51 protein-coding genes and 5 pseudogenes (2 of these 56 cut by a window edge) are annotated in these 56,716 nt (G+C 62.4%); 21 read left to right on the top strand and 35 right to left on the bottom strand.

Translation table 11 applies throughout. The features are described from left to right. Positions 1 to 268 carry the final stretch of an HlyD family secretion protein gene (locus tag ACP2YO_RS33295; protein WP_426435365.1) on the top strand. The gene continues 704 nt to the left of window position 1, outside the view, so the window shows 268 of its 972 coding nt (coding positions 705–972); its start codon lies beyond the left edge, outside the window; it ends in the stop codon at positions 266 to 268. 93 nt (positions 269 to 361) lie between these two features. Here the strand turns inward: ACP2YO_RS33295 and ACP2YO_RS33300 are convergent, their stop codons facing one another. The 5 genes from ACP2YO_RS33300 to ACP2YO_RS33320 form a co-directional block, all read right to left on the bottom strand. After that, the gene (locus tag ACP2YO_RS33300; protein WP_426435366.1) at positions 362 to 1,681 is read right to left on the bottom strand and encodes a serine hydrolase domain-containing protein; all 1,320 of its coding nucleotides are present in this window, start codon (positions 1,679 to 1,681) and stop codon (positions 362 to 364) included. A gap of 378 nt (positions 1,682 to 2,059) precedes the next feature. Beyond that, positions 2,060 to 2,485, bottom strand: coding sequence for a hypothetical protein (locus ACP2YO_RS33305; protein ID WP_426435367.1), 426 nt, complete (start codon positions 2,483 to 2,485; stop codon positions 2,060 to 2,062). Between the two features lie 65 nt (positions 2,486 to 2,550). Beyond that, on the bottom strand, positions 2,551 to 3,120 hold the full coding sequence (locus ACP2YO_RS33310; protein WP_426435368.1) for a transglycosylase SLT domain-containing protein: 570 nt from the start codon (positions 3,118 to 3,120) through the stop codon (positions 2,551 to 2,553). Between the two features lie 316 nt (positions 3,121 to 3,436). Continuing rightward, positions 3,437 to 3,928, bottom strand: coding sequence for a hypothetical protein (locus ACP2YO_RS33315; RefSeq protein ID WP_426435369.1), 492 nt, complete (start codon positions 3,926 to 3,928; stop codon positions 3,437 to 3,439). Between the two features lie 32 nt (positions 3,929 to 3,960). After that, the gene (locus tag ACP2YO_RS33320) at positions 3,961 to 4,356 is read right to left on the bottom strand and encodes a YbjN domain-containing protein (RefSeq protein WP_426435370.1); all 396 of its coding nucleotides are present in this window, start codon (positions 4,354 to 4,356) and stop codon (positions 3,961 to 3,963) included. A 93-nt stretch (positions 4,357 to 4,449) separates the two neighbouring features. Between ACP2YO_RS33320 and ACP2YO_RS33325 the strand changes: the two are divergent. From ACP2YO_RS33325 to ACP2YO_RS33335, 3 pseudogenes are all read left to right on the top strand, one after another. Beyond that, positions 4,450 to 4,578, top strand: a pseudogene (locus ACP2YO_RS33325) (ATP-binding protein); the annotation flags it as partial. A gap of 240 nt (positions 4,579 to 4,818) precedes the next feature. Next, positions 4,819 to 4,959: pseudogene (locus tag ACP2YO_RS33330) on the top strand (efflux RND transporter permease subunit); the annotation flags it as partial. A 712-nt stretch (positions 4,960 to 5,671) separates the two neighbouring features. Next, positions 5,672 to 6,044: pseudogene (locus tag ACP2YO_RS33335) on the top strand (aromatic amino acid lyase); the annotation flags it as partial. Positions 6,045 to 6,050: 6 nt separating this feature from the next. Here ACP2YO_RS33335 and ACP2YO_RS33340 read toward each other — a convergent pair. From ACP2YO_RS33340 to ACP2YO_RS33395, 12 genes are read right to left on the bottom strand one after another with little or no spacing between them, the layout of a single operon-like run. Further along, a complete protein-coding gene (locus tag ACP2YO_RS33340; protein WP_426435371.1) occupies positions 6,051 to 7,316 on the bottom strand; it encodes a hypothetical protein in 1,266 nt (421 codons plus the stop codon). Then, the gene (locus tag ACP2YO_RS33345) at positions 7,250 to 7,696 is read right to left on the bottom strand and encodes a hypothetical protein (RefSeq protein ID WP_426435372.1); all 447 of its coding nucleotides are present in this window, start codon (positions 7,694 to 7,696) and stop codon (positions 7,250 to 7,252) included. The genes ACP2YO_RS33340 and ACP2YO_RS33345 overlap by 67 nt, the downstream gene beginning before the upstream one ends. Before the next feature lie 4 nt (positions 7,697 to 7,700). Next, positions 7,701 to 8,285: a UbiX family flavin prenyltransferase gene (locus ACP2YO_RS33350; RefSeq protein ID WP_426435373.1), complete on the bottom strand. Its 585-nt coding sequence runs from the start codon at positions 8,283 to 8,285 to the stop codon at positions 7,701 to 7,703. A 14-nt stretch (positions 8,286 to 8,299) separates the two neighbouring features. Continuing rightward, positions 8,300 to 9,958: a urocanate hydratase gene (locus tag ACP2YO_RS33355; protein WP_426435374.1), complete on the bottom strand. Its 1,659-nt coding sequence runs from the start codon at positions 9,956 to 9,958 to the stop codon at positions 8,300 to 8,302. After that, the gene (locus ACP2YO_RS33360; RefSeq protein WP_426435375.1) at positions 9,955 to 10,566 is read right to left on the bottom strand and encodes a glutathione S-transferase family protein; all 612 of its coding nucleotides are present in this window, start codon (positions 10,564 to 10,566) and stop codon (positions 9,955 to 9,957) included. Before ACP2YO_RS33360 ends, ACP2YO_RS33355 begins: the two co-directional genes overlap by 4 nt. A 14-nt stretch (positions 10,567 to 10,580) precedes the next feature. After that, complete coding sequence (locus tag ACP2YO_RS33365) at positions 10,581 to 11,648, bottom strand: DUF917 family protein (protein ID WP_426435376.1); 1,068 nt, start codon at positions 11,646 to 11,648, stop codon at positions 10,581 to 10,583. 30 nt (positions 11,649 to 11,678) lie between these two features. Further along, the gene (locus tag ACP2YO_RS33370; protein ID WP_426435377.1) at positions 11,679 to 12,398 is read right to left on the bottom strand and encodes an ABC transporter ATP-binding protein; all 720 of its coding nucleotides are present in this window, start codon (positions 12,396 to 12,398) and stop codon (positions 11,679 to 11,681) included. Continuing rightward, the gene (locus tag ACP2YO_RS33375) at positions 12,385 to 13,152 is read right to left on the bottom strand and encodes an ABC transporter ATP-binding protein (protein ID WP_426435378.1); all 768 of its coding nucleotides are present in this window, start codon (positions 13,150 to 13,152) and stop codon (positions 12,385 to 12,387) included. The genes ACP2YO_RS33370 and ACP2YO_RS33375 overlap by 14 nt, the downstream gene beginning before the upstream one ends. Next, entirely contained in the window at positions 13,149 to 13,997 is an 849-nt protein-coding gene (locus ACP2YO_RS33380; RefSeq protein WP_426435379.1) for a branched-chain amino acid ABC transporter permease, read from the bottom strand. The genes ACP2YO_RS33375 and ACP2YO_RS33380 overlap by 4 nt, the downstream gene beginning before the upstream one ends. Further along, positions 13,994 to 14,863, bottom strand: a complete 870-nt coding sequence (locus ACP2YO_RS33385) for a branched-chain amino acid ABC transporter permease (RefSeq protein WP_426435380.1) — start codon at positions 14,861 to 14,863, stop codon at positions 13,994 to 13,996. The genes ACP2YO_RS33380 and ACP2YO_RS33385 overlap by 4 nt, the downstream gene beginning before the upstream one ends. A gap of 58 nt (positions 14,864 to 14,921) precedes the next feature. Beyond that, complete coding sequence (locus ACP2YO_RS33390) at positions 14,922 to 16,109, bottom strand: ABC transporter substrate-binding protein (protein ID WP_426435381.1); 1,188 nt, start codon at positions 16,107 to 16,109, stop codon at positions 14,922 to 14,924. Positions 16,110 to 16,145: 36 nt separating this feature from the next. Further along, positions 16,146 to 17,555: a UbiD family decarboxylase gene (locus tag ACP2YO_RS33395; protein WP_426435382.1), complete on the bottom strand. Its 1,410-nt coding sequence runs from the start codon at positions 17,553 to 17,555 to the stop codon at positions 16,146 to 16,148. Positions 17,556 to 17,718: 163 nt separating this feature from the next. On the opposite strand from ACP2YO_RS33395, the gene ACP2YO_RS33400 reads away from it, so the two are divergent. Continuing rightward, positions 17,719 to 19,569: a LysR family transcriptional regulator gene (locus ACP2YO_RS33400; protein WP_426435383.1), complete on the top strand. Its 1,851-nt coding sequence runs from the start codon at positions 17,719 to 17,721 to the stop codon at positions 19,567 to 19,569. A 25-nt stretch (positions 19,570 to 19,594) separates the two neighbouring features. On the opposite strand, the gene ACP2YO_RS33405 is transcribed toward ACP2YO_RS33400, so the two are convergent. Next, positions 19,595 to 20,863, bottom strand: coding sequence for a Zn-dependent hydrolase (locus ACP2YO_RS33405; RefSeq protein ID WP_426435384.1), 1,269 nt, complete (start codon positions 20,861 to 20,863; stop codon positions 19,595 to 19,597). A gap of 11 nt (positions 20,864 to 20,874) precedes the next feature. Continuing rightward, positions 20,875 to 22,227 carry a dihydroorotase gene (locus ACP2YO_RS33410; protein WP_426435385.1) on the bottom strand — a complete coding sequence of 451 codons (1,353 nt, stop codon included), beginning with the start codon at positions 22,225 to 22,227 and terminating at the stop codon, positions 20,875 to 20,877. A 282-nt stretch (positions 22,228 to 22,509) separates the two neighbouring features. Between ACP2YO_RS33410 and ACP2YO_RS33415 the strand changes: the two genes are divergently transcribed. Genes ACP2YO_RS33415 through ACP2YO_RS33425 form a run of 3 tightly spaced genes read left to right on the top strand, consistent with a single transcriptional unit; the run spans position 22,510 to position 25,215 of the window. Continuing rightward, positions 22,510 to 23,301, top strand: coding sequence for an ABC transporter ATP-binding protein (locus tag ACP2YO_RS33415; RefSeq protein WP_426435386.1), 792 nt, complete (start codon positions 22,510 to 22,512; stop codon positions 23,299 to 23,301). Beyond that, positions 23,298 to 24,158, top strand: a complete 861-nt coding sequence (locus tag ACP2YO_RS33420; RefSeq protein ID WP_426435387.1) for an ABC transporter permease — start codon at positions 23,298 to 23,300, stop codon at positions 24,156 to 24,158. The genes ACP2YO_RS33415 and ACP2YO_RS33420 overlap by 4 nt, the downstream gene beginning before the upstream one ends. Before the next feature lie 16 nt (positions 24,159 to 24,174). Further along, entirely contained in the window at positions 24,175 to 25,215 is a 1,041-nt protein-coding gene (locus ACP2YO_RS33425) for an ABC transporter substrate-binding protein (RefSeq protein ID WP_426435388.1), read from the top strand. A 1-nt stretch (position 25,216) separates the two neighbouring features. On the opposite strand, the gene hutC is transcribed toward ACP2YO_RS33425, so the two are convergent. Together hutC and ACP2YO_RS33435 are read right to left on the bottom strand one after the other, a co-directional pair. Then, complete coding sequence (hutC, locus tag ACP2YO_RS33430; protein WP_426435389.1) at positions 25,217 to 25,951, bottom strand: histidine utilization repressor; 735 nt, start codon at positions 25,949 to 25,951, stop codon at positions 25,217 to 25,219. After that, the gene (locus ACP2YO_RS33435) at positions 25,948 to 27,306 is read right to left on the bottom strand and encodes a formimidoylglutamate deiminase (RefSeq protein WP_426435390.1); all 1,359 of its coding nucleotides are present in this window, start codon (positions 27,304 to 27,306) and stop codon (positions 25,948 to 25,950) included. Before ACP2YO_RS33435 ends, hutC begins: the two co-directional genes overlap by 4 nt. Positions 27,307 to 27,421: 115 nt before the next feature. Here ACP2YO_RS33435 and hutI point away from each other — a divergent pair, with 115 nt between their 5' ends. From hutI to ACP2YO_RS33450, 3 genes are read left to right on the top strand one after another with little or no spacing between them, the layout of a single operon-like run. Continuing rightward, positions 27,422 to 28,636, top strand: a complete 1,215-nt coding sequence (gene hutI / locus ACP2YO_RS33440; RefSeq protein ID WP_426435391.1) for an imidazolonepropionase — start codon at positions 27,422 to 27,424, stop codon at positions 28,634 to 28,636. 34 nt (positions 28,637 to 28,670) lie between these two features. Continuing rightward, positions 28,671 to 30,341 carry a urocanate hydratase gene (hutU, locus tag ACP2YO_RS33445; protein WP_426435392.1) on the top strand — a complete coding sequence of 557 codons (1,671 nt, stop codon included), beginning with the start codon at positions 28,671 to 28,673 and terminating at the stop codon, positions 30,339 to 30,341. Positions 30,342 to 30,347: 6 nt separating this feature from the next. After that, positions 30,348 to 30,941: a HutD/Ves family protein gene (locus tag ACP2YO_RS33450; RefSeq protein ID WP_426435393.1), complete on the top strand. Its 594-nt coding sequence runs from the start codon at positions 30,348 to 30,350 to the stop codon at positions 30,939 to 30,941. On the opposite strand, the gene ACP2YO_RS33455 is transcribed toward ACP2YO_RS33450, so the two are convergent. Then, positions 30,929 to 31,741: a phosphate/phosphite/phosphonate ABC transporter substrate-binding protein gene (locus tag ACP2YO_RS33455; protein ID WP_426435394.1), complete on the bottom strand. Its 813-nt coding sequence runs from the start codon at positions 31,739 to 31,741 to the stop codon at positions 30,929 to 30,931. The genes ACP2YO_RS33450 and ACP2YO_RS33455 overlap by 13 nt on opposite strands. Positions 31,742 to 31,763: 22 nt before the next feature. Then, positions 31,764 to 32,765, bottom strand: coding sequence for an ornithine cyclodeaminase family protein (locus tag ACP2YO_RS33460; protein ID WP_426435395.1), 1,002 nt, complete (start codon positions 32,763 to 32,765; stop codon positions 31,764 to 31,766). Positions 32,766 to 35,322: 2,557 nt separating this feature from the next. Between ACP2YO_RS33460 and ACP2YO_RS33465 the strand changes: the two genes are divergently transcribed. From ACP2YO_RS33465 to ACP2YO_RS33475, 3 genes are all read left to right on the top strand, one after another. Then, the gene (locus tag ACP2YO_RS33465; protein WP_426435396.1) at positions 35,323 to 35,685 is read left to right on the top strand and encodes a hypothetical protein; all 363 of its coding nucleotides are present in this window, start codon (positions 35,323 to 35,325) and stop codon (positions 35,683 to 35,685) included. 615 nt (positions 35,686 to 36,300) lie between these two features. Then, positions 36,301 to 36,519, top strand: a complete 219-nt coding sequence (locus ACP2YO_RS33470; protein WP_426435397.1) for a hypothetical protein — start codon at positions 36,301 to 36,303, stop codon at positions 36,517 to 36,519. After that, a complete protein-coding gene (locus tag ACP2YO_RS33475) occupies positions 36,516 to 36,650 on the top strand; it encodes a hypothetical protein (RefSeq protein WP_426435398.1) in 135 nt (44 codons plus the stop codon). The genes ACP2YO_RS33470 and ACP2YO_RS33475 overlap by 4 nt, the downstream gene beginning before the upstream one ends. A gap of 1,227 nt (positions 36,651 to 37,877) precedes the next feature. Here the strand turns inward: ACP2YO_RS33475 and ACP2YO_RS33480 are convergent. From ACP2YO_RS33480 to ACP2YO_RS33530, 11 genes are all read right to left on the bottom strand, one after another. After that, complete coding sequence (locus ACP2YO_RS33480; RefSeq protein ID WP_426435399.1) at positions 37,878 to 38,021, bottom strand: hypothetical protein; 144 nt, start codon at positions 38,019 to 38,021, stop codon at positions 37,878 to 37,880. Positions 38,022 to 38,346: 325 nt separating this feature from the next. Further along, positions 38,347 to 38,574: an AMP-binding enzyme gene (locus tag ACP2YO_RS33485; protein WP_426435400.1), complete on the bottom strand. Its 228-nt coding sequence runs from the start codon at positions 38,572 to 38,574 to the stop codon at positions 38,347 to 38,349. A gap of 444 nt (positions 38,575 to 39,018) precedes the next feature. Then, entirely contained in the window at positions 39,019 to 40,266 is a 1,248-nt protein-coding gene (locus tag ACP2YO_RS33490; protein WP_426443372.1) for an acyl-CoA dehydrogenase family protein, read from the bottom strand. A 68-nt stretch (positions 40,267 to 40,334) separates the two neighbouring features. Then, entirely contained in the window at positions 40,335 to 41,855 is a 1,521-nt protein-coding gene (locus ACP2YO_RS33495; protein WP_426435401.1) for an AMP-binding protein, read from the bottom strand. Positions 41,856 to 42,010: 155 nt separating this feature from the next. Continuing rightward, positions 42,011 to 42,886, bottom strand: a complete 876-nt coding sequence (locus ACP2YO_RS33500; protein WP_426435402.1) for a 3-hydroxyacyl-CoA dehydrogenase family protein — start codon at positions 42,884 to 42,886, stop codon at positions 42,011 to 42,013. Beyond that, a complete protein-coding gene (locus tag ACP2YO_RS33505) occupies positions 42,879 to 43,670 on the bottom strand; it encodes a GntR family transcriptional regulator (RefSeq protein WP_426435403.1) in 792 nt (263 codons plus the stop codon). Before ACP2YO_RS33505 ends, ACP2YO_RS33500 begins: the two co-directional genes overlap by 8 nt. Positions 43,671 to 43,685: 15 nt before the next feature. Then, positions 43,686 to 45,227, bottom strand: a complete 1,542-nt coding sequence (locus ACP2YO_RS33510; protein WP_426435404.1) for a sugar ABC transporter ATP-binding protein — start codon at positions 45,225 to 45,227, stop codon at positions 43,686 to 43,688. Beyond that, positions 45,224 to 46,342 (bottom strand): SMP-30/gluconolactonase/LRE family protein, encoded by a 1,119-nt coding sequence (locus ACP2YO_RS33515; RefSeq protein ID WP_426435405.1) that lies wholly within the window; start codon positions 46,340 to 46,342, stop codon positions 45,224 to 45,226. Before ACP2YO_RS33515 ends, ACP2YO_RS33510 begins: the two co-directional genes overlap by 4 nt. A 3-nt stretch (positions 46,343 to 46,345) precedes the next feature. Then, a complete protein-coding gene (locus ACP2YO_RS33520) occupies positions 46,346 to 48,457 on the bottom strand; it encodes an ABC transporter permease (RefSeq protein WP_426435406.1) in 2,112 nt (703 codons plus the stop codon). A gap of 114 nt (positions 48,458 to 48,571) precedes the next feature. Beyond that, a complete protein-coding gene (locus tag ACP2YO_RS33525) occupies positions 48,572 to 49,594 on the bottom strand; it encodes a sugar ABC transporter substrate-binding protein (RefSeq protein ID WP_426435407.1) in 1,023 nt (340 codons plus the stop codon). 59 nt (positions 49,595 to 49,653) lie between these two features. Continuing rightward, positions 49,654 to 50,640: an ABC transporter permease gene (locus ACP2YO_RS33530; RefSeq protein WP_426435408.1), complete on the bottom strand. Its 987-nt coding sequence runs from the start codon at positions 50,638 to 50,640 to the stop codon at positions 49,654 to 49,656. 1,383 nt (positions 50,641 to 52,023) lie between these two features. Here ACP2YO_RS33530 and ACP2YO_RS33535 point away from each other — a divergent pair. Genes ACP2YO_RS33535 through ACP2YO_RS33555 form a run of 5 tightly spaced genes read left to right on the top strand, consistent with a single transcriptional unit; the run spans position 52,024 to position 54,687 of the window. After that, positions 52,024 to 52,806 carry a hypothetical protein gene (locus ACP2YO_RS33535; RefSeq protein WP_426435409.1) on the top strand — a complete coding sequence of 261 codons (783 nt, stop codon included), beginning with the start codon at positions 52,024 to 52,026 and terminating at the stop codon, positions 52,804 to 52,806. 12 nt (positions 52,807 to 52,818) lie between these two features. Continuing rightward, on the top strand, positions 52,819 to 53,211 hold the full coding sequence (locus ACP2YO_RS33540) for a DUF6152 family protein (protein WP_426435410.1): 393 nt from the start codon (positions 52,819 to 52,821) through the stop codon (positions 53,209 to 53,211). 6 nt (positions 53,212 to 53,217) lie between these two features. Beyond that, positions 53,218 to 53,715 (top strand): DUF6644 family protein, encoded by a 498-nt coding sequence (locus ACP2YO_RS33545; protein ID WP_426435411.1) that lies wholly within the window; start codon positions 53,218 to 53,220, stop codon positions 53,713 to 53,715. Beyond that, positions 53,715 to 54,059, top strand: a complete 345-nt coding sequence (locus tag ACP2YO_RS33550; protein WP_426435412.1) for a hypothetical protein — start codon at positions 53,715 to 53,717, stop codon at positions 54,057 to 54,059. Before ACP2YO_RS33545 ends, ACP2YO_RS33550 begins: the two co-directional genes overlap by 1 nt. Positions 54,060 to 54,096: 37 nt before the next feature. Then, entirely contained in the window at positions 54,097 to 54,687 is a 591-nt protein-coding gene (locus ACP2YO_RS33555) for a hypothetical protein (protein ID WP_426435413.1), read from the top strand. 47 nt (positions 54,688 to 54,734) lie between these two features. On the opposite strand, the gene ACP2YO_RS33560 is transcribed toward ACP2YO_RS33555, so the two are convergent. Next, entirely contained in the window at positions 54,735 to 54,860 is a 126-nt protein-coding gene (locus ACP2YO_RS33560) for a hypothetical protein (RefSeq protein WP_426435414.1), read from the bottom strand. A gap of 446 nt (positions 54,861 to 55,306) precedes the next feature. Between ACP2YO_RS33560 and ACP2YO_RS33565 the strand changes: the two are divergent. Beyond that, a pseudogene (locus ACP2YO_RS33565) lies at positions 55,307 to 55,747 on the top strand (IS66 family transposase); the annotation flags it as partial. Between the two features lie 356 nt (positions 55,748 to 56,103). Continuing rightward, a pseudogene (locus ACP2YO_RS33570) lies at positions 56,104 to 56,716 on the top strand (NtaA/DmoA family FMN-dependent monooxygenase); its annotated part runs 314 nt beyond the window's last position; the annotation flags it as partial.

The raw sequence follows: 56,716 nt of genomic DNA on the forward strand, positions 1-56,716 counted from the left end.
AGCGGGCAAGCAATGGCTCTCGTTCAACGTGCGGGAAGACCGTCTCGATGGTCTTGCGGTCGGAGCGACCGTGAGCGTGGTGCGGAACGTTGCCAATGGTGCGACCAAGGCCCTCGTCACCGAATTGCAACCGCTCGGAATCTTTGCCACGTGGCAGGCTGAGCGCGTGATCGGCGATCATGACCGCAATACGCTTCGCTTGCGCCTCGACCCGCAGGGAGAACCGGCGAGCCTTGAGCCGGGCATGACGGTTTGGATCAGGAACTAGCAAGGACGTGAGCGCATGTGGGCTCTTCGGCCTAAGTTACCTCTGAACTCGGCTGGTATCTGTGCCGGACTTCGGACTTGATCATGTCTTCGGTCACCAGATGCTTGCCGCCGATCTGGACGCGTTCGACGCCGCCGGCGGCGTCGCGGACAAGACGGCAGGCCTCGCCGAGATCACCGAATGCCTGCGCCTTCGAAACGATGGCCTCGTCGATACCGGTCGGTTGAAGTTCGGTTGCGTCGAAGAAAGGCAACAACTGTCCGGGCGCCGCAACCAGCGCCTTATCTTTGCCGGGCACCAAATCCAATGGGCCCCACAGCGTCCACCAGCGGCCGCGCCAGTCGGCGGTTGCTGATCCGGGAACGCCAGATCGTGAATGGTCTTCAGGATGTGGATCACGCTCTCGAACCAGACGTTCGCGAGGCCGTCGACGGCGTTGGTGAGAATGCTGATCGCGATATCCTGCTCCGGCAGAACCACCGTGCGTGTCAACGTTCCCTGGAAGCCGCCGGCATGACCGACCCAACTCCAGGGGCCTGGCGGGCCGGAAATCGTGCCAAGACCGTAATAGCGCTCCAGTTGGGAGTGGGCGTCGCGCCAATGGCGGCGCGTCATCTCGCGGCGGCTTGCCGCCGTGAGAATGCTTGTTTCGGCGCCGGGCGAGAGTTGGCCGATGAAGCGGGCGAGGTCGGCCGCGGTGGCTGTAAAGCCGGTCGCCGAGGCCATATCGTTGGTCGCATTGTCGCCCGGGATAACGAAACGCCGGCCATACGGTTGGCTGGTCGAGTGGCCGCGGGCGAATGGGCGACAGACCGTCGGATCGAAGTCTGGCGTCGTCTCCAAGAGGCCGGCGGGCGCGACCACATGATCGTGTATCCACTGGGCATAAGGCTTGCCAGTCACCTTCTCGATCACTTTGCCGAGCAACGCGAAGCCGTGATTGGAGTATTTGAACGTGACGCCGGCCGCGACAGGCTGCGGCGCGGATAGATCGGCGCGAAACTCAGCCTCGCTCAGGAATGGACGTCGGTCCGAAAACTGACCGCCGTCAGGCCCGTCGCGGGTCAGGCCGGCCGCATGCGAGAGCAGTTGCGAAATAGTGACGTTGGAAACTTCCGGCGTGAGATCAGCGACATAGGCGCCGAGCCGGTCGTCGAGCCGGATCTGGTCGCGCTCGCGCAGCAGCATGATCCCGGCCGCCGTGAATGTCTTCGAATGCGAGGCGACGCGAAAGCGGTGCCGGGAGGTGAGCGGCTCGCAAGTTGCCAGATCGGCCACGCCGCTCGCGTGCTCGACCAGCACCTGACCTTTGTGAGCGACCGCCAGGGAGACGCCCGGCTGACCGGATAATTCCCTTTGAAAATCGACCCACACGGGGATGTAGTCGAGGGCAGATCGCAACCAGTCTGTCATGGATCTCTAAACCTATGATACCGCCCGGCCACTCCGCGAGATACGTTCCACGATCCGGCCTTCCGACTTTTGTCACTACAACACGTCGCCGTAGGTTGAACAGTAAATTCCCAGATTCGTACCTAGGCTAACGTCACAGGTTCGAATCGTGTCGGACGCGTCAATAAAATCGGCGGTTTAGCGCGATCGCTAATTGCGCGCGGCGGAGAGCGCTCGTAGCGGGTCTCAGACGCTGCCTCTATGGTTGTCGTCGGGGTCGCGCACCCAAGAAGGCCATCGGCGGCTCGAGCTTCGGCTCTTTTCCGAGACGAAATAAACCCTATGGTCTGTAAGGGATTTCAGGTGTGTCGCAACTCGCACCAACCGGGAGCGCGGCTGTTACCGGCGCCCGGTAGGCGGGAGATAAACCGGCGCCGGCGGCCGATACGGATAGACCGAGACGCCAAAGTTGCGGCCGTACTGTTGCTGAACTCCGGGAACGTTAGCGACACCAACCTTGAGGTCCGACGATCTGGCATCGATCGGCGGGATGTTGGCGACCGGCGGATTGACGCGATCGACCTCCCGCTTGAGCTTCTCATTGATGCAGCTGTACGAGCTGTCATGGCCGATCGTGACGTCGACACACCGCTGGTGGGTGCCGGACCCACGCGGATCGCCGGATGCCTGCGCAGCGCCTCCGATCTGGGGAGCGCTTGGCGGCGGCGTACCGACAACGATCTCCGGCAAGGTCCTTCGTTCCTGCGCGTGGACGGGCAAGCTGACGAGCATCGGGACGGCTATCGCAAGGATGATCGCTTTCATAGGCAAAGCTCGGGAGGCCTGACTAAAGGGATATAATGATAACACCACCGATATCGATAGAGTTCCTATCGTCCTTTCCGGACCTGCACCACCAGCGCCGTGAGTTGTGTGTTGAGCGCGGCGAGATTCACCTGTCCGACCCGCGATCCGCCGAAGCACCTGCGGCCACAGCCGCCACCACCGCGGCCCGGCTCGCCGAAGGTCGCAACGGGAACGCTGCCGGTCACGCGGAAGCCGCGAGCCGTCAGCTTGGTGCGCACCGCGAGGCAGTAGTTCACCGAAAGGAAGGAAAATCGCGTTTCGCCGTGACCGGCACGATATTTCATGACCGCGGTGCACAGATCGCCGCCCGCGAGGCGCCACGCCTGCGCGAGATAGCTCACGCCGTAATGGATGTTGGTCTCCGGTACCGCGAGATCCGCCAGTGTACCGGTGAAGCCCAACATTCGCGCCGTCGACGGCAGTATCTGCATCAACCCGATCTCTCCGACCCCGCCGATCACCCCGGGATTGTAACCGCTCTCGACGCCCATCACCGCTTCCGCGATCTCCGGCGCAAGCCCGGTACCAGCCGCTTCCTTCTCGATCAGGGCGCGATAGCGTGAGCGCGTGTCGAGGCTGCGCGCTGTGGGCACTTCATTCCGCAGAATTCCGCCGCCGACATCCTTCACCCTATCTGTGATGGTATCCTTCGTTGCATCCTTCGTTGCATCCTTGGCAATATCCTTGGGCGGGTCGGAAGGCGGCTTCGCTGCGGCATCGTTGCCCGGTTCGGCCGATTCAACGCCGGTAAAGTTGGGCTGCGAACGGCATTGCAGGCGCCGCCGTCTCGGCGAACGCCCGCTTTGGCAGAAACGCTGACACCACCAAGCCGAGACCGAGGGCAACCGCGAGCAAGCTGCACCCGGCGCGGAACGATAATGGTTGCGATTGGCGCTCGGTCATCGCCATCTATCCGCCCCGTTCCGGCTCTTTTGGACGAAGCGTGAGGCGCAGGTGCAGCGGTTGCAGCATGTCGGGCGGTGGCGCTCCGACATCGTCGCGGATCAGCACCGCGCGCAAATAGACGGCGATGTCCTGATCAAGCCCATCGAATTCGACGCGTTCGACCTTGCCACTGGGCAGGATCCAGGTCCGTATTGTCAGCGTGGCGGGAGTAGCCTTCGCGCTGCCGCCGCGTTTCGCCATCTCGTCGCGAAACTGCCGCGCGGTGTCACCGTCGGCGGCAAGCCGCTGCTGAAAACGATCCTGCAACTGCCGGGCAAACGCCTGCCATGCCGCAGGCGCCGCAGCGGCGGGCTGGTAGTCGCTGCTTTGCGCCGCGGTGGGTGTTGCATTTCCGAGCCCGGCACCAAGCAATCCCGTCACGGCGCCGAGCCATCGGACCAACGGCTTCCACCGCCCTGCACGATTTCTACCGGCCTTGGTGACGCCCTTGGTCATCTATCGCAATCGCTCCCGTTGGTCACGACGGCTCACTGGATCGTGGCGGACGCAATCGGTTCGCCGGCATCGTCGCGCGCCGGCTCGTCCGCGCCGGTGATCGATCGCGGGGCGGGCGTCGACGCGCCATTCCTGGCGAGCTTGGGCAACTCCTCGCGCAAATAGGTGATCAGATCCTGAACCAGCCGATCCCAGATTTCGATTTGCGCCCGCAAATTGTCCGGCGCCACGCCGCCTGCGACCGAGACGTCGAGGCTGAAGACCAGAAACGGATGGCTGAGTTGCAGCCGCGCGAAACGACGCGTCGCATTCCAGCGATTGACCAGATCGAGCGGCAATTCGCCCTGCACCTGGAGCGTCGCGGCAAACGCAACATCGGCAAAGCTCTGCTCGGCGCCGATGAAGCGGTTTCCAGGGCGGACCAACATTCCGTATCTGCGGTCGGCGACGGCGGGGCTTGCGTTCGATGGAGCCTGCTCGACGCCTCCCGCAAATAACATTCACGCTGAGAGAACTATCAATGGCACGCGCTGATCGGCGACCCCACTTACGCCGACGCCGTCCTCGACCGCCTGGTCCACAACGCCCACCGCATCGACCTCAACGGCGAGAGCATGCGGCGAACCCGCAAACCCGGCCGGAAGGCCTGAACCCGTGGCGCTGTGGACATGCCGCTGCGCTTGGACAACGCGAAGTGCGTTGCCCACATGCCCACAGCAGATGCAGCAACAGACAACGAAGACTTCAAGCCGTGATTCAAGGTTGACCTCGCGGCTTCGCCGATGCCAGAAACCAGACAGCCAGAACGCCTCGCGCCCCGGGCGACATCAAATTGGAATAGTGGGCGAGATCATCTCGGAATCCTGGGCGAGATCAAATCGGTACACCCGGGCGAGATCATCGGAATCAGCATAGCGGCGAAGAACGCGATCCTGATCGTGGAGTTTGACAAACAATCCGAAGAAGCAGGATCCAATCCGGTCGAGGCCGCGATGGAGGCGGCACGAACACGGCTGCGGCCGATCTTGATTGTGAATGCTGATCGAAAATTGACCCCCACCGGCATCATTGTGACCCCCGTAGGCCATTGATTTCTCTAAGTTGGAATAATGGGACCCCAGCGCCGATCGCAGCCGGACCACGCCGATACACATCCAGGGTGCCTGAGGCCTTGGGGTACGAGTATACGGAGAGCCTTTCCCTCGCCCTTGCCCGTTTCCGCCGACAAATTTCACTGCTCTCTCGAGGTCGACCATAGAGAGGCTCTCCCTCAGATACCAAAGCGGTGGCATGTCTGGGCCAGATCCAACTCATGCCTTACGTCGTTGATGGTCAACTCTATCATTTGCTGGTCTCTACACGGCGAGCGTTCAGTGACCGAATTTTGTATGAACTCGCAGTTCGTGATCACCTCCGAGCGGAAATTGATCAGAGGACCTCGCCACGAGGATGCTTTTTGAAGTACTCGATGTCTTCCAGGAAGCGCTCCGCGCCGACCTCTTGCTCGAGCTTGCGCGCGATTTTCGAGCTCGCTCTCCGGCCCGAGCTCCCCGGGTGACCAGATCACTCGCCCTCACCCGCAGCTCTCCGGCTGCTATAACGGCGCGAGGCGTGAGGATCGTACGGCTCCTGATTTTGCATCCTGCCCGTCAATCACGCCTTTCGAGCCACCGTAGTGGTCAATAAGGCTGTGAATTTTGGAGCAACGTGGTGCGTTGCTTTCCGAATCGAACTGCCGATGCAGCCGCAGCGCTTGTCTCGGAGAACAAGCAACGCGCCTACCCCGGCCAGCGTCGATTCGATTCCGACCTCTGCCAATCAGGAAGATCACGTCTCGATGGCCGCGCACGGCGCGCGGCGCCTTCTGCCGATGGTGGAGAACGCAGTCGCGGTGGTCGCAATCGAGTTGCTGGCGGCGGCCCAAGGCTGCGATTTCCATGCACCACTCACATCCAGCCCGGCCCTCGAACGGGTGCGGGCCGTAGTCCGCAAGGACGTCCCTCATCTCGACGACGACCGGCACTTCTATCCGGACTTGCAGCGGGCAATCACGCTGGTGCGCGACGGCACGATTGCGGCCAGCGCGGCGGTTCCGCTGCCGGCGATCTCGTCGTAACGGCACTCATTGGCAGCAATGGCCTGTCTTGAGCGGCTTGACCGTCGTTCGGCATAAACAGGATGAATCGATCGGGACGTCTGCAAGCGCCGTCGCGGCTCGCAGTTTCGCTGAAACTGACGCGAATTCGACAGTCTCGTTGCGGTGTTCGAGGCATTCGGCCAAGCCGCGGAGAGCCCATACATTGTCGGGGTGCTGCGCGCAGCGCTGAATTCTACCACTCAGCCCCAAATCGTCACGATAGACCTGCTCGGCTTCGGCGAAATTGCCTTGCTCGGCTAACAGAGCCGCAAGCGCGTGCCGGGGCGGATGCATCCATGCCCACGGCTCGACATATTCGAGATTGTCGTCGCGATCGACGGCTTCCCGGAGATCGGCAAATGCCAGCGTGTAATGTCCCCGATGATAGTTCAATTCGCCATCCAGCATCTTCTCGGCGACCCCCAGGATGCTGCGGGCGTTGTTGTTGAAGACCTTTCGCTGCAGCGGGATGCGCGAGAGCGACTGATGAAAAGACGTACGTTCAGCCTCGGCTTCCGGAAACTCCTTCAGCGTCGCATGAGCGACAGCCTTTGCGTAGTGATGCATGCCCGTCGAAACGGGATAGAGATCTGGACTATCGGGCGGCGGCGCGTCGATGATGTCCTGCCAGCGCCCGAACCGCACCATCACGTGAATTGCCATCGAGTAATAGCCCTCGAGGCTCGTCGAAAACTTCGGTCGGCCGGCAACGCTCAGAACGTCCCTCGTGATCATGCCGCGCAACTTGCCGGCGGCGGCGCTCGCGTCGCGATACCGGCCCATCAACATGCAGGCGTGCATCATGAGAAGGAGATCGTGCGCACATCCTGTCGTATATGGTGTCAGCGGTCCCGCATAGGCCAGGAACTGGTCATTGGCCGCGATCGCCTTCACGCTGGTGAGCCTCGCTCTCTCATAGTCACCAACGAGCATGTAGACATGCGCCGGCATGTGATTGAGATGACCGGCGTCCGGGCATAGCGGGCCGAGCGCCTCTGCCGATGGTAACGCCCGCTCGGGTTCGTCAGACATTTCCAGGATGTGGATATGCAGGTGCAGCAGCGCGGGATGCTTTGGAGCACGTTCGATACCACGCTCGCAGGCATCGAGCGCTTCCACGACGTCCGATTTCGCTGCCGGTTTGCCGGTACGGACGTCCCACAGCCGTCGCGGCGTGCGCGTGATCAAGGCCTCGACGTACAATGCGACGACGTCGCCGTCGTCGGAGTGCTGCCGATAGATGCTGCGCATCTCCGCCGCGGCGGAACCGGATGTGGCCGTTGCACGCGGCTCGCCTGCGCCTCAACCAAGCGATTCTCGAGCTCGGTTGCGCCATACACCAGCTCGCGGGCCCTTTGGATATGGGCAAAAGCCTTGCCGGTGGCGGCAATCGCTTCCGGCTCTCCGAGGTCGCGCCAGGTCAGATTGTAGAACGGTCCGCTGCCGTAAGCGACGCCCCAATGTGCCATGACGCAATCGGGATCGAACTCGAGCGCCCTCCTGAAACACTTCACACCCTCCGCCTTGTTGAAGGCGAAGCACCAATTCAGTCCGATGTCGAACCAGCGCTGCGCGTCTGACGACGCCGTCGATATTTTTCGTGAATGGCTACCGAGGTTGAAGCGATCCATTGGCTTACGAATTCCGGTCTTCGCCCCATCGGTGTACGACGCCGATATCGATATCGAACAGGTCCAGCATCCGACCCACCGTCTGGTCCACCATCTCCTCGATCGATCGCGGCCTAGCATAGAATGCCGGCACCGGCGGTGCTACGATCGCGCCCATGTCCGACAACGCCGCCATCGTCCGGAGGTGGCCGGCGTGCAGCGGTGTTTCCCGGACCATCAGCACCAGCCGCCGCCGTTCCTTGAGCGTGACATCGGCTGCGCGTGTCAGCAAGGTCGAGGTCACGCCGGTCGCGATCTCCGACATCGACCGGATCGAGCATGGCGCGACGATCATGCCGGCCGTGCGAAACCCGCCGCTGGCGATTGCCGCAGCCATGTCGTCGATCCGATAAACGGTGTGGGCGGCGGCCCTGACGTCGGCGATCTTGACCGAGGTTTCGTGCGCAAAGGTCACCTCGGCGGTCTTCGACATCACCAGATGGGTTTCGATCCCGGCATTGCGAAGCAGTTGCAACGTGCGCAGCCCATAGACGACGCCCGACGCACCGGAAATACCAACGATCAACCGTCGCTGCGTCGCTGCATTCATCGCGTGACCCTCGTTTACTCCGGCAAGCCCGGCGGCACGGTCGCCGAGAGGCCGAACCGCTCGGCCTGCTCGATCGCGATCTCATAGCCGGCATCCGCATGACGTAACACGCCGATGCCGGGGTCGCCGTCGAGCACGCGTTTCAACCTCTCCGCCGTGGCCGGGTTTCCATCGGCGACGATCGTGACGCCGGCGCTGACGCCGCGCCCACCGAGCCCGTGGATGGCAACCAGGTCGGCACCATTGGAGCAATTCAACAGTGCGTTGAGAATGGGCCAATCCGCGATCGCATCCGAGCCATCCTTCATATTCTCGGTCTCACGGTACGGCAGCGCCGCCGAGCCGGAATCGAGGTGGTCGCGCGTGAACGCAATCGGCGCCGAGATCTTGCCGCTGGCAACAGCGTCGTTGACCAGCATCGCAAGTCGGCTGCGCTCACCATAGCCGAGCCAGCCGATGCGCGCGGGTAGCCCGGTGAATTTGACGTGCTCACGCGCCAGCCTGATCCAGGATGAGATTGGATGGTTCGACGAGAATGTTTCGAGGATCATCTCGTCGATTGTATAGATGTCTTGCGGGTCACCCGACAGCGCGATCCAGCGGAACGGCCCCATTCCCTGGCAAAACAACGGCCGGATATAGAGGTCGACGAAAGATCCCATCCGGAACGCATCTTCAACGCCGGCCGACTGGGCCTCGGCGCGCAGGCTGTTGCCGTATTCAAACGCGATCGCGCCCCGATCCATGAAGCCGAGGATCGCGCGAAGGTGGATGGCGACTGACTGCCGCGCCAGCGCCATCAGTTTTGGAGGATCGTCCTGCCGCATCGCCCGTGCCTGCTCGACCGACAATTCCGCGGGCACGTATCCTTTCAAAGGATCCGGATAGGTCTGGTCGGTCACGATGTCGGGCACGATGCCGCGCCGGGCCAATTCCGGCAGCACGACGGCCGAGTTCGCGCAGAGCGCCAATGCCATTGGTTGCTGCGCGTCGCGCGCCGCCAGCCAGCGCGCGATCGCTTCGTCGAGATTGTCAGTGGTCGCATCGCAATAGCCGCTGGCGATACGCCGGTCGATCCGCGCCTGGTCGACCTCGACCACCAGCGTGGACGCGCCGGCGAGCTTTCCCGCCAGTGGTTGGGCGCCACTCATTCCACCGCAGCCCGATGTCAGCAACAGCCGGCCGGCCAACGTGCCGCCGAAGTGCTGGCGGGCCACTGCCATGAAAGTCTCGTAGGTGCCCTGCAAGATGCCCTGGCTGCCGATGTACTGCCAGGCCGCGGCTGTCATGCCCGGGTAGATGGTCAGTCCCATGTCGTGGAACTTGCGCACGTGATCCTCGTCGCTCCATCCGCCGACAAGGGTGCCGTTCGCCATGATCACGAGCGGCGTCGTCGCCTGCCCCGGAAACACACCGATCGGCTTGCCCGATTGCATGACGAGCGTCTGATCCTCACGCATGGTCGAAAGCGTCGCGACGATTCGATCAAAACTTTTCCAATCGCGCGCCGCGCGCGCCACCGACATGTAGATCACGAGATCGTCAGGAGCCTCGCCGTTCTCCAGATTGTTCTCCAGCATGCGCAGGATCGCCTCCTGCCGCCAACCTTTGCAGCGCAACTCGGTGCCGCGCCCGGCCTTAACGTCCTTGCCACGGCGTACAGGAATGTTCATGCGTCTGTCTCCTCCACCAACGGGACCCAGCCGGGCTGTGCCTTGACGCTCGCGAGCCATGCAGCGATCGCCGGGAATCGCTCCATGTCGTAGCCGCCCTGATGCGCCATCGAGACGTAACCGAACAGGCCAATGTCCGCGATGGTGTAGCGGTCGTCCACCAGCCAGTCGTGAGTGGAGAGCCACGCATCGGCCTTTGCCAGCGCCGGATAGGCACCTTCCTGAAAGTCAGCGATGCGGCTCGCCATCTGGTCGGCGACGCCGCGCATGCGATAGAAGCGCGGCAAGGCCAGCGCGCGCAAAAGGTCCGCCTGCTCGAAGGTCAGCCAGCTCACGACCTCCGCGCGCAGAAAGCGATCATCCGGCAAGAACCGCGTTCCTTCCGCGAGATACAGCATGATAGCGGCCGACTCGACGATGGTCCGGCCGTCCTCGAGCTCGAGCACCGGCACGCGCGCAAAGCGGCTCCTGGCACGGAACGCCGGATCGGCGGTCGCGCCCTTGGCGAGATCGAGCGTGACGCGCTCGAACGAAATACCGAGCTGCGTGAGCAGGATGCGGACCTTCCAGGCATTTCCCGACAGCCGGCTGTCGTAAAGACGCAGCATGATCGTTCTCCTGTTCAGAGAAATGAGCGCATATCGACGCCCATGGCCTTCTCGACCTCCGGGAACACCGCGGGATCGAGCGCGCCCTTGCCGACCGGGAATTTGGAACGGTGGGCGACGATGACGGCGACATGCGCGCCCGGCTTCGATTCCGAGATCGAAACGACCTCGCCGGTCTTCGGATCGAGCGTTCCGATCATGTCCGGGAAGGTCGCGACACGCTTGCCGCCGAAATCGGCGGTCATGAATTCGTTATAGACGCCGAGCACGGCTTCGCCGCCACTGCCGCGCACCTTCATCTGGCCGAGATCGAAACCGCCGCCATAGGCAACCGTGTTCTCGGTGACCTCGCCTTCGACCAGCAGTTCGCCACTGAGGAATTCGACCGTGGCACGGATGCGATCGGCGCCGTTGGCCGCCAGCATGGCGCGGCCGAGATCGAGCTGGAACGTGATCGCGCCTGGCGCACCGTTCTCCTTGATGTAGCCGGCACTCAGCGGACCGCGCGCGGCGTAGATCAGCCCGCCGTTGATGACTGCAGCCTGCCGCATCATAGTAGAGGTACGGACGATGTCGCCGTCGACGACGACGGCGAACTCGTTGTTCTCAGGCTTGCTGCCGCTGCAGCCGACCTGCGTGATCGACAGATCCAGCCGAGACGCCAGCCCCATGCCGCCCATTTTCACCGTCGGATGACCACGCCCATTCGAGGCGGCGTCGATATAATCGAGGCCGAGTGCGGCTGCGACGAGCCAGGCGTTGAACCCCGGCACATGACCGCAGATCACGCCCACCGGCGGCCGTTCAAACCGCTCGATCAGGCGCCGGGCCGCGTTGATGCTGTCGCGCGGCCGGATCGCCCAATTGGCAAAGCCCGGCGCGCCGACCGCGGTCGCCGTGATCACAGGCGCATCCGGATCCAGCTCGTCGATGCCGACCAGCCGCACACCGCCGTAATCGAGCGCCATCTGGCCGAGGCCGCGATTCTTGGCAATGGCATTGCGACCGCTGCCGCCCGCCGACAGGAACAACCCACCGATGAGCCCCGCCTCCACATCATCTGCTGTCAGCATTCGTGCCATGTCGCTTCCTTCTTGTTTCGCGTTGTTGGCCTACGATTGGGTGGGCTCTTTCATGCCGAGGAACGTCGCAAACAGCGAACCGGCTGCCTTCGCTTCAGCCCCCGTGCGTTGATAGATTTGCACGCCCGACGACATCACGCAGACTTTGTCGGCGATATCGAGCGCACGTGCGGTATTCTGCTCGACCAGCACGACGGTCATGCCATCCCGCTTGAGCTGCGTCAGCGCGCCGAGGCAGAGATCGACCATCTTCGGCATCAGACCGAGCGAGAGCTCGTCGACCAACAGCAGACGCGGCTCGGCCATCAAGGCCCGGCCGATTGCGAGCATTTGCTGTTCGCCACCGGACAGCGATCCCGACAATTGCGAGCGCCGTTCGGCCAGCCGCGGGAAATAAGAGAACACGCGCTCGCGCTTGGCCGCATCGCGCGCATAGGGATGCGCATAGCCCCCGACCGTCAGATTCTCGTCGACCGTCAGGTCCGAGAACAATTGCCGCCCCTCGGGCACCACGGCGATGCCGAGATCGACCCGGTCGACGGCGCGGCGACGGGTGATGTCCTTGCCGTCAAACAGGATCCGGCCGGCGTGAATATCGACATGGCCCATGATCGCCATGATCGTCGAGCTCTTGCCCGCGCCATTCGGTCCGAGCAGGGCGAAGATCGAACCGGCGGGTACGTCGAGACTGACGTCCCGCACCGCTTCCACGGCGCCGTAGCCGCAGCTCAGGTGATCAAGCTTCAGCATGCGTCACCATTCCGCCTCCGACATAGGCGTCCTGCACCGCCGGATCGGCCATCACTTCGCGCGGCTCACCGTCGCCGATCACCACGCCATTGTTCAGCACGATGAGGCGGCGGCAGACGCGCATGACTTCCTCGAGATTGTGCTCGACGAGGACCACGGTAATGCCGCGCCGATGCACCTCGGATATGGTCTCGACCTGCTTCGATGCCTCCATATGGTTTAGGCCGGCAAGCGGCTCGTCGAGCAGCACCACCTTCGGGTCGACGGCAAGCGCACGCGCCAGTTCGAGCCGCTTGAGCTGACCGAGCGGAAGCTCGCCGGCCAGCCTGCGCTCGGTGCCGGCCAATCCGACCGCGCCGAGAATCTCTGAGGCACGTTCGGCCTCGCGTTGCCGGCCGACATGCAGCATCGCGCGTAAAGGCCCCGACGTATAGCCGATCCCAGCGGCCAGGATGACGTTGTCGAGCACGGTCATTTCGCGGAACGGGCGGACGATCTGGTGGGTCAGCGCCAGACCGGCGCGAACCCGCGACGACGTCGGGTCATTTGTCACGTCCGAACCGGCAAGCATCACCTTGCCGCGATCCGGCCGCAACAGCCCGGCGATGATGCGGATGAGCGTCGTCTTGCCGGCGCCATTTGGTCCGATCAGACCGACGAAATCGCCGGCCTCCACAGCGCGCGTCACCCCGCCAACGGCCTGCACGCCGCCGAACCGGATCGCCACATCTTCGAGCTCGAGGACCGCGCTCATGCCTTCCTCACCCGCGTGAACAGATTGTGGACCAGCGCGGCGAGACCGCCGGGCGCCAGGCGGATCACCAGTACGAGCATCCCGCCGAACACGAGCAGCCGGTAGTCGTTGACGAAGCGGATGGCCTCCGGCAGCAGCGTCAGCCCGATCGCGGCTGCGACGACACCCCAGGTCGAACCGATGCCCCCGATCACGACCATCGCCATGAGCATGACCGACAGGATGAAGTCGAACGCATCGACAGTGATGAACTGGGTGAAGAACGCGTAGAGTGCGCCCGCGAGACCCGCCAGCGCCGTCCCGATCCCGAACGCCGCAAGCTTGTAGGCGCCGGCGCTGATCCCGAGCGTCGCAGCCGCATGCTCGTCCTCGCCGACGGCGCGGAACGCAAACCCCATCCAGGAGCGGCTGACATACAGGCTGAACGCGACGGTGGCGCAAGCCAGCAGCAGGATCATGACCATGTTGCCGGACGCGCCGAGCCCGGTCGCGGGGATGCCACTGATGCCCATCTCACCCCCGAGCCAGGACTGCTTGCGCACGAAGCCGACGAAGAGAAAATTGACGCCGATCGTCGAGACCGCGAGAAAGTCGCTGCTCACCCGCAGCGAGGCAAAGCCGACAAGGATGCCGAGCAGGCTGCCTGCAATCACCCCCGCAAGCAGCGCCAGCGGAACGCTTGCGGTTGCGACCATTACGAGCCCCGCGGCGTAGGCGCCGACGCCGAAGAATGCGCCGTGACCAAGGCTGATCTGGCCACAAAAGCCGGAGATCATGTTGAGGCTGACGGCCAGGATCACGTTGATGCCGATGATCGAGACGATGCTGATCGTGTAGGCGCTCATGCCACACGCGCCCCCGTGAAGCCCTGCGGGCGGATCATCAGCAGGATGATGAGCGCCAGGAACGCGATGGCGTCCCGGTCGAGCCATGCGCCGATGAAAATGGTGCCGTAGGACTCGACGAGACCGAGCATAAGGCTTGCCAATAGCGTACCACGCACACTGCCTAATCCTCCCAGCACGATGATGGCGAGCGCCTTGTAGCTGACAACGAAACCAATCGCCGGATCGACGAAATTATTGAGTAGCGCGACCAGTCCGCCGGCGACGGCGGCAAGCGCCGAACCGATCGCGAAATTGAGATAGCGGACCTTGATCGGATCAACGCCGAAGCTCGCCGCGATCTTCGGCTTCGATACCGTCGCGCGCCATCCGAGGCCGACCCGGGTCCGGGTGGTGAAGACGTGCAACCCGACAAAGACGACCGTAGCGGTCACGATGAGCGCAATCTGCACCGCGCTGATGGTGACGCCGTGGATATTGAACGTAGTGAAGGAGAGCGCGTTCCGGCGAAAGGTCACGCCCTGCTCTCCGAACAGGATGCGAAATGCGTCCTGCATCAGCACCAGGAGCCCCACCGAGGCGATCATCGGCACATCCGGCCGATATTTCAGTAGTGGCTCGTACAGCAGACGATAGATTGCGATTCCGAACAACGGCGTGAGGAGGACAGCGGCGGCAAAACCGAGCGCGATGCTGCCGGTCGTGTTGGCGACGAGGACGGTGATGTAGGCGCCCAACGCAAACACCGCCGCATGCGCCACATGCAGAATGCGCAGCAGTCCGTAAACCAGGGTCAGGCCGACCGACATCATGGCGTACATGCAGCCGAAGCTGACGCCCGTCACCGCCAGATCGATGTAATACACTGTGTTAGTCCTCCTGGCAGGAGCGCGAACCACCCGTGGCCCGCGCTCCCCGCCACCATCACTTCTCGGGTGGCGCGAACGCGTTCAGATCGGTGATGCTGCCGGCCGGCTTGAACTTGCCGTCCTTGATCTCGTTGACCTGGATCGGCATGATCATCTCGTGCAGGCTGTTGAAGCCGTTCATGTTGCCTTCGATCAGCGGAAAGTCCTTGGTCGCAGCCAGCGCGTCACGAACCTTGTCGGGCTCGGTGCTGTTGGCGCGTTTGATGCCGTCCGCCATCAGCTTCACTGCCGAGTAGGTAATGGCGGCGACGCCCTCCGGCGCGTAACCGGCACGCTGCTTGAATCCTGCGAAAAATTTCTGCAACGCCTCGTCGTTGCGGTCGCGATCGAAGCTATCGATGATGTAGGTGCCTTCCGCCGCGGGTCCTGCGATCTCGATGAATTTCTCGGAATCGAAGGCCTGCGAGCCGACGATCGGAACGGTAATGCCGGCGGCGCGCAGTTGGGCCACCAGCGGGCCGCCGGTGAAGAAATAGCCGGTGGCGTAGACACCGTCGGGGTTGTCGCGCTTCACGCTCGCCACGATCGAACCGAACTGGCGGTCCTTCAACGAGTAGCTGTATTTGTTGACCACTTCGACACCGTATTTCGGGGCCGACTCAAGGAATCCATCCATCGTCGCCTGGCCATAATCGTTGTCCATGGTGATGGTGGAGATCTTCTTCAGCCCCAGCGTCTTGCCGATATAGAGCGCGGTGGCGGCGCCTTGCGGCGGCCCGAGATGCACTAGGCGGAACATATAGTCGCCCGCCCGTGTGATATCGGGGTGAACGCCATAGGCTGATATCATCACGACGCCGGCTTTCTGGAACACGGGCGCTGCCGCGCGGCCCGATGCGGAATAGCTGCCGTTCACCACCAGCTTGACGCCGTCTTCGCCGATCAGCTTGTTCGCGGTGAAGATGGCCTGGTCCGATTTGGCCTGGTCGTCATAGGTGACAAGCTGAACCTTCTGTCCGAGTACGCCGCCAGCGGCGTTAATATCCTCGACCGCCATCTCGGCGGCGATCTGGGCCGATTTGCCGTCGGTCGCGGCAGGTCCGGTCAAGGGCACCTGGAATCCGATCTTGATGTCGGCGTGGGCGGCTGGTGCCGCGGCGACAGTGGCGAGGAAGATCAGGCAGATAAGGTGTGACAGGCGTTTTGCACCGGGCGCCGACGTCCCCAGGTTCAGTTTCAACATGGCTTTCTCCGCGAAGTGAGTTGATCGTTGTCATCCCTAGATGAGTTTGTGCTTGCGGAGGATGTCCCGGGCACGTGCAAGCGCCGCCGCCGGAGGCCGCGCGATATCCCAGTCCTCACGGTCGTCTGCCCGGCGGGTTGCTTCGATGCCGAGCTTGGTAATGGTGCCGCCCAGTTCAAGCGGCTCGGAACGGTCGGCGCGAACGCCTGGTATCACCACATGATCGCGATCCGGCTGCGAACGCATCGCGCAGGCCCGCTCGACATCAAGCGGATTCCAGGGATCGATGTCGTCATCGACGACGATCACTTGCTTGATCAGATTGACCGCCGCCCAGACCGCGAACATGGCCTTGCGGGCCTCGCCCGGGCGCGGCGCGCTCAGCGATACCACGGCATGCAGCCTGCCGGCGCCACCGATACCGACCGCGACCTCGCGTACTGACGGCACCGCATTGCGCACCACGCGGCGCAGGCCAGCCGCGATCGCGACCCCGCCGAGAAGGCAGTGTTCCGGGTGATAGCCCGGCAGGATGACCTGAAAGATAGCGTCGCGGCGGCGCGTCAGTTGCGTAAACGTCGCGACGATGCCGGCGCCATAGTTCTCGTACATGCCATGAAATTCGCTGACGGCGCCCTCCACAAAGGGCTCGCCGGCATCCAGCGTTCCTTCGAGAACGCATTCGCAATGCGCAGGCACCAGAAGATCGGACTGCATGCAGCTGACGACGTCGAGCGGCTCACCGAGCAAGGCGCCTGCGATCGGAAGCTCGTCGTCACCAAGACCAAGGTAAAGGCACGCAGCGATCAGCACGGCCGGATGATTGCCGATGCACACCGCAATATCGAGCTTCTCGCCGCGCGCATGCGCCGCACGGGCCAGGATTGCGAGGTGATGATTGGGCGCGATGCCGACGAATGCGCGATTAGCTCCGAGTGGCATCAACCGCGCGATCGACAGATTGGCCTGCCCGCTCGCGCGATCCTTGGCAACGATCGCGCCGGCGGTGACATAAGGTCCACCTTCCTTCTCGAAGAAACGCGGAACCGGCAATTCGTCCAGCAATGACGGGATGGAGATGGTCCACTCCTGGCAAGGAGCCGAAGCAACGATCCGATGCGGCAGCGGCTTCTCGATCGCGGCGACCAGCACAGCCTGCATGTCCTGCGTCGTGCTGCCCATTGCAAGGGCAAAGCGTGGCAGCGAATTGAGCAGATTGCCGACGATCGGTAGCGTCGCTGCGCCGGAGCCTTTGACATTTGGAAACCGCAGGGCCGGACCGACATCAGCCTCAGCGAGGCATGCGGCGACGTCGTAATCGAGATCGATCGCGTCCGGTATGCTCACGAGGCCGCCGGAATCCGCGAGCACGGACAAAAACGCGCGCATGGACTGCCTGGAAGCGGCTCCCTCAGGCTTCGCGGTGTCCTGCGCGGGCAAATCCATATCGCTCCCACATCCACATTGGACGACATCTCGGCATCGATCATATCGGTCGGCATCGCGGGGTCCATCGGTCTATCGATTAAACCAGCACATAGGGAAAAGCGAAAGCTGGGTGACGCCGGCCGGTCGAGCGGCTATGCTGCTGCGACATGCCCGAGGTCCGATGGTTGAACTGCGCACCCTCGCCTATTTCGTGACGGCCTGCAGGGCCGCCAGCTTCGCGCGCGCGGCCGAGGAACTCGATATCGCCGTGTCGACGCTGAGCACGACGTTGAAGGCGCTTGGCGAGGATCTCGGCGTTGCCTTGTTCAGACGTTCCAGCAACACGCTCTACCCGACCGAGGCGGCACGGGCGCTGATGCGCGCGGCCGAGCCGCTGCTGGTCGCCGAAATGTTCGCACGCCGTCACGTCGCAACGTCGGCCGAAACCAGGCTGCGGCATCTTGTCGTCGAAATCAATCTGACCTTCACGATCGGCGGAATCAGCAGGGCTCTCCGTCTGGCCATCGACAAGATGGCGGTCGATCGGCCGGACGTCTTCGTCGACGCGCGATGGAAGGATGAGCGGGATTTTCCGCACGTCACGACGCTCGCCGACGACTGGAGCGGACTCGACCGGAGCCAGGTCACGATAGGCCTGAGCGAGGCCGGTCATCGCAAACCAAAGCATGAAACGGTGCTGCTGTCCGACCCCTGGGTCTTTGCACTCCGCCTGCCGGCAAGCACCCTCAAACCTCCCGAGGCCGCCGAATTGCTCTCCGGCCGGATCATCGTGCCGATGCTCGCCGCCGCGCTGGTCGAGCAGGCGGACCGCTATTTCAGCCGGCACAAGATGACCGGCGTGCGCTTTCTCAACGATCACCCAGGTGACCTGCCGCGTACTCTCGACGACTACGCGGATGCCGCCATCTTCGTGCCGCGCAGCCTGATGTCACCCCGGCTCGGGCTCTCCAACGTGGTTCTGGTCAATCCGGAGCACGGTTTGACCATGGAACTGGTGGCGCGGTCGGCCGAGCCGAACGCCACGACAAACCTGTTCGCCCGACATCTCAAGGGCGCGCTCGCCACTGAGCGGCCGGGACGCCCCGAGCGGCCGGTCGTCAGTCTTCGCCAGATGCATTATTTCAATCTGATCCACCGAGTCCGCCGCGTGTCCGCCGCCGCGCGGGGCGCCAATATCAGCCAGCCTGCGCTCAGCGAGCAGCTGCACAAGCTCGAGAACTCGCTCGGCGGCGCGCTGTTCGAGCGCAAGGACGACGGCGTCGTCCCCACCGTCAAGGGCAATCGCTTCGCACGCTTCGCGACGCTGATCGAAGCCGGCTTTCGCCGCCTCTCGACAAACGACGACGGCGCGACGCTATCGCAGGGCCGGCGAATCGTGGTCGGCATCCTTCCGTCGGTCAACCAGCATGGCTTCCTGGTCAATCGGATCGCCGATGCCACCATCGAAATCTGCGCGCGCTATCCGGCCTTGAAGCTGGTGTTTCAGGAGGCTCCCAACGGCACCTTGCAGGATTGGGTGATCCGTGGGCTGGTTGGAGTAGCGATTGTCGAGACGACGCTGCCGCACATGCCGCGGTTGCCGCTCGGCTCGTCGGAAGGCCTTGCCGCGATCTCGCACCGATCGCACCGGTTGCTGCCCAGCGGCCCCGTCCGCCTTGCCGATCTGGTCCAGCTCAAGCTCGCATTGCCGACCAACCGCTTTGGTTTGCGCCAGCTGCTGGAGAACGCGGCCTCCGAGCGCGACCTGAAGATCCTGCCCATCATGGAGATCGACGCACTGCCGATGGTCGTGTCGCTGTTGGCGCACCTGCCTGTCTGCACCGTGCTTCCCGCCTCGGCGGTGGCACGGGAGATCGAGGGCGGCGATCTCGTCGCGCATCCGATCATCGAGCCCGCGATCGCGCGGCGTCTTTACGTCATCTATTCCGGCGAGCGGACGTTGAGCGAGCCAGAGCGCGGCCTCGTCAACATCCTGCGACGAAGACTGTCGGAGTCCCGTGGCATCGATTAGGCCGCGTGCCTTGCGTTCCCCAGCTCTAACGGCCCTGCTGGAGTGACTGATCGAGCGCCTTCACCGCCTGAAGGATTACCGCAGCGCCGGCTGCGACCGCGTCCTGGTCCGCCCACTCCTCTGGCGCATGGCTTTTCCCGGCCCGGCACGGCGCGAATACCATCGCCGAGCGACAGATGCGGCTCATGAAGGCCGCATCATGCCCCGCACCGCTCGGCAGGCTCGTCTGAGCGAGGCCAAGGTCTTGTGCGGCCTCGCGCAGCAACGCCTGCAAGGCCGGATCGCAGGCGACCGGCGGCCCATCCGAGAGCGTGCCGAACACGCTACGCCGAACCCGCGCTGCTGCAGCGGCCGCTTCGGTCTCGCGATCGAGCGCCGCGACAAAGCGGGCCGTCAACGCCGGATTGGTGGTGCGCGCATCGACCACCATGCTGCAGCGGCCCGGCACGATGTTCGATGCCGATGGCTCGACTGCGAGAATGCCGACTGTGGCGACGAAGTAATCCGAGCCTTCGCCGTCGAGCTGCTCTGCGATCCGGCGCACGGCGCCGACCGTGTTGGCCGCCGCCACCAGCGCGTCATGGCGCAAGTGAAGCGGCGTCGTTCCGGCGTGATCCGCCTCGCCTTCGAAGATGAGCTCGAGGCGGCGGATGCCGACGATCGACGACACCACGCCGACGTCGAGCGATTGAGACTCGAGCACGATGCCCTGTTCGATATGCAGTTCGAGGAAGGCGCGGATGTCGTCGCGCCGGGCCTCGGGCAACCGTTCCGGGTCGCCACCGACCCGCCGCAACGCATCCCGCAGCTTCTCGCCATCAGGCTCGACCAGATCGAGCATCCTGTCGTCAAGCGAGCCCGTCATGCCGCGGCTGCCGACGCACGACAGGCCGTATTCACTGGGCTCCTCGGCCAGGAAATCGATGATCTCAAGCGAGTGATCCAGCCGCGTGCCGGACTCGCTCAGCGCGCGGGCGATTTCCACCCCGGTCGCCACGCCCGCAATGCCGTCGAAGCGGCCGCCCGACGGGACGGTGTCGCTGTGCGATCCGACCGCGATCACGCCGAGCGCGGGATTGCGACCCTCAATCCGCCCGATCAGATTGCCGGCGGTATCGAGCCGGGTCATCAAGCCGGCCTCGGCAAAACGTTGCGCGAGCCAGCCGCGGCCGTCCAGGAACCGCTGAGTGAACGAGCGGCGCGTAAAGGGGCGTGCCGGATCGGTGATCTCCGCCAGCGCCATGATGTCCGACCACAGGCGGCCGGCGTCGAGCGGAAGATTGGATTTCGTCACGGACCTGCCTGTCAGTGCGCACGCAATGGACTGATGAAGCGGCCGTTGCCAGGCTTGGCAAGCACCTCCCCGTTCGCCGCGACACATTCGCCGCGAACATAGGTCTCGATGACCCGGAACGGCAGCTCGATCCCCTCATAGGGACTCCACGACACGAAATTATTGCCGCTGGCCCCTGCGTTGTAGCGATGAGGATCGCGCCGCATCAGCACGATGTCGGCATCGCGGCCGATCTCGAGCGCACCCTTGACATGCGTGATCCGGAACAATGCCGCGGGATTGAGCGCGAGCAGACGCGCGGCATGGGTCAGCGGCAGGCCGCGCTGGTCGAGGCCCTTCAGGAGCAGGCCGTAGAGCGCTTCGAGCCCGGGAATTCCCGACGCGTTCTTCAGCATGTTCGGATCGGTCTTGCGATCTTCCGACCAGCTGACATGGTCAGTCGAGACGATCGTGACGTTGCCGGCCGCCAGATGATGCCAAAGCGCTTCGACCTCCTTGCGGGAACGCAGCGGCGGGTTGATCTTGGCCTTGCCGCCGAGACGACGGACGTCGTTCTCTTCGTCGAGCGTTAGATAGTGCACGCAGGCCTCAATCGTCGCGCCGTGTCCCTGCGCCCGATAGGCCGCGGCGAGCTCGTAGCCGCGCCCGATCGAGCAGTGCACAATGTGCACCGGACAGCCAGCCGCGGCGCCGAGCTCGTAGACCTCCGCGGTCGCAAGCGCCTCCGTCACTGGAGGCCGCGACAGGCCGTGCGCGGTGTAGTCTGTGATCCCGCTGGCTTCGACCTCTGCCATGAAGGCGCGGACCATCTCGTCGTTCTCGTTGTGGATGCCGGCGATCAGGCCGCGCCTTCCGACGGCGCCGAAGCAGGCGTACAGCAACTGCGGCGAAATCCGGGGGAAGCGCGTCGGATGAGTGCCGAACGTCGAGAACTTGAAGGCCGCCGCGCCGGCGTCGACGAGCTCGTCGACCCGCGCGGCGCCCTCGGTCGGATCGACCGTCGCATAGAGTGCGAAGTCGACGCGCGCCTGTGCGCCTGCCTCCTTCACCTTGGTACGAAACCGCTCTGCGGTCGCGATCAAGCAATTGTCGTCATAGGGCATGTCGACAACGGTGGTAACGCCGCCGGCCGCAGCGCTGCGCGTCGACCAGATGAAGTCCTCCTGGCCGAGCTGGCTGCGGCTGTGCACCTGTGCATCGATAGCGCCGGGCAGCACAAGAAAGCCGGCACCGCCGTGCTTTTCGCCGGCAGGCGCGCTACCGGAGCCAACCGCCTGAACCTTGCCGTCGCCAACCAGGACGTAGCCATTGTCGATCACGCGGTCGGAAAGAACAATCGTACCTGCAAAAACCGAGTCAGCCATTGATTCTCTTCATTGGTTGTCTGCGGTCATTGCCGCGACGCTACTGTGATGTGAGGCAACGTTAGACGAAGCTCGCGGGCGCGCCCAACCCGGATCGGCCGAAGCTGCCAATAGGAAAAACCAAATGGCTTTTCGCCGATTGCGCCGAACGGCCGGGCCCTCGCCACGCGAAGGCATGGTCAGGCCTTGGGCAACAACGGCTAAAATCTCTGCACCGATCCCGGCTTGCCCGTTCCGGCGGCTTCGATTATGTATAGACATGTTCGGACGAGGATAGCCGGCATGAACGACCGCCTACTTGCCTTCGACGGGATCGGACAGGACTTTCCTGCGCCGGGCACGAAGGCCAATATCCGTGTGCTTGACGGCATCAGCTTCGATGTCGGCCGCGGCAAGTTTGTCGCGGTGATCGGTCCAAGCGGATGCGGCAAGAGCACCCTGCTGCACATGGCTGCGGGTCTGTTGATGCCGACCCGCGGCGGGGTCCATCATCGCGGACGCAGGGTTACGACCATCAACACCGAAGTCGGCTTCGTGCCACAGCAGGCTCAGCTGTTTCCGTGGAAGACCCTGGTCGAGAATGTCGAGCTTCCGCTCCTGCTGCGCGGCGTCGCGGCCGAAGAACGGAAACAGCGGGTCGCAAACGCGCTCGATGCCGTCGGCCTGAAGGGTTTTGAGCAGCATTTCCCGAACCAGTTATCCGGCGGCATGCAGAAGCGCGGCTCGATCGCGCGCACGCTGGTTTACCGGCCCGACATCATCCTGATGGATGAGCCGTTCGGTGCCCTCGACGCGCAAACCCGCATGGTGATGCAGAGCGATCTGCAGACCCTGTCGATGGAAGCAGGTGCCACCGTCGTCTTCGTCACCCACGACATCACGGAGGCCGTGCTGCTCGCCGACCATGTCGTGGTGCTGAGCCAACGGCCGTCGCGGCTGCTCGCCAATATTCCGATCGATCTACCGCGGCCACGCAACATGTTCGAGCCGTTCCGCAATCCGGGCTTCGAGGTGGCCTATGATGCGGTCTGGACCGAGTTCCGCTCGCAGATCGATATCGGGCGCGTTCATTGACCGAAAGCAAGCCGATGACCGAAATGACCTATGGCGCCGCCAAGGAGAGCGCAGCGTCGCGTCGTTCCCTCGCCGCTCGCGTAGCCAGGCCGCTGCAATGGCTGTTGAAGCTACTCCCCGGGGTCGCCCTGCTCTTGTTCTGGCAATGGGCTTCCGGCCGGCTGATCAAGGAAATCTATGTCAGCAAACCCACTGCGGTTGCGGCGCGGCTCTACGAGCTGTTTGCGTCAGGCGAAATCTATCCGCATCTGTGGACAACCGGCCAGGAGCTGGTGCTCGGCTATGTGATTGGCGTCGCGGGCGGCGTGTTGGGCGGCTACGCGCTCGGCCGCTCGCCGCAGCTTGCGCGGATTTTCGAGCCTTATGTGATGGCGTTCTATGGCATCCCGAAGATCGCCCTCGCGCCGCTCTTCATCATCTGGTTCGGGATCGGGATTGGATCCAAGATCGCGCTCGCCTCAATCATGGTGTTCTTCCTGGTGTTCTACAACGTGTTTGCCGGTGTGCGCAGCGTCGATCGCGAACTCGTCAATCTGACGCGGGTGATGGGCGCAAACCAGCGTCAGCTCACCTATCATGTTTACTTGCCGGCGGCCGCTCCGTTCGTGATGCTGGGCATGCGCCTTGCCATTCCCTACAGCGTGATCGGCGTGATCGTCGGCGAATTCACCTCGTCCGCGCAGGGGCTCGGCCTGTTCATTCATGAGGCGTCGTCCACCTATGACCCTGCCGGCGTCTTCGCGGGTATCGTCATTTTGCTCGCCTTCGTCGGCGTGGCCAATCTTCTCGCCGGGCGGCTCGAGCGCCGGCTGTTGCGCTGGCGCTCGCTCTCGGGCGCCGGCCCCATCGACATCTGAACATACGGAGACAGTCATGCGCGCAGTGATGGGGCTGGCAAGGATCGTTGTCGTCGGAGCTGCGCTTGCGCTGCTGCCGAATGTGACCAAGGCGCAGCAAACGGTGCGGATCGGGCTTGGCGCGCCGACCCTGAGCTTCCTGCCGATCTGGTCGGCTCGGGCGCTGGATACGTTCAAGGCGCAGGGATTGACGGCGAACGTGGTCGCGCTGCCCGGCGGCGATCCTTCCGCGCTGGCCGCGCTTGACGCCGGTGATATCGATCTTGCGGCAGTCGGTCCCGATTCGATGCTGCGCGCGGCGGCGAAGGGTCAGCCGTTCGAGATCGTCTACTCGCTGATGTCGAAGGTCACGCTACAACTCGTCGTTTCGCCGGCGATGCTGGAACGCACCGGCGTGAAGGCAAGCGATCCGCTCGAGAAGCGCCTCGCCGCGATGAAAGGCACGCTGGTCGGCGCCACCGCACTTGCCGGCGCGCAGGAAATTGCGGCGCGCTGGCTCGCCGGCAAGGGCGGCCTCGATCCGAAGCACGACCTCAAAGTGGCGCAAGTCGGCAGTCCCACCGCCATCCAGGCGGCCCTCGAGGTCAAGCGGATCGATGCCTTCGTGCTGTCACCGCCGGAAGGATATCTGGCCGAAAAGGCCGGCACCGGTACTGTACTGGTCTCGCTCGGCGACGACTTCCCCTTGCTCGCAAAGCAGCCTTATCTCGTCCTGGTCGCCAAGAAGCCGATCAGCCGGACGACAGCTGACCTCATCACCAAGACGGCAAAGGCCATGCAGCAAGCAAGCGCCGCCACGATCGGCAAGCCCGACGACACTGCCGCAGCGATCCAGAAGCAATTCTTCGCCAAGGCGGACCCGCAGGCGATTGCGGCCGCGCTCAAGACGATGAACAGCGGTGTCGCCGAGGGTGGCAAGATCGACGTCGAGAGCATGCAGAACGCGCTGACCTTCGCCAAGGAGGCCGGCACCAATTTCGGCAAGGAATTTGACGCCAAGGCGTCCGAGAACGACCTGTGGACGAACCAGTTCGTCGATGCCGCCAAGGCCAAATGATCTAGCTGCTCGGCGTGAAGCGCGCGATCAAATCGTAGAGCGGGCCCGGATGAATGAGGCGGACGGCGGTGATCGGCTCACCGTTTCGCCAGGTGCGGCGTTCGATGATCAGGCAGGCGGCTCCCTCCTCGATGTTGAGTTCAGCTGCGATCGTGCTGTCGGCATTGCCGGCCGAGATGCGATGTTCCGCCTCCGTCCATGGCACGTGATCGATCAGCCAAGCGCTGGGCGGAACGATCGAGAAGTCCTGGTTGTCCGCTTCGGGCACCGCATCCAGATTGAGGATGCGGTCTTCGAGCGCAAAGGGTTGCTTGGCGGCATCATGACGGCAGCGCAGCGCGAGCACAGGCGTAAGCAGCGTGAGATCGAGCCGTGCCTTGTCGTCGCGCGTTGCGGCACGCTTGTGCTGCTGCAGCAGCGTGTAACTGTAGCGTTCACCCCGGTTCTCGACTTCCGCCTTCAGGTCGGGAATTTGCAGCACCGCCGAATGGACCTTGGGCCGTGACACGAAGCTTCCGGCACGCCGCCGTCGCTCGACCAAACCGGCGGCCGCGAGCCCCGACAGCACCTTGTTCACCGTCATGCGCGCGCAGGAATAGGTGTCCATCAGCTCGTGTTCGAACGGCAGGCGATGGCCCGGCGGCCACTGGCCCGACACGATCCGGCCCTCGATGTCGCTGCGGATCCGCCGATAGAGCGCGACGCCGCCGCCGTCCCGTTTCGATGTAGCCTTCATCCGGCGAGCAGTCCCTGCAACGTGCGGCGGAAGCCGGCAGCGACCGACTCTCCATGATGGTGTCTGCCGTTTGTCACAACCCTGCGCCCCAATGTCCAGACGCAGTCCACGGGAGAGCGGGCGGAGGCGAAAATCCAGCCGTCGAGCAGCGCATCGTCGGACCGGCCGGCCAGCGCCACACTGTCGGCATCGAGGCTGACGATATCAGCCGCAAGGCCCGCAGCGAGACCTCCGGCGACACCGAGGGCCTGGGCTCCGCCAGCGAGTGCGGCCTCGAACAGAGCGCGTCCGGTCGAGGGGCTCCGCGCCGACGTCATGACATTGCGCGCCCGCAGCGTGAGGCGCTGTGAATATTCGAGCTGACGCAGTTCGTCCTCGACCCCGATCAGCACGTTGGAATCCGTGCCGACGCCGAATTGACCGCCGGCGCCGCGGAACACCGGCGCATTGAAGGTGCCGTCGCCGAGATTGGCCTCCGTCACCGGACAGAGTCCCGCGACCGCACCGGTCGCGGCCATCGCGCGGGTCTCGTCATCGGTCATGTGGGTGGCATGGATCAGACACCAGCGGCGATCGACTGCCGCGTGATCGAGCAGCCAATGCACCGGCCGCTGGCCGCTCCAGGCGAGGCAATCCTCGACTTCCTTGGTCTGCTCGGCGACATGGATATGAATGGGACCGCCCTCGGCGAGCGGCAAGATCGCCGCGAGTTGTTCTGGTGTCACGGCACGCAGCGAATGGGGCGCGATACCGACCAGTCCACTTTCACATCCAGCTACCATGCGCCGCGACGCGTCCATCAATCGGGCGAACCGGTCGACGTCGTTGACAAAGCGCCGTTGACCGTCATCGGGCGCTCGGCCGCCGAAACCTGCATGGGCGTAGAACACCGGCAGCAGCGTCAGGCCGATGCCACTGGCTTGAGCGGCGGCGACCACGCGTCCCGCCAGCTCCGCGAGGTCGGCATACGGTGCACCCGCGGCGTCATGATGAATGTAGTGGAATTCGCCGACCCGCGTGAACCCGGCCTCGAGCATATCGACATAGGCCTGCGCCGTGATCGACTCGATGTCCTCGGGGGTCATGCGGGCGACGAAGCGGTACATCAGATCGCGCCAGGTCCAGAAGCTGTCGGACGAGGCACCTCGTCTCTCGGTCAGGCCGGCCATTCCGCGCTGAAAGCCGTGGCTGTGAAGATTGGACAGGCCTGGAACTCCGATCGCGTGACATTCATCTGCGTTGGTCGCCGCGACGCCGGTCTGAACGCTCGAGATCCACCCGCCAGCGATCGACAAACGCACGTTGCGTGCCCATCCGTCAGGCAGCAGGGCTCGCTTGAAATGCAGCTCGGGCAATCTGGTCTCCGGCGTGGACGAGAAGCTGGACAGCACGTGTCAGCAATGTAATATGTATAGACAAATAGCACATCCATGCCAAGCGCCATGCAAAGGATAGCGGATTTCCATCGTCATGAGTGTCGCCGATCACGTCTGGCATCGCTGTCGGCTCGCTACCCTTTCCCCACGGCGTGAGGGCATCGGCATTATCGAGGACGGCCTGATCGCGGCGAAGGACGGCGTGATCGTTTATGCCGGCCCGAAGACAGATGCCCCTGCGGGCCTCGACGCAGCTTGGTCGACCGATTGCGACGGCCGATGGATTACACCAGGCCTGGTCGACTGCCACACCCATCTCGTCTATGGCGGCAATCGCGCCGAGGAATTTGAACTGCGGCTGGCCGGCGCGAGCTACGAGGAAATCGCGCGGCACGGTGGCGGGATCGTCTCCACGGTCAGGGCGACTCGCGCGGCCAGCGAAGACGAACTCGTGTCCGGCGCGCAACGACGTCTCGAGGCGCTGATCGCCGAAGGCGTGACATCGGTTGAGATCAAGTCCGGATATGGGCTCGCGCTTGCCACCGAGCGGCGCCAGCTTCGCGCCGCGCGGCAGCTTGCGCGCGACAACCCGATCACGGTGCGGACGTCGTTCCTCGGCGCCCACGCACTGCCTCCCGAACGTGCCGGCGATTCCACGGCCTACATCGCCGATGTCTGCGACATGATCCCGCGCCTTGCCGCCGAGGGTCTCGTCGATGCCGTCGACGCGTTCTGCGAGACGATCGCCTTCTCCGTGGACGAAACCGCGCGGGTGTTCACGCGCGCCCGCGACTACAATCTTCCCGTCAAGCTCCATGCCGATCAGCTTTCGAATCTCGGCGGCGCGGCGCTCGCAGCGCGGTTCGGCGCCTTGTCGGCCGACCATCTCGAATATGCCGACGAGACCGGCATCTCGGCGATGGCGGATGCGGGCACCGTCGCGGTGGTGCTGCCGGGCGCTTACTATTTCTTGCGCGAAAAGCAGGCTCCGCCCATCGAATTGATACGCAAGCACCATGTTCCGATCGCGCTCGCTACCGACAGCAATCCGGGCTCGTTGCCACTGACCTCGCTGCTGCTCACCATGAATATGGGTGCAACGCTGTTCCGCCTCACCGTCAACGAATGTCTCGCGGCCGTGACGCGCGAGGCCGCTCGCGCGCTGGGCCTGTTCGGCGAAATCGGAAGCCTCGAGGCCGGCAAAAGCTGCGACCTCGCCATCTGGGAAATCGAACGCCCCGCCGAACTGGTGTATCGGATCGGCTTCAATCCACTGCACGCACGCGTCTGGCGAGGCCAGACCACATGACCTCCACGCTCTCCTCATCACTGGACCTGTTCCCATGACCCGTATCGACAATGCGCGCGTCGTTCGCGCGCCCCGTGGCCCGGAGCTTTCCGCGAAGAGCTGGCTGACGGAAGCGCCGTTGCGCATGCTGATGAACAACCTCGACCCCGACGTTGCCGAGAAGCCCGGAGAACTCGTCGTCTATGGCGGCATCGGACGCGCGGCGCGCGACTGGGAGAGCTTCGACCGGATTGTCTCGACGCTGCGCCGCCTCGAAGGCGATCAAACGCTCGCGGTGCAGTCCGGCAAGCCGGTCGGCGTCTTCCGTACCCATGCCGATGCACCCCGCGTGCTGATCGCCAACTCCAACCTGGTGCCGCACTGGGCGACGTGGGAGCACTTCAACCTGCTCGATCGCAAGGGCCTGATGATGTACGGCCAGATGACGGCCGGTTCCTGGATCTACATCGGCAGCCAGGGCATCGTGCAAGGGACTTACGAAACCTTCGCCGAGCTCGGACGCCGTCACTATGGCGGCAGCCTCGCCGGCAAATGGATTCTCACGGCGGGACTGGGCGGCATGGGCGGCGCGCAACCGCTCGCTGCCGTGATGGCGGGAGCCTCCTGCCTTGCCGTCGAATGCCAGCCGTCACGCATCGAGATGCGGATGCGCACGCGCTATCTCGATCGCCAGGCCAAGGATCTCGACGAGGCGCTTGCGATTATCGAGCAAGCCGGAAAGACCGGCAAGCCGGTCTCGGTCGGCCTGCTCGGCAACGCGGCCGACATCTTCCCCGAACTTGTCCGGCGCGGGGTCAAGCCCGATGCCGTGACCGACCAGACGTCCGCGCATGATCCGATCAACGGCTACCTGCCCAAGGGCTGGTCCATCAACGATTGGCAGTTGCGCCGCGAGAGCGATCCGAAGAGCGTCGACCGCGCTGCGCGCGCCTCGATGGCCGAACATGTCCGCGCCATGCTCGACTTCCACCGCATGGGGATTCCGGTGGTCGACTACGGCAACAACATCCGCCAGATGGCGCTCGAGGAAGGCGTCAAGGACGCCTTTGATTTCCCCGGCTTTGTGCCGGCCTATATCAGGCCGTTGTTCTGCCGCGGCGTCGGCCCGTTCCGCTGGGCCGCGCTATCCGGCGACCCCGAAGACATCTATCGCACCGACGCCAAGGTGAAGGAATTGATGCCAAATGATGCCTCGCTGCATCACTGGCTCGACATGGCGCGGCAGCGCATCGCCTTCCAGGGCCTGCCGGCCCGGATCTGCTGGGTTGGCCTCGGCGACCGTCATCGGCTCGGCCTGGCCTTTAACGACATGGTCGCCAGCGGTGAATTGAAGGCGCCGGTCGTGATCGGTCGCGATCATCTCGATTCCGGATCGGTCGCCTCCCCCAACCGCGAGACCGAAGCGATGCGCGACGGATCGGATGCGGTCTCGGACTGGCCGATGCTGAACGCGCTGTTGAATTGCGCCGGCGGCGCCACCTGGGTGTCGCTGCACCATGGCGGTGGTGTCGGCATCGGATACTCGCAGCACGCCGGCATGGTTATCGTCTGCGACGGCACTGCAGAAGCGGCGCGGCGCATCGAGCGGGTGCTGTGGAACGATCCGGCGAGCGGCGTGATGCGGCATGCCGACGCCGGTTATGAGCTCGCGATCGAATCCGCCCGGGCCAACAACCTCGACCTGCCGAGCCTCGATGGACTATAGTCTGCCGTGAGGATCATTCGCGCCAGCGACTGCCGGACCACGGCCTGGAAGAACGGCGGCGGCTCGACCACGGAGATCGCCGTCGGGCCATCAGGCGCCTCGCTCGATCATTTCGACTGGCGCGTCAGTATGGCGCGCGTCGCCTCCGATGGACCCTTCTCCGAATTTGCCGGCATAGATCGCACGCTTGCGGTCGTCACCGGGGGCGGATTGTTACTCAGTATCGGGGATGCAGCGCCGATCACACTCGATCAGGACTCGGATCCGATCAGCTTTGCTGGTGACATGCCGACATCGGCGCGGCTTGCGGCCGGCGCAATCACCGACCTGAATGTCATGACCAGACGCGGCCGGTTCGCGCATCGGCTGTTCCGCGTTCGAGAACCGCACCATTGCGAATTTGGTGACAGCGACATGGCGCTCGCGGTGGCCTGCTCCGGTACACTCGAACTGACCTTTCTCAAGGACAGCGTGACCCTGACCGCAGGCGATGCCGCGGTGCTGTCGTGCGCGGGCGACGCCGCAATCTTGATCGCACCAAAGCCGCCGGCGGACTGCTATGTCGTGCTGCTGCGCGAATGCCGCTCTCAGGCTGGCTGAGGATATCCAGCCGCTCTCGCCTCGGCGTCCCACCGCAACATCAGGTCATAGTCCTCAAGCGCGACGGGAGCGAAGGCATCGAGGCAAAGCCGCTCGCGAAGACTTGCACACGCCGGTGCGGTCGCAAAGGTCGCAAGGGTTGCCTGCAGGCGGGAGATGATCTCGTTCGGGCAACCGGATGAGGCGACCAGGAACGGGATCGGGGCCGGATCAGTGACGGCGACCACCCGAATTTGCGATCCGAGCTCGGGCTGGTGGTGCAGCATCAGGTCCAGCGCGTAGCCGTCGAGCGGGCCGACGTCGATATTGCCGGCCAGCACAGCCTCGACAACGTGCCGCGGCGTCGTCAGCGGTCCGATGCTCTCGCGATAGAGCTTGGCCCCGTGCTGTTGAAAATACGGCAGAAGATGATGCCGCAACGCGTTGTAGCCGGAATGAGAATCCGCGACGGTGTAGCCAAGACGCCCGCCGAACGTATCCTCGATAGTATTGAAATTTGAGTCCGCTCGGACGACAAGACAGGTGGCATAGACGGGACGGCCGGCGATCGGCGCCTTGGCCGGCACGGGCGCCGCGACCGGCCGCGGCCGCCGTGTCGCCAGCATGAACGGAAAGCCGCACATGAGGGCGCAGGCAAGATCGGTGCGCGACCACAGATCCGCGAGAGGCAGCGGAAAGGCGTGATCAAGGATCTCGAGATCGATACCGCTTGCTTGCGCAAGCCAACCGAACAGCTCCTTCCAGGCGGCGGCCGCCTGCGGATTGACCGAGTACATCCGTGCATTGGCGACGTAGCGCATGTGCGGACGCCTTGATCTCCGGTCAGGCGAAGCGCAGGCGCTGGCCTACGCCGATCCGCTCGGCTTTCTCCAGCATCGCATGTCCCAACGCGATATCGGACAGCGAAAGCCCGCGATGCCAGAGCAGATTGGTCTCGGCATCGCTTTCGCGACCCGGCTTGAGGCCGGCGACGATCTTCCCAAGTTCGGCATGGAGCGTCTTCTCGGATAGCTTGCCCGCTTCGACATGGGCGCGAAGGCTGCCGAACTTGCCGCCTTTGCATTGGCCCCAGTCATCGACCACCAGCTTGGACATGAGATCGGTCAGAGACAGCTCGATCGCGCTCATGGTGCCATAGGGAACGACGAACGCGCCCTTCTTGATCCATTCGGTCTTCAGCATCGGCTTCGGCTTGTCGAGCCGGGAAGCCTCGACCACGATGTCGGCGCCCTCGACGCAGGATTTCCAGTCTTCCGTCGCCACCACCTTCTTGCCGAGATCGCGGCTCAGCCGATCGGCAAAGCTGTTGCGGCTCTCCTCGCGGCGCGAGTGCACGCGGATCTCGTCGAAATTGAACAGGTGATCAAGCAGGCGGACGTTCCAATAGGCGGTCCCCCGCGCGCCGATATGACCGAGCACCTTGGAGTTCTTGCGCGCAAGGTACTTTGCACCGATCGCGGTGACCGCTCCGGTCCGCATGTCGGTGATGCCGCTTGCGTCCATGATCGCCTTCGGCGCGCCGGTGCGGGGATCGAACAGGGCCAGGATGCCGAGCTCCGAATGAAGGCCAAGCTTGTAGTTGTCGACGAAGTCGCCGACGATCTTGACGCCCGCCCTGTCGATCGGGGGCTTGATCGCCCCGCGCAGCACGTTGAAATGGCCGTTGGCGGCGCCAGGCTCGAGATGGACCCGCGGTTCGATGACCGTATCGCCCCTTCCCTGCGCGGCCAGGCTGGTTTCGATGGCAGCGAGAATCTCGTCATCGGTAATCTTGAGCTCTTCGATGTCGAGCCGGTTGAGGTAGGCGATGTAAATTGGCGGCATACCACGATCTCCTCAGGCTATATGTCTATACATAAATCCCGGGGTGGGGAAATGTCAATCGACCGACGTCGTCGGGATCGGCCGTCAAACGCGGCACGCGCGTCAACAGATCGCCCGGAGACACGCCTGGCGGAATCCTCGAGTGTCACAAGGCCGGCGACCTGGATAGGTGATGCTCGTCGTTCGCGACATCACGCGTAGGCAGCGCCATAGCGCTGCGGCGCAGCGAGGACACTCATCAGCAGAAGGTTACCGTAACTGATCCGCAAAACTCCGAGAACCGCCGCACCAGGTTCGTTCGCACCAGAAACAACCCGATCGAAACGCAACAACCGTGAACGAAACAAAACGAAAGCGCAGGAGAACCAACGAAACCGATCGATGTTCTACCGCTCATAATAGTCTGACCGTAGGGTCCAGTCCTGCCGGGCCCTCCGATGAAACGAGCTTCCTGAGTTTTAAAGGCCGTCGTGGTTGGTGAAAAGTTTGAAGAAACTCCCCGTGGTACCGATGAGGAACCGCGGGACAGGCTGGATGATCTGCACGAGCTGTGCTCGCGGCTTAACGTGCCAATATGGGAACTCCGATGGAGAAACGGGACGCCGGGAGCCGTTCCTTCTATACGCCAGCGGGCGCGCCGCGCAGGCTTGACCAATTGATGGTAATCGAGACCGCAAGGTGATCGAGCCCTAGCGGCTTCACCAAACGCTGCATCGGCGCGATCATTTGCGCATGCCCTGGCGCCGAAAGCCCGCTCAATTTCTCCGCCACTGGTCCGGTCCCCGTCGACCGTGACGCCGTCGGCGCATCGGGCAAGCCGTTCAAGTCGGTCCTCGTCTATTGGGTGAACTGCCACCACAGCGGCCGGCTCGCACCTTCACGCGGATGACGCAGGCAGGCAAAGACCTGTTCGCCTGATGTGACGGTGAGGAATGCCTTGGAACTTGCCTGCTTCTGGATAGTTGTCCGGACGCGCGTTCCTTTTTGCGATTGGGTTTTAATCATATGACTCGGCTGCTGGCACTTCTCGCTTTTTGCACTCTCTGCGCCCTTCCAGACGCAGCATCCGCAGATCAGCTAAAGCCGCAGCAAATAAGTTCAGCTTCCGACTTCAGCTCTCGTCAGCGGTGCGCGTGCAGTTCATCGCACAGGGCCGCGCGCATCGTCCGATATAGGCAATACCGAGTGAGAGCGGCATACTTGATCGGCTACGATCCGCTGCCGTACCGTTTCGGCTCGACATTCGTTTTCGAACCACCGTATCGCTATTACCGGTGGTAGGCTGCTGGATCACATGCCCAGCGGCGACAAGCTGCAACTGAGCGAGGTCAAAGAGTCAAAGAGCTGTTCAATCAGCTGAGATCGCTGCCATGACCGTACGGTGCATCCATTGCGATGACACCGGCTGGGTCAGCGAGAACCATCAGGACCAGCCATGGACCGGACCGCATGCCTGCACCTGGCGGCGGCGCGGGTGCGCCTTGCCCGGCCTGCAATAAGCTGGAGGGTGAGATACCTCGGCTGCCTCGCGGGTTTCGCAACATGTTCGACAGACGGGACGAACGATGAAAACCGCTCGCCCGAGCGCCGAATGTCGCATCCGCCAGCTAGGCGCCAGTCCGTAAATCCACGGCTCGCGTTTTTAACGTTAAGTCGAGAGACGATAAGGGCGCTGGCACCGAGCCGTGTATGCTTCCTGCATGAAGCGGGCGGTGGTGAAACGTGAAGACCTCGAGGCACTCCGGTTATTGCGGGCGTTCTCGAAACTCAGAGATCCGGACAAGCGGAAGGCTGTTCTGGAATTTGTTGAGGCAATCCTAGCCGCCGAGAAACCGATACGCGAAGAGCCTGACGACTAACGTTCGACCATGCTTGTCACGCAATGGTGCGCATACCGATTTTCCGTTCGCGCAGCCGTGATTTTTCACCGGGTGTCGTTCCTCATACGCCTACCTACATAGGTATTGTCCAAAAAAAATCCGAAGGGAAACGCTTCAACAGAGCAGCCGATTCTAGCCAGCGCCAATGCTCCGCACGAAACAAGAATCGTTCGGAGTACGACTATGATTGGATTCAGGACTGCCATTATTGCAGCGATTATGTCGATTGGCGTGATAAGCTCTGCAAGCGCACAATGCCCGACATGGGCGACATCAAATCCCGCTCTATTTGATTCGCAATACCCCGATAGCAGTGTGTTGAACGACTGCGAGTTAACGCCAGCAGGCAGAATGGGCCTGGAATTACCTGGCGGAGCGGCTCCCTCGTTTGGGCCCAATAGGGCTTATGGGGCAATGCTTGGCGTTGCTCAACACCACAGCTTTCGACACCGATCGCGGTGAGTCAGGGGGTTGTGTCGGGGCGCGCCGCCGTCCATCCGGGCCATCCATCGGAACGAGGTTCGGGTGTTCAATCCCGATCGTGAGGACCACCACAAGCTGAAGAGAGACCAATAACAGTCTTCGTCAAGCGCTGAACGGAAACGTGAGACGCCCCTACGTTGAAACGGCGCCAAGTCGAACTTAAATCTAGTTGCGTCAGCTTGGGAGATTTCGCAATGCTGCGAGCAATCTTCATTGTGACTTGTCTTGTTATAGCGTCGCCCTCGGTTGCCCAGCAGGTGCGGGTAATCACGGGAGACATCGAGCATATATACGGGCCCGGCGGTGAGATCCTCGACGATGCTGAGCTGCGTGCACGAAACGAGCGCGCCTTCGAGAGAATGCAGCTTGAAAAGCAGCGCGCGATTGAAAAGCAGCAAATCGAGGACGAGCGTCTTAGGCTTCAGCGTGACCAAGCGGCTCTCGCCTATGCAAGCGCTCCGACTTGGGACTCAACATATGGCGGCGGGTTTTTCGATGGTCGCCATCGGGGTCACGGGAGGATAAGCGCCTCGCCCAGGATGGGCAGTCGACGATGACTCACCGCGCTTTTGCGCAAAAGCAGGGCGCTGGCCCGACGCTCGTGGCCGCAGAGCGCATCTGACGAGCCGTGATCCAAGCTGTCCATCATCCCGCCCGGGACGGTGCGGTCTCGGGAGTGGCACCCATGGCGAAGAACATCGTTGCCGGACTCGTTGTAGTCGCTTGGATTGTGATCGGCTCACTTAGCTTTGCCCAAAAGCATCATCTTACCCCTTCAATATAACGCTGGCCTGGGCCTCAAGCCGTGGTTCGCACAAACTGCATTTCCAGCCGGTGCGCCATCCATCCTCTTCAGGGCAGCGAGCGCCAAAGGATCGACCTCCCTAAGCTGAGCTTCCAGCGTTGCGATAGTTGCGATCAGATTATCACGACGCTCTCGCACGAAGCAGGCCTGAAACGAAACCGGCCTAGCGTTCGGTGATTGGACTAGAGGGGACTAGGTCATGTGGGATTTCATCAACGCCTTGTATCGCGACTATTGCCTGGCTCGCCTGCAGGAAATGCGGAAGCTCGAGCTGTCGCACTAAACCATTGTCCGCGCGAAAGGATACCCGGTCACGAGTACAGTTCTGACCGGGGTGGCGGTTCTTACCCGACGCGGGAGCAAAGCCATGCAGGAACACAAGGGCATTCAATTCCAGGATCTCGATCAAGTCTTGCACAACGCTCATCTTCGCCGATCGGCCGACATGGGCCTCTGGCTGCGCAAGTTTTTTGAGGCTCGTCGCGAGCGCCCAGAAGAAATCAAATTGAAACAGGTTACGAAATCGGCCGGTAATGCCGGACCCCTATCGTCTCACCCATTGCTGTCCCTGGGAGATTTCAGATGATCTCACTTTCAAAACCCGCTACCGATCGTCCGGTCTCTACCTTCGCCATTGTGACCCTGTTCAGCCTCGTCGGGCTCGCGATCTCTCTTGCCTTCGCGCGGTACGGCATCGACGTCGCGATCGGCATGTAAGCGGCAAGAAGTTCCGATCAAAATTCGGACGTCCGCGGCCCCGCGCTAAACCGGTCCACCATGCCTTTGGCGAGGTCGCTAGTGCGGTTCGGATACATCGCTATCGAACGGTCCCTTTCAGGCTTTCGTAAGTCGGCACTGCCACGTTACCCTTTTTGACGAAGGGCTTTCTATGGACACCAAGGTCAAAATTCGTTGCCCGGCTTGCACGCGTGTATTTAGGGAAAGAGCCAACCGGGTTCGCGATGGCTTGCAGGTCAACTGCCACGATTGCAAAGGCTGAAATGGCTGGGCGAGTTGAGCGACGCTCGCCACCATTCGCTTTCGGGATCATCACCCGCCGCACCGGATCAGGTCTGTATGTCTTCGAGACCAGTTCCGCGCGCAGGAATGGAAATGCAGCAAGACCGCGTTTGTTGTAACGACATCCCGTCTTGCTGAAGCTGCGTTAGCGCCTGGTATGACGCAATAGGGACGCGCAAGAAAGCGATCCACGGGCCTTAAAGCCATGATCGTTTGAGGCGCCTGCAGTTCGCGATTGCGCGCGGCTGGCTCGAATATCGCGATCATCAATCGCGCCGTCGCTTCGTTGAACTGTCGAGATCTGCGGCCTGGTCGGCCTTGCGAGCCTTCTCGAAGAGTGCATCTCTTTCCGGGCCGGGAGGTAGCTTCTCGGCAGCCTCGCGGTTGAGCTTCGCAAAAGCAGCGAGCCGGTCCTGAAGCGAAACTGGCCGCTTGCCTCGTTCGATCAAGAGCCGCCGCCTGCGTGAATTTGCCCCAAGATCCCCTCCCCGCACCCACCTAGTTTAAATTTAACGGTCGAGTGGCTACGTTAGAAGCATGCCATTCGATAGACGAGCAGGAATCGAGACTAGGCTCGCGCGATACCGCCTCGTAGAGCAGCGGCTCGCTGCGGAGCCCGGCGCTGCCTCTAACTCTGAATTGAAGAGGCTACAGCGGATTATTGTCGATCTAGAACAGCAACTTATTGAGCTGGACACAAAGTAAGGCGACTTTAGTCGGCGGCTCCTGAGCCCGGTAGAAATACGGGTATCGGAAAGAATTGGCGGGGCTGCGTTAGCCGGTCATCCGTGAACCATCTCGACCGAGTAAAAATCGGAGCATGGAGCATCGCCGCCCACTTAGCGCGATACCCGATCACTACACTGATATCATGGGCAAGCCGCGGCGAAACTCGGCGCTCAGCAGATGGCACCTTGGATTCTGCTACACTTCAGGGGCGTCGGCCCCGCACGGCTGCAGCGTCTTGAATATGTGCCCGCGCAGGCACTCATGGTGGTCCTGCGTGTAGACCGTTACGGTGATCGCAATCAAAGCAACCACGAGAAGTCCGGCGACGATGTTCTGCATGGCTGCCACTCCCGGGACTGCACCGCCGAAAAGGGGGATGATGGACACCAGGGATCACGGCCGCCAATGCATTGGCCGCTCACAACAGCACGACCTTCTCATTCAGCGCACGGATCGTCAAAAGCGCTTTGGCCTACGCTGCGGCCTCGGAACACGCCGTAAGTTTGTTACTCGCGACTTGCGCGCGCGACATCGATCGATTCTTCAATAAGATCAAACAATGTCGGCGTGTCGCGACCCCGATACGACAAACTCGCGGCCAACTATCTGGCGGTCATCAAACTCGCATTAATCCGCATTGGGCTGCGTGCTAATGAGTCCACGCCTAGCCGACTTCGCGTGCCTCGTTGACCCGAAACGCCGCGCGGATCTCACGCTTCAACACTTTCCCATTTAGACTACGAGGAAGTTCCGGCCAGAATTCTACGGATTTTGGCGTACGCACACCACCCAGCCGACCCTTAACTAATTCCATAATCTCGCTCTCGATTTCTTCGGACGGAGCGTTCTGCCCCTCTTTGAGTTCAACAATGCCTTTGATTGCCTCCCCCATTTGGAATCCGGAACGCCGTTGACGGCACAATCGCGACCCGCGCGGTGAGACAAGATAACCTTCTCGACTTCCGCGCCATATACGTTGAAGCCCCTTTCGCTTCGGGCAAAATCTCGTAATGCTTCCCAAGCATCGAAAATCTTTGATGGTCGAAGGCGCGCTCGCGGAGCTCTTGAGCGAAGCGCCGTAGCGGCGCTCGACTTTAACCCACCGTGACGTTCGGGCTGGTCTCTTTTCTCGCGCCCATGGGACGGGTTCCACGTTCCGCGCTCGACAAGACCCGAAGCTATGTCCGCTGACGTGCTGATTCAATTTACGCAGTCCAAGTTCGCGGCCCCGTGTGGCTGGCTCGGCAGCCCTTTGATCGTTCGTCAAGAGCTGCCTCCTTTACGCGATCGGACGACGTCCCATACTGCGAAGCGGTTGCTGTCGCAGGTGCGTCATCTATGACAGACGTTTCGAACGTGGCCACAAGCCTCCTTCGGACCAGGATTCAGATTCGTCGGGCGTCATCGGATCGGCACCACCGCCAGTTCGCGCGGGATCGGTATCGAGCGAACGGCGCAGCTCGAGCTTGCCAATCTGGTTGCGGTGGACTTCATCAGGACCATCGGCCAGTCGCAGCAAGCGGGTCGTAGCGAGCGCTACCGAAAGGAAATGGTCGTTACTGGTTCCACCTCCGCCGAAAGCCTGTATCGCCCAGTCAACAACTGTCTGCGCCATGTTCGGCGCGACAACCTTGATCATCGCGATTTCCTGCCGCGCTGCCTTGTTGCCCACCGTGTCCATCATGTAGGCCGCCTTGAGAGTCAGCAGTCGCGCCTGCTCGATCTTCATGCGTGCTTCGGCCACGCGTTCGAGCGTCACTGTTTGCTCGGCGAGAGGCTTGCCGAAAGCGACACGTTTCAGCGCTCTCCGGCACATCCGCTCAAGCACGCGCTCGGAAAGGCCGATCAAGCGCATGCAATGATGGATGCGTCCAGGTCCCAAGCGTCCTTGCGCGATCTCGAACCCGCGCCCCTCGCCAAGCAACGTGTTGGCGGTCGGCACGCGCACATTGGTAAACATCACTTCGGATGCGCGATCCGGTACGCCGTAGAATCCGAGCACCGGTAGCGAACGGACGACATGCACTCCGGGCGTATCCTTCGGCACGAGGATCATCGATTGACGCTTGTGACGGTCCGGATTGTTCGGATCGGTCTGGCCCATGAAGATAATGATCTTGCATCGCGGATCGGTGGCACCTGTCGTGTACCACTTGCGACCGTTGATCACGTAGTCGTCGCCATCACGCGCGATCAAGCTGGCCACATTGGTAGCGTCGGATGAGGCAACGTCGGGCTCTGTCATCGCGAAGGAAGAACGAATCTCGCCCGCCAGCAACGGCTTCAGCCAGCGTTCTTTCTGCGCCTGCGTACCGTAGCGCAAGATTGTCTCCATATTGCCGGTGTCCGGCGCACTACAATTGAAGACCTCGGGGGCAAGGTGCGAACGTCCCATGATCTCGCACAGCGGCGCATATTCGAGATTCGTCAGCCCCTCTTCGTGAGCAGGCAGAAACAAGTTCCACAAGCCGGCCTGTTGCGCGAGCGGCTTCAGTTCCTCGACAACCGGGTGTACGGCCCAGGGTCCAAGCCTCTCGGCCTCCTGATAGTATCGGCGCTCATTCGGGTAGATGTGCTCCATCATGAAGCGCTCGACACGCGCGGCCAGTTCCTGGCTGCGTTCGCTTTGGCTGATATCCACGTACGTTCTCCTTACCGGCTGCGTAGGCCATCCCTCAGTGTGTTTCGGGTGATTTTCCCGGATTCTGTCTTCGGCAGATCCTCCAACACGCGAATGTCGACGGGGCACTTGTAGGCTGCCAGTCGCTCACGGCAAAAGCGCGAGAGCGCGGCGACGTCGATCACGGCGCCAGGTTGGGCGGACACGAAGGCTACCACCGTCTCTCCGCGATAGGGATCGGCAGCGCCGACGACAGCTGCCTCGCGCACCCCCGGAAAGCCGTAAATCACGTCCTCTACTTCGCGCGGCCAGACCTTGAAGCCGGAGGCGGAGATCATGTCCTTCTTGCGGTCGACGAGATAGAACCATCCGTCCTCATCGAAGAAGCCGACGTCACCACTATGCAGCCAGCCATTCGTCAGCACTTCATTGGTCTCTACCGGCTTTCGCCAGTAGCCAGCCATTACGCCCGAGCCTCGCACAACCACTTCGCCATGCTCGCCCGGCCCGAGCGGGCGGCGATCGTCGTCAACAACGATCGCATCCACGCCCGGCGTCGGCCTGCCGATAGACAGCGCACCAGACTCGGGATCGACAGGAATTTGCCCCTCGTTGGGCGCAAGGTGGCTTGCAGACGTCAGTTCGGTCATTCCATACGAACTACGGATCGCTCGCCCGAACTGTTCCGCAAAAGCACCGATGACCGATGGGGCAATCGGCGCGCCGCCGGAATAGATATGTACGAAGCTTTCAAAATGGCGGCTCGTCGCGTCAGCCTGGTTCATCAGCGCGATGTATGCGGTGATGGCGCCGACGATGAATGTCGGCCGCCATTCAAGGAAGGCATCGAGCGCGACCTGCGGCTGGAAACGATAGGTCAGCACCATCGCCGCACTCGCGGCAAAGGCCGCAACCATCTGGATCTCGAAGCCGGTGATGTGGAACAGCGGCGCGACCCCGAAGATGCGCGACAGGCCGTTCAGTTCGAAATGATCGCGACAGACCAGCGCGGTCGCTGCCAGATTGCGATGCGTGAGCATGGCGCCCTTGGGAGCGCCCGTGGTCCCGGACGTGTATAGCAGAAGGCTGATATCATCCGGGGTCAGAACGGGTGCCGGCGGTGCGGGGGCATCTTCGGCGAAAACCGTCGCCAGCGCATGGGCCTGCGGCGCCGCCCCCGGCTCCGGCAGCACGCGGACATCGTTTCGCATCTGAAATTCACGGGCGCCCGTCCAGACCACCAGTTCAGGATCGACCGAATTAGCGGCCGGGAAAACGTTGTCCCATTGGTCATCGTGACAGATCACCGCCTTCGGTTCGCAGTCCTTGAATAGCTTCCGAAGCTCCGGCGTGCGGTACATCGGGTTGAGGCTGACAACGATCGCTCCGAGCTTCCAGGCCGCCACGCTGACGACAACGAACTGGGGTACATTCTGAAGGATGACAGCAACCCGATCGCCGCGCCCGACCCCTCTATCCCCAAGCCAGCCAGCGACCCGGTCACTCAACCGATCAATATCGGCGTAGCTCTGCGTCGCGTCGAAATAGAACACGGCTGGCGCCTCGCGCGGCGCGGCACGAAACAGATCGAGCGCCGTCAGTTCTCCCGGGTCGGGAGGAGCGACAGACGTTTCTCCGAGCCGCGCTCGCTGCCGGCCTGCGGCGTCCTCATAGGCGCGCGCACGCGACTCGGAATCCGGGTCCGAGGTCATTGCTTCTTGCCACTGCTGTCGTAGCGATGCCAACCGCTTCCAGCCTTGCGACCATTATAGCCCGCGGCCACCATCTGGCGCAGCAGTGGGCGCGGCAGGAATCGCTCGCCGTAAGCCTGATAGAGGATCTCGTGCACGCTGAGCGATAAGGAATTCTGCGTGTTGTCCATGAGCTCGAATGGACCGATCGGATGTCCGAGGCCAAGCTTGCAGGCGACGTCAATGTCTGCCGGCGAACAGATGCCTTCCTCAACGAGGCGGATCGATTCGAGGACGAGCGCATGCAACAGGCGATTAACTGCGAAGCCGACCACGTCCTTGACGCGGATCGGCGTCTTGCCGATCGCGACCATCACTTTCATGACAGCATCAACAAACGCCATATCTGTATCGGCAGCTGAGATGACCTCGACCAGCTTCATGCGCGATACAGGTGAGAAGAAATGGGTGCCAATGAACTGCGCGCGCCGCGGCTCAGCAACTGCCGCGCTCAGCGTCGTGATCGAGATCGACGATGTGTTGGACGCCAGCCCAGCTTCCGGCGTCAAAATCGCATCCAGCTTCTTGAACACATCACGCTTCAGCGTCTCGTCCTCGAACACCGCCTCGATGACGAAATCGCGATCGGCATAGGCGTCGAGGCTGTCAGCGACCGATAGCTGGCGGCGCGCCGTCGCAACCGCCTCCGCCGTCCAGAAGCCACGCGGCAGACCGCGATCGAGGACGTCGTGGAGGCGCGCCACGGCCCGCTCGGCCGCTTCCCGGGACGCGTCGCTGAGCAGCGTCGGATACCCCGCCACCGCGAACATCAGGGCGATCTCCGAACCCATCATCCCTGCGCCGACAACGCCGATTCTCTCGAAACTACTCATTGGTACGCTTTCCTCGATAGACCGAGCCGAGACGCACGTGTGGCAATATGTCCCGGCTCACAATGGGCGGTTGAGCCGCCCCACTCTCTTTCGCCTGAATGACAACGCGCGTCCGCCGGATGTGAAGGCGCACCAATGCCTGCGCGGCGTCGACGTCGCGCGCCCGGATCGCGTCCATGATCAGGACGTGCTGGGGATCAGAGAACGGAAAGCCGTCCCTGGCGTAGGTTTCGCTCACAAACTGCCGTCGGAAGTGCTGCGTGCTGTTCCAGAAGCGTTCGACCATCGCCAGCAGTTGCGGCATCCGCGCGCGCGAATAGGTGCGCAGATGAAACTCCCGATCAAGCTGGATGTACTCCTCGAGCGTGGTTACGTGCTCAAGTTCGCGCACAATGCGGTCAAGCGTCTCGATGTCGTCGTCGGTCAGATTTGGAACGCTTTCACCGATGGCGAGCGGCTCGACCGCTTCACGAATCTTGTAGATCTCGATCGATTCTTCCGAATTGACGTCCGCAATCCAGGCGCCACGGTTCGGCGCCATCACGACCAGCCCCTCGTTCTCGAGCTGCTTCAGTGCCTCGCGCACGGGAATGCGACTCGCTCCGAAATGCGTCGCGAGAAGCTCCTGCCGGATCCGCGTACCCGGTCGCATCTCCCCGCTCAACACCGCGCTGCGGATCTCGCTTGCGATCCGCTCGCTCATCAGCCGACCGCCATCCGGATCGTCTTCATTGGCGTCGCGCGCCGTGTCGTTCCAATGGGGAGGCCGCTGATAGGCACTCATGAAAGGCCCTGCTTATCAATGAATGGCCGCGTACATGATCTTGTCTTCGGTCGCATCGGCCCGCGTCATTTCCTCGACGATACGCCCGCCACGCGCGACCAGTATCCGATCCGAGATCGCCAGGATCTCCGGCAGATAGGAAGAAATAACGACGACCGCCTTGTTCTCGCCCGCCAGCCTGCGAATTGCCTGGTGGATCTGCGGAATGGCGCTGACGTCGACCCCTCGCGTCGGCTCGTCGAAGATGACCACTGTCGGTTCCTGCGCCAGAGACTTCCCCACCACGACCTTCTGCTGATTGCCGCCGGAATATTCCACAATCTTCAGCGTTCGCTTCAGCGCCGAGATGGAGAGCGCCGAAATCCATCGATCGGCAATCCGCTTCATCTCGCGCGCGGAGTAGAAGAATCGCCTGATGCGCGGCGACGACAGATAGCCAAGATAGATATTCTGATCCACCGTCATCGTCTCGAAGAAACCGTCGACTTTCCGATCCTCGGTGATATAGGCGATTCCGTCGCGCACCGCCTGCCGCGGCACCCGGTAGCGGACCGGCTTGTCCCGCAGATAGATCATCCCGCCGCGCAGGAAGTTGCGCTTGCGCGCGCCGCTGACGATCTGCGCGATCTCGGAACGTCCCGCGCCGACCAGTCCGAAAATGCCGACGACTTCCCCGTTGAAGACCGAGAAGGACATATTCTTGACGATGCTGCCCATCGTCACATTCTCGACCGAAAGCACCTTCTCTCCGCGCGCCGATTGCGGCTTTGGCGCGTCTGGATCAGCGCCGTGGGTCGCGTATTGAGCTGCCGTTTCCTCGCGGCCAACCATCATCCGCACGAGCGAGTCGCGGGTGACGTCCTTTGCCGGCACCGTGGCGACAAGCTTGCCGTCCCGGAGTACGGTGATGCGATCGGCGATGTTGAGTGCCTCTTCCAGCGCGTGCGAGATAAAGATGATCCCGGCGCCTTTCTCTTTCAGGGTGTTGAGAAGATGGAACAGATGCTGCGTTTCTTCGGGCGTAAGCGACGCAGTCGGTTCATCGAAGATGAAGACCTGTGCATCGTGGCGCACAGCACGCACTATCTCGACCATCTGCCGCTTGGCAGTTCCGAGATTCTCGACCAGCACCAGCGGATCAACATTGAAGTTCATCGATTGCAACGACTGCGTCGCCGCAATATTGATCTTGCTGTAGACAGTAACCCACTTCTCCATGCCGAGTTCGAGATTCTGCGCGACCGTCATCGACGGCACCAGACTGGACTCCTGGTAGACCATCGCGACGCCGCCCTCGAGCGCCTCCTTTGGCGAGGCAAACGAGACCTTGCGTCCGCGGATCATATAGTCCCCGGAGGTCAGGACGATTGCGCCTGCGATCGCCTTGCACAGTGTCGACTTTCCCGCACCGTTCTCGCCCAGCAGCGCGTGAATTTCGCCCGGCCGCAGATCGAAATTGACACCGTCGATCGCATGCAGGCCGCCATAGACCTTGCTGCCATTGACGACCTGCAGCAGCGGGGTGCCTGCCTGTTGTTCCGCCGGCATGGCGCTCATCCTTCCTGCGCGCCGCGACCACGCGGCAGTTCAACCAGGCAATCGCGTCCCTTGGACACCGCCAGCACGCGAGAGCCAATCGGGCGGACGGCGGTTATTCCATGGACCCGACCATCGACTCGGCTGTGCAACGTCTCCACCGCCATGCCCTTGGCGTCCAGCCGCGCAACGAGGCCATACGAGCGCGGCGGCGCCCACGGCTTCTGAATGCCGAGCTTCTTGATGCGGCCGATCTGGGTCGGCTCGCGCGGATTGAGGCGACCATCCAGCGCCGGCCCGATCCAAAGCTCCGATGGTACCGTCCGCATCATTTCTTCGCAGAATGCCCGTTCGCGCAGGACGAATTCGGTCAGCTGCGTGCGAAGCGCGAGGAAGGCCATCCAAACCTCTCTGTCCGCACCGCGGCCGAGACGCGCCGGATAGCCTGTATAGTTCTTGACGATCACGCGCCTGTCGCCGCCGGCGCGTGGAAAAGCGGTCAGGCGATGAGCCCAGGATTCGGCGACCCACACCTCATTGCCGTCACTGGAAACGACCACGCCAAGCGGCCATGCGAGCTTGTCCGCGAGCACGCTCGCGCCACCGAGCGAGGCATCGCAAACGACGAGTCGGCCCGACGGGGTGCGGTTCTGCATCAGGTCGGTCAGCCAGAGTTCGGGCAGGTTGTTTCGCGAGCCGTCGGTTAGGTAGATCGCGCCATCCGGCGCGACCGTCACCGACAACGGACAGGCTATCCTTTCACTACCGACGCTTTCGAGCCTGCCGACGATCTTGCCGACTGGCGAAAGCGCCATCAATCCAACCCCAGAGACGCAAGCGAGCAGTCTCCCATCCGGCGCGCTGGCAAGTCCGCCGACCGGCCCGTCCAGGGTCGCGAACACCGCGCGTGTGTTGAAATCATCCCCCGAGCAACGCAGGATGCTGTTGCCTGTCGAGACGTACAGCGCGCCGTCCTGCCCGAGCGCCATATCGTCCGGCCGCTCGATCTGGTCGCCGAGTTGGCAGGCGTGATCGAGCCGCAGGTTCGGGGAGAACGCGCCGTCGAGCACCGGAATGCCATGAAGCTCTCGGTTCGGAAACAACACGCGATCGACGATATCGCCAGGCAGAGACATGGCTTAGACCCCTCCCCAATAGGACTTGTACGCTTCCCAGGTCGGGTCAGCGTCCTGCAGGCGGATACGGCCGATGCGGTTGTTCTCGAGACCGCCGATATAGAGATGGCCCTTGTGTTCGCGAACCGACGTGATGGTCGGATGCGAAAGCCCGCCCGGATCCCAGAGCGATTCGGTCACGACGCCGTTGTCGTCGAACTTGGCCACGCAGCCGTAATTGATCCCCGGGCAGAGCCACTCATCCGGCGGGATCTGCTTGACCATGCGAGTGCGAAAAACGGGATTGCGCATGGCAAGGTCATAGACCGGCGTGCGCAGGCCGACGAAGGCGAGCCAGTATTTGCCATCCGAGGCGCGGTTGATGTTGTCGCAATAGCCTGGAAGGTTGTCGATCAGGATTTCGCTGGTGCCCGCCTTCGGGCCGGCGATCCAGTAACGGTTGATCTGACACAGCCAGGTGCTCGCCCACAGCACCGACCGGCCGTCATGCGAAATGCAGATGCCGTTGGGGAACGTCAGGTTCTTGAGGACTGTCTTGGTGACGCCGGTTTTCGGATCGTGGCAGATCAGCCGGCCGTTGCCGCGCCCCTCAAAGCCGTCAAGCGCCCAATCGGTCAGTTCGTAGCGGGTCGAGGCCTCGCTGAAATAGATCTTGCCGTCGGGCGCGACGTCGAGATCGTCGGCGAGATAGAGCCGCGAATCGTCCTTGAGACGTGTGCGGGTACGCGTGGTGCGGTCCGTGACTTTGAAGACCGAGCGATCGGGCTTCACGCCATAGACCCCCATCCCGGCGATGCAGACAAGGAGGTTCTGATCCCGATCGAACGCCAGCCCGAGCGGCCGGCCACCAATGCGCGCGAACTCCTCGCGGACAGTATAGTCCGGCGCGAGAAAGCGGATGATCGAGCCGTTGCGATTGACGGTGTAGAGGTTGTCCTTGCGGTCGAGGATGATGTCTTCCGGGCCTTCGATCATATTGAGCGCGATGGCTTCGGCGTTCTTCAGGCGGTCGTTCTCCGCGAAAGGCGTGCCGCTGCCGCGCTCGACCGACGACGGCGGCTCGAAATCGACCCAGCTTGGGGTGACATAGACCTTTTGCAGCACCTTGCCCTTGTTCTTGACCCACTTCACATTGAAGCCGACCGCGAGCAGCAGGATGATGCCGATGATGGCAGTCGTCAGGTTGCCGGAGATGCCCAGCCGCACCATGCCGCTGGTGAGCATGAAGATGATCGCCGCGCCCATGACGGCGCGCGCAATGGTGCCGCGGCCGCCGGCAAGGCTGATGCCGCCAAGAACCACCGCGGCCAGCGCATTGATCTCCCAGCCGACGCCGGTGTCGGTGCCCGAACTGCTCTGCCGTGCTGCATAAAGGATGCCCGCCAGTGCCGCGATTGACCCTGACATCACATAAGCCGAGAACAGCACGCGCCTGACGTTGACGCCGGCGTGACGGGCCGCCTTGCGGCTCGACCCGACCGCCATGATGTGGACGCCGGGCTTGATGCGGGTAAGAAAGAAGTGCGTTCCGGCGGCAAGCAGGATCAACACCAGCATGTTGAAGGGAATACCGAGTACTCTGCCCGATCCCATGAAATCCCACGTACTGGACCCGCTATCGATGCTTGCGAGTTCGTTCGTGAACGCGACGGTCACCTTATTGTAGGCGGCGCGAACGATGATGAGGATGACCAGGGTCGTGAGGAACGGCCGGGTCTTGCCGTAGGCAATCAGGCCCCCGTTGATCGCGCCCATCGCCGCGCCGAACAGGATGACCAGCAAGATCGTCACCGGCAGCGGCAGCCCGACAATGAGATACAGATAGAGCGCAAGGAAGTTCGACATCGCGAACACCGCGCCGACCGATAGATCGATGCCGCCCGATAGCACGGAGAAAGCCATCGCGACGGCGACCATCCCCTGCTCCGCGAAATTCCGCATCAGCTCCTGAAGGCTGGCCGCCGTCAGGTAACGCGGGATCATCACCGCGAAAGCCAGGAACACCGCGATGGTCAGCGTGAATGGAATGATCGGCTCCATCCACCGCTTCTCAAGCAGTTCGCCCAGGAACAACTGGGGCGAATGGCGGTGCCAGGCTCGTTGCAGGCTCTTCATCAACAGACTCCGGCGGGTTCGGCGCGGACGCGGCCGAACGGCGGGGCGACGCAGAAAATGGGAATGGGCAACTCCAGCCTGCCCGCGCCGCCGACGGCGCGGGCGCCGGATCGACTACTTCGCGCCTTTCGGGATGCTGAAGCAGTACATGCGATCATCCTTCGACTTCACCCAGGCGGGGGTCGTGTAATAGGCGGTGTTCTTCGAGCCCGGCTTGTCGCCACTCTGCAAAAGCGCGATCACCGCGTCGGCGATGGTCTGCCCCTGCACATCGGCACGATACGACAGGTTCGCGGAGAACGCGCCCTGCTCCAGAAGATCGCAATCCGCGGGCTGGCCGTCGCTGGCGACGAACACCTTCACCTTGTCGCCCATGTTGGCAGCCTTGATCGCCTGCGCCGCGCCCGCCGTTTGCGGTCCCCAAACGCTGAGGATCCCGCACAACTTGGGATGCTGCTGCAACACGATGGTCGTGATATCGCCGGCCTTGTTGGCGTCCCAGCTTGTCGGCTGCGACGATACGACCTTGATCGACGGATCGGTCTTGAATACCTCCATGGCGCCGTTCTTCATGTCGAGCGAATAGGCTGCGGTCGCCTCGCCCTCGAGGATCGCGACCTCCCCCGAGCCCTTGCCGTCGCCGCATTGGTTGATCACCTCCCGCGCGATCTTGGTGCCGAGATCCTTGGCATCGACGCCGACATAGGCGTCGGTCAGGGTATTCGATGCCATGTTGACCTGCACGACATAGATACCCGCGTCCATGGCACGCTTCAGTTCCTTGGCGAGCAGCGTGACGTTCGGATTTTGGACCACGAGCACGTCAGGTTTTTCGTTGATGTAGTCGCTAACGGTCTGAAGCTGGATGTCGGACTTCATGTTGGCGTCACGGGTGACGAGCTTGATGCCGTAATCGTCGAAACGATCCTTCATCACACGCGTCCATTCGGATTCTAGAACACCCATCCAGACTGGCGACCATGCCACCGTCTTGCCTTTGAGTGCCTTGTCGAACTTGTCGCGCAACTGGTCGCGCGGCCCGGCCGCCTGAGATGGCGCCGCCACCAGCGCGGCGGTCGCCACCAGCGCCGCCAGCCCGATGCCGGCAAGCGTCTTCCGATGCACTGCTTTCGTCATGTTTCTTCCTCCCCCTCTATGTCGGCCGATTGTTGCGGCCCGTTGATGGATGCAGAGCTTCAATCGCCCTGCTTCGACGTCTCCTCGTCACGCGGATGCAGCCGGGAATCGAGCAAGATCGCGATCAGCAGCACGACTCCCTTGACGATGTTCTGGGTCTGCACGTCCATGTCCATGATGGTCATGCCGTTCAGCAGCACGCCGATCAGCAGCGTTCCGGCGACGACACTCATCACATTGCCGCGGCCGCCGACGAGGCTCACGCCGCCGAGCACCACAACCATGATGACATCGAAGATGATCGTCGATTCCGCGACCTGGAGATGCATCAGCGCCGTTTGCGCGATCATCACGACACCACCAACGTAACCGATCGCTGCACACAGCGCGTACTCGATCATGGTCAGCGGACGGGTCGGCAGACCGGTCTGGCGCGCGGCGTCGGGGTTGTCGCCATGGGCATAGACGAAGCGCCCGATTACGGTGCGCGACAAAAAGAGATGCACGACGACCGCAGTGGCCGCGAAGATCAGGATCGAGATCGGGACACCCCCCCAGATGTTTCCGCCGAGCCGCAAGAACTCGTCGTGCCCCTTCGAAAGATACACGACATAGTGCTGCACAGCAGTGGTGCGTACGACCCCCAATACCGCGAGGCTCGATGCTAGCGTCGTCAGCAGCGGCGGCATCTCGATTACCGAAATGAGAAACCCGTTCAGGACACCGATGGCGATCGCCATCACGAATCCGATGACCAGCGCGACTGGCGTCGCAAAACCCGAATTCATCAGAATGATCGCGATCGCCGTGGAGGCAGCGAAGGAAGCGACTTGCGACAGATCGAGTCCACGCCCGATCACGACAACCGCCATGCCGAGCGCGAGAATGCCGAGTATCGAAATGTTACGCGCCAGCGCGAACAGATTGCCGAGCGTCAGGAAGCCCCTCAGGAAGATCGAGAAAACGACGATCAAGACCGCGCACATCGCCAGCACGGCCGTTGTCTGCGTTAATTTCGGCCCGCGCGCTCCCGAACTGCCGGTCACCGGGTCCTCCCGAGGTTGGTTTTTATTCCGGAGGGGAAACTGGACAAGATGTATCCAAAAGTCAATGTCGGTATCCAAATGGTTAGGTGACAGCATATCTCGCGCAAAGAATAGCGGTCACCATATCGACGATATAATATTATTTTCAGTTACTTATATCGAGACGATCGCAACGCTCGCAATCACCCCCACGTGGCATCATTTTGGAAAGTGCGAGCCGAAACGGAGCGATTGGATACATTTGGTCTATCCGTGGCAAGGTGAGATGGATGCCACCCCGTATATTCGACGGGGGGTGGTGCCTTGAGGTCGCCAGTCAGGCGTGAATCCGTTGCACCTGATTATGGAAGGCGCGCCGCCGCGCGAAACGCCACGAATGCGAATCTTGATGGCGACTTCCAAAGACGCATTGCCGCAACGATCTACTTCGCGTTCATCAGCGCCAGTGCGTGGCCGCAATCACCAGACGCTGTTGGGTCCGGCCCATCGACTGGGCTGAGCCCACCGGCACAACTGAACGTGGGTTTATGGTGAGCTCGGAGGGCGTTCGCGTTTGCCGGGATTTCACCTGGATAGTTGAAGTTGCTAGTGCACTTCGCGCTCAAAGGTGCTTTTCGGTCCTGGTTCAAACAGAGGTAGTCGCCCGCGATGCGACCCCGCCTCATTTCCGTGAGGTCCTCGGGCCACTCATAACGGTCTAGTCGCGGGTCCGAGTCACGCAGCAGCGTATATCGGCCACGGATGTCAGCCCTTAGGCGCCAGCAGTCGAGCCGTCTGCTCTACGGCCCGCGGCCCCTTCTTGAAATTGCCGATTTCGCCATCGACTAGTAACTGTCCGAACCCGATCGCATTGGTCACGCCGCCGACGGACCACAGGTTTGTGCGCGCGTCGATGAATGGGCGTTCTTCGTCAAGCTCGCTCGGCCCGCCAACTAAGAGCCGACCTTGGCTCTAAACGATGGTGCTCACCTCGTTCGAGCCTCGATCGCTACGATGACAACGAGGCACCCGCGCGATGGGCAGTGATAGCGGCGCCGGCATACAATGACGGCCGGCCCCTCGCGCGAGAGCCTCAGGCGAGCGCGGCTCGGCTTACGAAAGCCCGCTGCGGCGACAGCCGCACGCCCAAGTGATCTGCTACACTAGCGAGCGGCCTCGACATGCATCGCCATGTCGCGTGGCTGGAAAAAATTTCGGCAACTCGTGACAGAATAAGCATCACATTCTCTTCGATCTGATTTCTTCGGAGTCCCTCGCGCGGCAGACTTGAGAATCATCGCACGAGCGCGACCTCCCGCAATCTTGAAGCGTTTGGACAGCCGACCAGCTTTCCTTTCGCCCCCGTGCCACGTATCGTTGGCGCAGCATCGGTTGGAAGGTCGCATGGTTATCGGGCAACTCGTTAAGGCGTTTGCGATCGTCAGTAGTTTTTTTGTCATACAGCAGATCGCTGTTCTGCCAAGCGCGCGTGCCGAGCCTGATCTCAGCGGCGTCTGGCTTCCCGACATCAGGGATCAAAAACACCAGGAGACGGCGAACATGCCGCCTTGGAAGCCAAATATCCTCGAGCAGGTTCGGCACCTCGTTGCCGAGGAAAAAGCAGGACGGCCGTTCCTCGTCCTGAGCTACTGCCTGCCACACGGCATGCCGAGCTGGATGCTGATGACGCACAATGCATTCGAGCTGCTGGTCACGCCTGGCCGCATCACCATGCTTGGCGAGGTCGACGGCAACCGGATGCGGCGCATCTACATGGATGGTCGCAAGCCGCCGGAAGATCCCGACCTCTCGCTGCACGGCTATTCGATTGGCCATTGGGATGGCGACACGCTGGTGATCGACACCACGTCGATCGTGCCGCAGGCCTATATCGCGATCAGCGAAGCTGTCGGCATTCCGAACAACGGCGACATGCACATCGTCGAGCATATTCATCTCGCAGAACCGAATGTCATGCACGACGATCTGGAGGTCACGGCGCCGAACGTTCTCACCACGACCTGGAGGACGACGCGAATTTTTCGCCGCTACCCCGAGCGCCATTATGAAGTCACCGAGGGCGAGTGCGCGCAGGAAGATCTCGTGCCGGGCAAAGACGAGCACGGCAACGACATATTCGTCCCTAACGCGCAAGGCGCGTTTGGAACGGTCCATACCGGAAAATGAGGAACGACCGAGATGTCGCTGAAGGCCATGTTTCTTGCTGCTTGCCTCACGCTGGGCTTTGTCGACGTTGCAGCCGCGCACCATTCCAATGCTGCCTATGACAGCGACCATCCGCAGACCGTGCAAGGCACCGTCAAACAGGTCAACTGGACCAACCCGCATATCACCTTCATTGTCGAGACCGACGTCAAGGAAGGACCGCAGGCCGGCACCTGGACGTTCGAGGTGTCGAGCCCTGGCGTGCTCACGCGATCCGGCTGGACAAAGCGCTCGCTACAGCCTGGCGATCACGCCGTATTCGGCTATCTGCCGCTACGCGACGGCAAGCCCGGTGGCTTCCTGCGCAAGGTAACTTTACAGGATGGCAAGGAACTGACCTACAGCCTGACGCCGGACGAGCAGTAAGTTCACATGTTAGCGCTGACCGGGTTTTCGAAGTGGCTGGCGGCGACGTCGCTCAGTCACACCATCCAGACAGTCACCTGGATCATCCCGACGCTCCAGACGATCCACATTCTTTGCGTGGCGATCGCGTTCTCCTCCGCGGTGCTGGTCGATTTGCGGATCTTTCGGGTGTTCGAGCGCGATGAGCCGCTGCGCGAGGTCACGCGGCGCTTTCTGACCCCGATCTGGCCGGTCCTGCTCATCCTGCTCCTGACCGGAAGCCTGCTGATCATCGGCGAGCCCAGACGCTCGCTGGTCAACACCACCTTTTATCTCAAGATGGCGCTGCTGCTCGTGGCCATCCTGCTGACGGCCACCTTGCAACGGATGGTACTGGCGTCGCCAGACGTCTTTGAGGATCGCAGCCGGCAAATGGCAGGCCGGGCGCTGGCAACGGTGTCGATCCTGGTTTGGTGCGGCATCCTGTTCGCCGGACGCTGGATCGCTTACACGCAGGCCGGATGATGTCGTACATCCAAGACTTGATCGTATTCTTCGAGGACAGCAGCATTGCGGACAGTATCCGTGAGAACGACACGCTGTTTCCCACGATCGAATCGATCCACGTTATTGCGATCTGCCTTGTGGTCGGCTCGATTCTCGTGCTGGACTTGCGGCTCCTTGGGCTCGCCTCGATGAACCGGCCCGTCGGCCGGTTGACGCGTGCAATCCTGCCGGTGACCTGGGGCGCGTTCGCGATCGCGGCGAGTTCCGGCTTCCTGCTGTTCATCTCCAACGCCACCAAATATCTGGCGAATGGCTACTTCGACGCCAAGATCATCCTTATCTGCACGGCCGGGTTGAACTGATCGTCTTCCACGCGATTGGCGCGAAGGATCTGCCGCAATGGGAGAAGCAAAAAACACCGCCGCTGCGGGCTCGAGCTGCCGGCGCGCTATCGATCCTGCTCTGGATCGCGATCGTGGCCTGCGGGCGCTGGATCGGCTTCACAATGCAGCTGCTCTGATGCCGAAAAGATCCCTTGTACATGCCAGCCTTGCCGCCGGGCTCGTCTCGGTTGGCCTCGCCGCCTCCCCATCAATGTCCGATACAACGCCAGCGATGCCGCCATTCCATACGCATGTCGACATGAAAACCTTTATGGACTACGTGCTGACGCCGGCCGCGAACTTGATCTGGAGAGTCAACGGCTCGGTGATCGACGCCAGCGGTGAGCACGACCTCTCGCCCAAGACCGACGACGACTGGGAAAACATCACAAGTGGCGCCGCGACGCTTGCGGAAGCGACCAACGCACTGATGATCCCACAGCGCGCGATCGATTCGGAGTGGAACACTTACGTGAAAAAACTTGCCGATGCGGCCGACAGGGCCTACCAGGCCGCGGAGATGCACGACTTAAAAACCGTCGCCGACGTGAGCGATCACCTCGACAGTATCTGCGCCGCCTGCCATCGTCACTACGGGCTGGAGTAAGCTGCTCGCTCGATCCCCCACATTCCGGGCGCGCCCGTGACGCACAATCATTTGCTGCATTGGTCCGCCAGATGGAGGACCCCACGAAACGCATCGCCGTAGTCGGGGGGCTTTTCGTTATCCTTCTCGGATAGGGTGAACTTGGCCTTGGTGCTCAGCGTCAGGGTCTTCATCGAACCGGTGTATCCAAGATGCTAGTGCGCCGTTCAAGCGAAAATGATCGCTATCCTCCACTTCGACCAGGCTTGCCGATCTCCATTCTTCGATTCTTTCCGCCATCTTATGACTGCCCACGCTTCCTTTGCGTTCAATTGAATCGCGCTGAACACCGTGATTGAATCGAACCTTGCAGAGCGTTCTCGCCCGCCGCTTGCTGACAATGCTGTTAATCGGCGCACAATATTGGCTCTGACGCAAATTCGATGTGCGCCGCTTCGCATCGGCGTCGGGTGGTGCGGTGTCGATATCGGCGGCGCAGATGGCTTATATGCTCGAGGGCATCGACTGGAGGAACCCGCAACTCAGCTGGCGTCCGCAAAGCGCAGGTTGAGCAAATAAATCTGCGGCCTCAGCTTTTTGAGGAGTCACAACGCATCCGATCTGTGATTCACTGCGTCGTATGGATGCTGATCGCAACGCTGGCCCTGATGACGTTGCTGTCCTGAAGGAGGCCTTGGCGGTCGAGCGCGCCAAGGCTCTCGAGATTGCGGCTGCCCGCGCGAAGGCGTCGGAAGACAGTGCGCTGATCGTCCAACAGAAGCTTCGGATCGCCAAGCTTGAGCGTCAGATCTACGGGCAGCGGTCGGAGCGTTCGTCGCGGCTGATCGAGCAGTTGGCGTTGACGTTCGAAGAGCTGGAAAGTGACGCCACTGAAGACGAACTGGCGGCAGAGCGCGCTGTGGCTGAGACGACGACGGTGCGTGGATTTACGCGTAAGCGCGGCGAACGTCAGACATTCCCTGAACATCTGCCGCGCGAGCGAGTGGTGATCGACCCGCCGACGGCTTGTGATTGCTGCGGCGGCAATCGCCTGCGCAAACTCGGCGAGGACGGCTGCCGCGGTCGAGCCGTTTGTCGACCAGCCATCACATCGGGGTCAGCAACAACCTTATTCCAGCTGACCCAGGCCGGCAGTATCCTCGCCTATAGGCGAACCGAGAGGGACTTCGATGTGGCAAGATAGCCCCTCAGCTCCAAAGATCATTTCGCTCTTGGCTTTCAACGATGCGACCAGAGCCCGCTCGATGAGTTCGCGGCCGAAGCCCTTTCTGGCCGGCGCCGCGGCGGTCGGAACCCCAGCCTCCATCCAGTCGAGTGCCAGTATTGGCGCCTTGCCGTCGCTTGCCGAAGGTCCCAGGAGATCGCGAGCGTGCCGCCGGGATGTTTAAGCGCCCGTACTTCAGCGCATTGGTGACCGAGCATCCGCCGCACCACGAACGCTACGAACGGGCGCGCGAATATCTCCATGTCATCACCCGGCTGTGGGACAGCTGGGAAGACGACGCGCTGATCAACGATCCCGTCTCCGGCGTTTTCGCCGAGACAAGCAAGATCCATCCGATCGATCACGTCGGAAAAGCACTTTCGGGTCCGCGGACCACTCAACATCTCGCGGGCACCGCAGGGACGACCGGTCTATGTCCAGGCCGGCTCGTCGGACGACGGGCGGGCCTTTGCGGCACGCTTTGCCGAGGCGATCTTCACCGCGCATCAGACACTGGCAAGCGCCCAGGAATTCTACGCTGACATCAAGCGTCAGGCCCGCGGCTTCGACCGCAGTCCCGATCAGGTCAAGATCCTGCCTGGCATCAGCCCGTTCATCGCCAGCACGCAAGCCGAGGCTGACCGGCTGCAGAACGAGTTCAACGAGCTGATCCAGCCGGAATATTCGCTGACCCAGCTCCGCCAGATGATCGGTCTCGACCTCTCCGGCTTCGACCTCGACGGCCCTTTTCCCCGCCATCTGGCCGACACCGACAGCGCGCGCGGGGTCGCCAGCCGATTCAAGCTGGTGGTCGACATCGTCGGA

It is taken from the genome of Bradyrhizobium genosp. P (genome assembly GCF_049949265.1).
Taxonomy (GTDB): Bacteria; Pseudomonadota; Alphaproteobacteria; order Rhizobiales; family Xanthobacteraceae; genus Bradyrhizobium.

What these genes read in the sequence shown, in the direction of transcription:
- ACP2YO_RS33360 (WP_426435375.1), bottom strand. Translation starts at nt 10,566, where the DNA reads ATGCTGCGTCTTTACGACAGCCGGCTGTCGGGAAATGCCTGGAAGGTC.
- ACP2YO_RS33510 (WP_426435404.1), bottom strand. Translation starts at nt 45,227, where the DNA reads ATGAGCGCCATGCCGGCGGAACAACAGGCAGGCACCCCGCTGCTGCAG.
- ACP2YO_RS33475 (WP_426435398.1), top strand. Translation starts at nt 36,516, where the DNA reads ATGATCTCACTTTCAAAACCCGCTACCGATCGTCCGGTCTCTACCTTC.
- ACP2YO_RS33525 (WP_426435407.1), bottom strand. Translation starts at nt 49,594, where the DNA reads ATGACGAAAGCAGTGCATCGGAAGACGCTTGCCGGCATCGGGCTGGCG.
- ACP2YO_RS33555 (WP_426435413.1), top strand. Translation starts at nt 54,097, where the DNA reads ATGGGAGAAGCAAAAAACACCGCCGCTGCGGGCTCGAGCTGCCGGCGC.
- ACP2YO_RS33465 (WP_426435396.1), top strand. Translation starts at nt 35,323, where the DNA reads ATGCTGCGAGCAATCTTCATTGTGACTTGTCTTGTTATAGCGTCGCCC.
- ACP2YO_RS33460 (WP_426435395.1), bottom strand. Translation starts at nt 32,765, where the DNA reads ATGCCGCCAATTTACATCGCCTACCTCAACCGGCTCGACATCGAAGAG.
- hutC (WP_426435389.1), bottom strand. Translation starts at nt 25,951, where the DNA reads ATGAAGGCTACATCGAAACGGGACGGCGGCGGCGTCGCGCTCTATCGG.
- ACP2YO_RS33540 (WP_426435410.1), top strand. Translation starts at nt 52,819, where the DNA reads ATGTCGCTGAAGGCCATGTTTCTTGCTGCTTGCCTCACGCTGGGCTTT.
- ACP2YO_RS33345 (WP_426435372.1), bottom strand. Translation starts at nt 7,696, where the DNA reads ATGGATCGCTTCAACCTCGGTAGCCATTCACGAAAAATATCGACGGCG.
- ACP2YO_RS33400 (WP_426435383.1), top strand. Translation starts at nt 17,719, where the DNA reads ATGGTTGAACTGCGCACCCTCGCCTATTTCGTGACGGCCTGCAGGGCC.
- ACP2YO_RS33300 (WP_426435366.1), bottom strand. Translation starts at nt 1,681, where the DNA reads ATGACAGACTGGTTGCGATCTGCCCTCGACTACATCCCCGTGTGGGTC.
- ACP2YO_RS33315 (WP_426435369.1), bottom strand. Translation starts at nt 3,928, where the DNA reads ATGACCAAGGGCGTCACCAAGGCCGGTAGAAATCGTGCAGGGCGGTGG.
- ACP2YO_RS33355 (WP_426435374.1), bottom strand. Translation starts at nt 9,958, where the DNA reads ATGAACATTCCTGTACGCCGTGGCAAGGACGTTAAGGCCGGGCGCGGC.
- ACP2YO_RS33350 (WP_426435373.1), bottom strand. Translation starts at nt 8,285, where the DNA reads ATGAATGCAGCGACGCAGCGACGGTTGATCGTTGGTATTTCCGGTGCG.
- ACP2YO_RS33560 (WP_426435414.1), bottom strand. Translation starts at nt 54,860, where the DNA reads ATGAAGACCCTGACGCTGAGCACCAAGGCCAAGTTCACCCTATCCGAG.
- hutU (WP_426435392.1), top strand. Translation starts at nt 28,671, where the DNA reads ATGACCCGTATCGACAATGCGCGCGTCGTTCGCGCGCCCCGTGGCCCG.
- hutI (WP_426435391.1), top strand. Translation starts at nt 27,422, where the DNA reads ATGAGTGTCGCCGATCACGTCTGGCATCGCTGTCGGCTCGCTACCCTT.
- ACP2YO_RS33515 (WP_426435405.1), bottom strand. Translation starts at nt 46,342, where the DNA reads ATGTCTCTGCCTGGCGATATCGTCGATCGCGTGTTGTTTCCGAACCGA.
- ACP2YO_RS33455 (WP_426435394.1), bottom strand. Translation starts at nt 31,741, where the DNA reads ATGCGCTACGTCGCCAATGCACGGATGTACTCGGTCAATCCGCAGGCG.
- ACP2YO_RS33340 (WP_426435371.1), bottom strand. Translation starts at nt 7,316, where the DNA reads ATGCGCAGCATCTATCGGCAGCACTCCGACGACGGCGACGTCGTCGCA.
- ACP2YO_RS33425 (WP_426435388.1), top strand. Translation starts at nt 24,175, where the DNA reads ATGCGCGCAGTGATGGGGCTGGCAAGGATCGTTGTCGTCGGAGCTGCG.
- ACP2YO_RS33535 (WP_426435409.1), top strand. Translation starts at nt 52,024, where the DNA reads ATGGTTATCGGGCAACTCGTTAAGGCGTTTGCGATCGTCAGTAGTTTT.
- ACP2YO_RS33375 (WP_426435378.1), bottom strand. Translation starts at nt 13,152, where the DNA reads ATGAGCGCGGTCCTCGAGCTCGAAGATGTGGCGATCCGGTTCGGCGGC.
- ACP2YO_RS33380 (WP_426435379.1), bottom strand. Translation starts at nt 13,997, where the DNA reads ATGAGCGCCTACACGATCAGCATCGTCTCGATCATCGGCATCAACGTG.
- ACP2YO_RS33370 (WP_426435377.1), bottom strand. Translation starts at nt 12,398, where the DNA reads ATGCTGAAGCTTGATCACCTGAGCTGCGGCTACGGCGCCGTGGAAGCG.
- ACP2YO_RS33500 (WP_426435402.1), bottom strand. Translation starts at nt 42,886, where the DNA reads ATGAGTAGTTTCGAGAGAATCGGCGTTGTCGGCGCAGGGATGATGGGT.
- ACP2YO_RS33520 (WP_426435406.1), bottom strand. Translation starts at nt 48,457, where the DNA reads ATGAAGAGCCTGCAACGAGCCTGGCACCGCCATTCGCCCCAGTTGTTC.
- ACP2YO_RS33410 (WP_426435385.1), bottom strand. Translation starts at nt 22,227, where the DNA reads ATGGCTGACTCGGTTTTTGCAGGTACGATTGTTCTTTCCGACCGCGTG.
- ACP2YO_RS33470 (WP_426435397.1), top strand. Translation starts at nt 36,301, where the DNA reads ATGCAGGAACACAAGGGCATTCAATTCCAGGATCTCGATCAAGTCTTG.
- ACP2YO_RS33390 (WP_426435381.1), bottom strand. Translation starts at nt 16,109, where the DNA reads ATGTTGAAACTGAACCTGGGGACGTCGGCGCCCGGTGCAAAACGCCTG.
- ACP2YO_RS33550 (WP_426435412.1), top strand. Translation starts at nt 53,715, where the DNA reads ATGTCGTACATCCAAGACTTGATCGTATTCTTCGAGGACAGCAGCATT.
- ACP2YO_RS33490 (WP_426443372.1), bottom strand. Translation starts at nt 40,266, where the DNA reads ATGATGGAGCACATCTACCCGAATGAGCGCCGATACTATCAGGAGGCC.
- ACP2YO_RS33365 (WP_426435376.1), bottom strand. Translation starts at nt 11,648, where the DNA reads ATGGCACGAATGCTGACAGCAGATGATGTGGAGGCGGGGCTCATCGGT.
- ACP2YO_RS33485 (WP_426435400.1), bottom strand. Translation starts at nt 38,574, where the DNA reads ATGGGGGAGGCAATCAAAGGCATTGTTGAACTCAAAGAGGGGCAGAAC.
- ACP2YO_RS33480 (WP_426435399.1), bottom strand. Translation starts at nt 38,021, where the DNA reads ATGCAGAACATCGTCGCCGGACTTCTCGTGGTTGCTTTGATTGCGATC.
- ACP2YO_RS33505 (WP_426435403.1), bottom strand. Translation starts at nt 43,670, where the DNA reads ATGAGTGCCTATCAGCGGCCTCCCCATTGGAACGACACGGCGCGCGAC.
- ACP2YO_RS33395 (WP_426435382.1), bottom strand. Translation starts at nt 17,555, where the DNA reads ATGGATTTGCCCGCGCAGGACACCGCGAAGCCTGAGGGAGCCGCTTCC.
- ACP2YO_RS33305 (WP_426435367.1), bottom strand. Translation starts at nt 2,485, where the DNA reads ATGAAAGCGATCATCCTTGCGATAGCCGTCCCGATGCTCGTCAGCTTG.
- ACP2YO_RS33320 (WP_426435370.1), bottom strand. Translation starts at nt 4,356, where the DNA reads ATGTTGGTCCGCCCTGGAAACCGCTTCATCGGCGCCGAGCAGAGCTTT.
- ACP2YO_RS33545 (WP_426435411.1), top strand. Translation starts at nt 53,218, where the DNA reads ATGTTAGCGCTGACCGGGTTTTCGAAGTGGCTGGCGGCGACGTCGCTC.
- ACP2YO_RS33415 (WP_426435386.1), top strand. Translation starts at nt 22,510, where the DNA reads ATGAACGACCGCCTACTTGCCTTCGACGGGATCGGACAGGACTTTCCT.